The following is a 57120-nucleotide window of genomic DNA, read 5'->3' on the forward strand; positions in this document are numbered from 1 at the left end:
GTTAAAGCACCAGACAACCTTAGTACCTGTCTGAAAAAACTTGACCACCACAGAGAGACCACCAAGGGCATCGATTCAATCCATCGCCGTCCGCTTGCGATACTCCGCAGGCGTTACCCCTACCACCCGCATGAACGCGCGTCTCAGCGTGTCAACGCTGGAGAAGCCACATGCCGGCGCCACCTGCTTCGGGGCCAGATTGCCCTCCTCAAGCAACTGCCTTGCCGCCGCCACGCGCGCCTCTTCCACCCAGTTCGCTGGCGTCACGCCTACTTCCTCCTGGAATAGCCGCGACAGATGACGTGCACTGACGCCAATCCGTGCCGCCATACTTGGCACATCGTGTACAGCGGCGGGATGTGCGGCCACCCAGCGCTGCAACGCCTGCAACGCTGAGCGACTCAAGGCGGCTGGCACTTCGCGACGACTGAACTGTGCCTGGCCACCGGGCCGCTTGAAGAACATCACCAACTGGCTGGCCACTTTCATGGCGATCTCGCGGCCCAGGTCTTCCTCGACCAGCGCAAGTGCGAGGTCCATGCCCGCAGTGACTCCGGCCGCGGTACGCAGCTTGCCGTCACGTACATGAATCGCATCGGCATCGACCACCACCTTCGGATAGCGTGCCGCCAGCGCATCGGCCACCGCCCAGTGCGTGGTAACGCGGCGCCCATCGAGCAACCCGGCCTCGGCAAGCAGGAATGCCCCGCTGCATACCGAGCCATAACGCCTTGCCAACGGTGCCACACGACGAAGCCAGTCAAGCACCTGCGGATCCGCGACGGCATCGGCCGCGTGCGGTGCCCCCGCCACCAGCAGCGTATGGAACCTTGTCGGCGCAACATCGGCAGGCGCATCGTCGATCGCACTATCCGGCAGCAGTGTGACGCCTGACGAGGCACGCAACGGCCCACGCCGGGCACCGACTACGTTCATCCGATAAACCTCGGCACCGGCCTGCACGTTGGCCTCGGCGAACACGTCGAGCGGCCCGGAAACGTCCAGAAGTTGAACCCCTTCGACGGCCAGCAGGCCGATTTTGCGCGATACAGCCATGTGATGTCCTGATTGAGACCTGATGTCCTAATTCATCGCATTGCGATGATTGAAGACATACTACGCCGACTCCTAGACTCGAGGCAACCTTCACCGAACAGGAGTCAACCATGCATTTCACCGCAGCCGATATCGCCATTCCCGACAGCAAGCTGGCGCGCGAAATCACCGAACTGGTACGCGATACGGAATCGCCGTTGCTGTTCCACCATTCGAGCCGGGTCTACTACTGGGCAGCATTGGCGGGCCAGCATCGCGGACTCGACTTCGACCCCGAACTGCTCTATGCCGGTGCAATGTTTCACGACATGGGCCTGACCCACGCTCACAGCAGTGCCGACAAGCGCTTTGAAGTCGATGGGGCCAATGTGGCGGCAAACTTCCTGCGCAGCCGCGGCATTGGAGAAAGGGAAGTGGAAAAGGTCTGGACAGCGATCGCGCTGCATACCACGCCCGGTATCCCCGAATTCATGGCGCCGGAGATCGCGTTGGTAACGGCGGGGGTCGAGATGGATGTGCTCGGCATACGCCATGACACGTTTGCCGATGCGGATCGCGAGATGGTACTGCGCGCGCACCCACGTACCCAGCACTTCAAGGAGGACATCATCCAGGCGTTCTATGACGGCATCCGGCACAAGCCCGATACGACATTCGGCAACGTCAAGGCCGATGTAATCGCAGACAAGGAACCGCATTTCCATCGCGGCAATTTCTGCAGCGTGATTCGTGCCTCGGCGTGGCAAGGCTGACCAGACGCTAGCTCAGCACGCCCGCCGGACATGCCGGTTCAGCAGCCTCGTCAATGTGACGGAGCTCACGGGCTTTGTCAGCACGGTATCGATGCCGGCAGCCTCACAGGCTCGCCGCTCCTTGCGCCCCGCGGTAGCCGTGATGGCGACGATGGGCAAGCGGGCGGCGCCAGACCGCCGCTCCGCATCGCGCACCGCGCGCGCCAATGCCATGCCATCGATGTCGGGCAGGCTGATATCGGTCAGCAACAACGCCACATCGCCATGCTGCAGTATCGCCCGCGCCGCCTTGCCGCTTGTGCATGCCACGATTTCGCATCCGCCAAGCGCCTTCAGTTGGCCCTCGAGGACCAGCAGGCATACGGGGTGGTCTTCCACAACCAGGACGCGTGGCAGAGATGAGGCGGCGGGCAGAGTCTGGTTCACGGCAAACGTTGACTGCAATCGATCATGGCTTGATTGTCAGCGTCGCTTTGTCGCTTGAGTTGCGGAAATTTCCGCAAGTACCTGCAGATGCGTCTGAAATTGCTAGGTGACTTGATTCTTCAGCGGCGTCCCATGTACCCAACGCTGCAGGTTGTCGAGAAAGATCTCGACCACACGTGCCGCGTTGCCGTCAGAGAATCCCGCGCTGTGCGGCGTGGCAATGACGTTGGGCAGTGTCCAGATCGGTGATGTCGCGGCCAACGGCTCATGCGCGAAGACATCGAGATACGCACCGCCCAGTTGCCCCGAGTGCAATGCTTCGATCAATGCCGTTTCATCGACCACCTCTCCGCGCGCGACGTTCACGAGCCGTGCACCGGCCGGCAAGCGGCGCAGCGCCGCACCATCGACCAGTCCACTCGTGCGCGCCGTCAGCGGGCATGCCAGGATAAGCCAGTCGGTGCGCGGCAACACGGCATCGAACTGCTCGAACGTCACCGACTCGAACCCTTCACCGGCTGGCGTGGCGCGTTGCCTGACCACCGCAACCGACAACCCCAGCATGCGCAGGACAGCGCCAACCTGCTGTCCGATGGGGCCCCACCCGACGATGGTGGCACGCTGGCCTTGCAGGTCGCGTGGCAGGCCACTACCGAGCAACGGTGCCCAACGCCGTTCACGCTGGGCATCGAGCAGCTGGGGAAGATGGCGGGCCAGCGCCAGCACGCCCGCCAGCGCGGTTTGCGCTACGACGCCGGCATTGGCCCCTGACGAGGTGGTGACAGTCACGTCGCGCTGACGCAGTTGCCCGAATATCGCCCGATCGGCGCCCGCCGAGTGCGTGTGGACCCACCGCAGCGATGGCGCTTCGAGCATCGCGGCATAGAAGCGTTGCGTAGGCGGCAGGATCTCGTGCTTGGTCGACAGCCCGGTGACATCACGCGAAACGAATGCCAGATCGGCATCCACGGCGCGCCCGTCGTTGACGGCCGGCACTGGCACCGGCTGCCACGCCCGCCCGGCCAGCACGGCATCGATCGCCGCGCGATGCGTTTGCAATGAGGGCTCAGACAACAGGATGCGAAGCGGTTCAGACATGGCTAGCCATCAGTTCATCAATCCATCAATTTGTCGATTCATCAATCGACGGTTGCACCGGAGGCTTTTACCACGGCCTTCCATTTGACGTATTCCTTGCGGGTGAAGTCACCGAACTGCTTCGGCGATCCGCCCACCGGATCTGCGCCTTCGCGAATCATCTGCGCCTGCAGCGATGGCAGGATGTCATTGACCGCCTGGTTCACCTTGGTAATCACATCTGTCGGCGTACCCTTGGGCGCGAAGAAGCCGAACCACGAACCGGCCTCGAAACCCGGAAAGCCCTTTTCCGCAACCGTCGGCAGATCAGGCAGCGAACGCGAACGCTTGGCGCTGGACACCGCCAGCGCGCGCAGCTTGCCAGCCTGGATATGGGGCATCACCGACGGAATCGTCGCGAACATGAACTGGATGCGGCCCGACAGCAGGTCATTCAATGCATCGGCGCCCTTGTACGGGATATGCGTGGCCTGCGTGCCCATGCGCTCCGTCAACATGAACCCCGACAGGTGCGACGAGGTACCCACGCCCGTGGAGCTGTAGTTGAGCTTGCCCGGGTTGGCCTTGGCATAAGCCACGAATTCGTCGAAGTTCTTTACCGGCAACGACGGATGCACGACCAGCACGTTAGGCACATCGGCGATCTGCACCACCGGAACCAGATCGGTCAGCGGATCGTAGTTCAGCTTCTTGTACAGCGTCTGGTTGATCGAGATCGGCCCCACCGAATTGACCAGCAGCGTATAGCCATCTGCTGGTGCGCGGACCACGAACTCGGTGCCGATATTGCCGCCGGCACCCGGGCGGTTATCCACGACGAAAGACTGCTTGAACCGTTGTGCCAGCTGCTGGCTGACGCTGCGCGCAAGCATGTCGGTGGTGCCGCCCGCGGTAAACGCCACCACCACCCGCACCGGTTTGACCGGGAATTCTTCGGCGCGTGCCGGCGCGGCGAGCACCAGGCCACTCAGCATTGCAGCGGCCATCAGCCAGCGTGCGGGGGCAATTGCAGGGTAAATCCGGTTCATGATCTGTCTCCGTTCCTGTCGTGTTTGATTTTTTTATGTTTGAGTTCGGATTCGGGCCAGGCTACTGCCCGAATCCGTACAGCGTGGCCGGATTCGTGACCAGCACGCGCTGGCGGTCTGCTTCGGCCGGCAGCCAGCGTGCAAGCAGGTTGAACAGCACGCCGTCGTCAGGCATCTGCGCGGTTTCAAAGTAGTTGATGTGCGGCCAGTCCGAGCCCCACACGATGCGCTCCGGGTTGGCGGCCATCAGTGTCGCCACGAACGGGTCTACGTCGTGGTACGGCGCGCCGGCCGGTTGCAGACGGTCGGCGCCCGATATCTTGGTCCAGGCCACACCGTCACCCAGCAATGCGCATAACGCCTGGAAGCCGGGATCGGCCACGCCACGCGACGTCGCCATGCGTCCCATGTGGTCGATCACGAGCGGCAGGCCCAGCGCCTTCAGCCGTGGCCCCAGTTCCACGAGGTCCGGCGCATGAATCCAGATCTGAGCATGCCAGCCGCGCGCCTTGAGTCGCGGCGCGAGTGCTTCCAGCACATCGATTCCCACGCCATTTCGATACACCGCATGACCGGCAAGCTGGTACAGGTTGAAGCGCACGCCGCGCACGCCAGCCTCGTGCCAGGCATCGAGTTGGGCATCGGTGATGTCTGGCGCAGGTACGGCGATGCCACGCAGGCGCGTGGGGTACTGGCGCAGGGCATCGATCACCACGCTGTTGTCCGTGCCGCTGGCACTGGCCGTGACCAGCACGCCGCGCGCAAGACCCAAGGCATCGAGATGGGCAATAAAGGCGTCCGCCGGGTGCTCTGCCGGCGTATAGCTGCGGTCTTCCGCCAACGGATACCGGGCGAACGGACCAAAAACGTGGGCATGGCTGTCGCAGGCGCCCGCCGGTGCGCGAAACACCGGCGACGTAACATGCGACAACGGGGGCAGGCAAGGACGTGTCATGAATGCGCTCCGCTAACGGTGGTTCGACTGTGTTCTGACTGTGCAGCGATCACTCGGCAGCCTTCAGCCGCCCCGCCGCTGCCAGCGTCTGCGCACGTGCGTCCTCGCGCTGCAGCGAAGCCAGCAGTTCCTGTGGCGAAGATGCCTGCGCCACGCTGCCCACATTGAGCAGCCGGCTCTTGACGCTGCCTTCGGCCAGCGCCTTGCGCAGCGCCGCATTGATCGTTTCCACGGTCTTGGCCGGGGTTCCGGCCGGCGCCAGCAGCCCGGTGGCGGTGGTGGCCTCGAAGTTCGCCAGCCCCGCTTCACGCAACGTCGGCACCTTCGACAAGGCAGCATCACGGTCACGCGACATCACGGCGAGCGCACGCAGCGCACCCGACTGGATATGCGGTGCGGAACTGGTCAACTGATCCACCACCATGTCGATCTGCCCGCCCATCAGATCGACCAGCGCCGGTGCCGAGCCCTTGTAAGGCACCTGGTTGAGCTGGATCTTCGCGGCATCTTCAAGCTGCAGCAGGGCCATATGATTGGTCGTGCCGGGACCGGCGTGTCCCGCGGTAACCTTGCCAGGATTGTTGCGTGCGTACGCTAGCAGCGCTTCGATGTCCTTGAAGCGCGTAGCGCCGCCCTTGACCACGATCACCAGCGCCGTGGTCGATACCAGCCCGACCGGGCTGAAGCTGGCCAGCTTGAAGTTGGTGCGCGTCATCTTTGGCAGCACCACCACTGCATTGGGGGTGGTGACCAGCAGCGTGCTGCCGTCGGGTTCGGCGCGCGCCACGGCCGAAGCACCGATGATGCCGCCTGCGCCGGGGCGGTTGTCGACAATCACGTTGCGGCCCAGTTGCTGTTCCAGCGCCGGTGCGATGGCGCGCGCCACCACATCGAGATTGCCGCCCGGCGCGAACGGTACGATCAGCGTCACGGGCTTGTTCGGCAACGCTTGCGCGCGCGAATCAAGGACATAGGGGGCGGCGGCAAGCGCGGCGATCCGCGCCAGCATGCGTCTACGATTCATTGCTCTCCTCCACACATTGCTGTGGGCTTTCTTCGATTGATTTTTGTTCTGGTGGGAAAGCTACGTTCAGTCCCGGAAACCCGGGTCAAGGCGGTCGAGCTTGCGCAGCAGCGCCGGCCACTCCATCACGCCATACGGGCGTCGGGTGCCGGGCTGGTAGTTGTTCCAGGTTTCCTGGAGCACGTCGGCCGGCACTTCCTGGAACGGGGTGTTGCACGACATCGCCGCCACCTGCGAGCGGCAGGCAAGTTCCAGCCGGTGCATCCAGTTGAACGCCTCGCCGACGGTATTGCCCACGGTGAGCGCACCGTGGTTACGCAGGATCAGCGCTTCGCCACGCCCCAGGTCGGCGATCAGTGATTCCTGCTCGGCGGTATCGAGCACCACGCCCTGATAGTCGTGGTAACCGATCTTCAGGAAACGCATCGACGTCTGCGTGATCGGAAGCAGGCCACACGCCAGCGACGACACGGCCATCGATGCCCAGCTATGGGTGTGGATCACGCATGCCACCTCGGGCCGGGCATGGTGCACGGCGCTGTGAATCACGTAGCCGGCCTTGTTGATGCCGTAGTTCAGCGCGCCGAAGTCGGGCTTTGACAGGATCTTGCCGTCGTGGTCGACCTTGATCAGGCACGACGCGGTGATTTCCTCGTACATCATGCCGTACGGGTTGATCAGGAACGCGTCTTCCTCGTCTGGCACGCGCGCCGAGATGTGGTTGGCCATCATGTCGGCCATGCCATAGAGCTCGACCAGCCGGTAGCAGGCGGCCAGGTCCACGCGCGCCTGCCATTCCGCCTCGCTGCACTGGCCGCGCATCGACGGGATGTTCAGCACACCGGGTTTCGTCATGATCTGTCTCCTGGGGGATTACCGTGGATTTGGTGGATTTGGTTTCTCGTATTCGGGGTCAGTCCGAGCCAAGCGCAAGATCGTTCGGACGACGCTTCTCGATGTGGTACTTCAGCAGCGACGCGCTGCGGAAGATGCCGTGCGCGAACTTTCCATACGGCAAGGTGAGGAACAGCGCCATCACGATGCCCAGGTGCACGGCCAGCAGCGCGGCCATCGCCCCGGTGTCGCGGCCCGCCAGCAAGGCCAGGCCACTGGCGCTGGTCAGGAACAGCAGCGCGATGAATCCGCGATCCATGGGCTTCTGGCTGCCATCCATGGTGCGCGGATCGCGCTTCAGGTTCAGCCACAGCAATCCGGCCGGACCGACCAGCAGGCCGATACCGCCGGCAATGCCCAGCAGCACCGGCAGGCTCGTCACCGGATATGGCGCATGCAGGTCCAGCAGGTAGTGATACAGCGTTGCCACAGTGGTCGCAGCAAAGCACAGCATGAAACCGTAGAACGTGAAATGGTGGAAGCGGCGACGCAACAACGTGAATGCATCGTCATCGTTGTTGCAGCCCTTGCCATGACCGCCGTCGAGGTACTTGAGCTTGAGCGCATCGTGCGCGGCGCCGCCGACGGCCGCCCCGTGCGACTCGCCGCTGCGCGTGCCGGGCGTGACCTGGCGCCAGAAGCGCGTGACCCCGATGCCCAGTGCCGCGATCGCAAACAGGAACACCACGCCGAACATCGCCGCCAGCAGGTTGTGCGGGAAGATCGCGTAGAAATTACCGGCCAGCGGTTCATGCAGCAGCGTGCCGCGCATGGCCAGCGCCATCAGCAGGAACAGCGCAAGACCACCGGCCAGGGCCAATGCCATGGTCAGTCCCGCGCGGCGATACAGTCCACCGAGCGCGGCGGGAAACGCATAGTCGCCATAGGTTTGCACCCGCACCTTGGCCATGGCCTGCGGAATGTTCACGGCAAACTCGTGCGGCGGCGCATACTGGCACGCGTGATAGCAGGCACCGCAGTTGTGGCACAGGTTGGCCAGGTAGTGGATGTCGGCCTTATGGAACTCGAGCCGGCGGGTCATTGCCGGAAACACCGCGCAGAAGCCCTCGCAGTAGCGGCAGGCATTGCAGATCTGCAGGGTGCGGGCAACTTCGCCCTCATCGGCCGTCAAGGGCAGCGCGCCGTTGGCCAGCGCCGCCGCCTCGCGCGTCAACGCTTCAAGATGTTGCATGGTTCTCTTCCTGTGATGCAGCCGCGGACCTGATCCGGTCCGCAGCCCTGGCGGCCTGGGTACCGGCAATGCGGCCGAACGCCGTGCCGATCGCCATGCCCACACCTGCCGTATAGCCCTTGCCCAGCACGTTGCCGGCCATCATCTCGCCCGCCACGAACAGGTTGCGGCTCGGCTTGCCGCCAAAATGCACGGCCGATTCGTCATTGACCTTGAGGCCCAGATAAGTGAACGTAATGCCCGGCCGCAGTGCATAGCCAAAGAACGGCGCGGTATCGATAGGCCGCGCCCAGTGCGTCTTGGCCGGCGCCACGCCTTCGGTGTGGCAGTCGTCGAGCACGGTATGGTCGAACTTGCCTACACGGCACGCCGCGTTGTAGTCGTTGATGGTGCGCATGAAGGTGGCCTCGTCCAACCCCAGCTTGCGCGCCAGTTCAGGCAAGGTGTCGGCGCGCACGCCCGGAAACACTGGCGGCATGAAGCGGCCGACGGCCTTGGCGTCGATGATCGAGTAGCCAATCTGCTGCGGCTGCTGGGCCACCAGACGGCCCCAGATCGCGTAACGCTTGGGCCAGAAGTCCTCGCCTTCGTCATAGAAGCGCTCGGCGTTGGCATTGAGCACCACGCCCAGTGACACGCAGTCGATGCGCGTGCAGATGCCGCCGTCATAAAGCGGCGCGCGCGCGTCGATGGCCACGCAGTGCGATTGCGACGGATCGCCAATTGCGTCGGCGCCCGCTTCGATCATGAACTTCAGCAGCACACCCATGTTGAAGCGCGTGCCGCGAATCAGGAAATTGTCGGCCGGCCATTCACCGCGCTCGTTCTGGCCCCACGCGTCACGCAACCATTCGCGGTTCGACTCGAAGCCGCCAGCCGCCAGCACACATGCGCGCGCCTCGATCCGCTCGGTGCCGATGCGAGCCGCCACGAAGCGGTCGCCATCGAGCTCGATCGCATCGACGGGGGCGTTGTAGCGGATCTGCACCCCAAGTTGCTCGGCGCTGCGGAAGTACGCATTGACCAGCGCCTTGCCGCCGCCCATGAAGAAGGCGTTGGTGCGCGCCACATGGAGCGCACCCGACAGCGGCGGCTGGAAGTTCACGCCATGGCTGCGCATCCAGTCGCGGCAGCTCGACGATGCGCGGATCGCCAGCCGGGCCAGTTTTTCGTCAGTCAGGCCGCCAGTCACCTTGAGCAGGTCCTGCCAGTACTCTTCTTCGGGGTAGGCCTCGATCAGCACGTCCTGCGGCGCGTCATGCATGCAGCGCAGATTGCGGGTGTGGGAGGAATTGCCGCCGCGCCATTCGCGCGGGGCAGCTTCGAGCAGCATCACGCTGGCGCCGGCTTCGCGGGCCATCAACGCGGCACAGAGGGCGGCATTGCCGCCGCCGATCACGAGGACGTCGATCATGCGCACACGTCCTGCTTGCTGGAATCTAGGGTGGAGATGGACACGACTTTCTATACCTTCAGGAGTCTGTCCGGGACTGTATCCGCATGGAGAAACGCTGCTAAGTCCTTGTCCGGCATGGGGGTATCACGATTTGTGATGGCGGCGGACACGCGGTGGACTGCTGCGGAGTGCGTTTTCAGAGGCGTCTCATATCCATGGGGACGCGGCTGGTGGAAAGTCTTGGGGACGGCACCTGACGCTGCCGCCGCAACCCATATCAACCGAGACCTTCCCGCACCATGCCTGTACTCACTGAAAAGCTCGCCAGCAAGACCCCCGCCGTTTTACTGCCAGACGCGCCGCCGACCGGCCTGCAAGCGTTAAAGGGCTGTTTGCGCCATGAGGTCCCTGCGCTGACCCTCGAGCAGATCGACCAGCTCATCGAAGCTTCCGTCATGGAGGACTTCATGCAAAGCATGGGATGGGATCCAGGGAGCGTGGTGCGTGCCGCCGATTGGCCCCCTCTCGACGATATGCCCCACACATGCAGGCTTCCGGCCCATGCACGACAGACTGCGCAAGCGGTGCGCGACCGGAAGGTCGAATTCTTTGTGCCTGACACCAGCTTCTTCAGGCCGGTCAGGAACGAGTCAGCCGGAGGCTACGATGATCGGCCTTGATACCTGTGTACTGGCCCGTCATGTTCTTGACGATGACAGGCTCAGGGGTGCGTCCCATGCGCTAGGGCTCGATCAACGATCTCGGGCGCAAGGCGTGCGGCGCAAGGTTCGCCAGCACGAAAGCCGCCAGCAGAACGGCCGCGAGACCCCAGGCCGCTACCGGCAGCCATGGCAGCAGGCCCGCCAGTGGCGCGGCCTTGCTGGCGCCGGACGACACGGCCGCAATTCGGAGAAATGCCGCGACCGCCAGGACTGCAAAGACCACGCCCGTGAAGGCGCCTTCGTGGCCGACATGGCCCGCGTTCAGCGCGGCATTGACCGTCGAGCCGAACATGATGCCCCACAGGCCACCAGCCACGTATTGCATCGCGAGCACCCATCCCAGCGAACTGGCTGCGGCAAACCCTGACAGCGCCAGCACACCGAGCGCTGCCGCGGCCAGCAGCAGCACATGGGCAGGATAGCGTTTCAGCAGCGGCGTCTCGGGCAGCAACACGCACAAGGCAAAGCCAACCCAGAAAGCCGGCATCACATTCACGAGGCTGGCGCTCGAAACAAAGCGCAGGTAGGCGGGCGCGGAGTTGATCGCAGTGTGGATCTGAAAGCCAAAGGCAAGAAGCCAGACGGCGACAAACAGGAGCCAGACGCGCTTCGGGCCAATGCCGGGCGGGGATGACAGGTCAGGATGCCTGGATTCGGCGGGTGGCTCTAACCATCGCAAGGCGGCAACCGCAATCACCAGCGCAGCGCTGGCCGCAACAAATGGCAGCAATGGCGATACCGTGCGCAGCCGCGCCGTAAGCAGCGGCGCAACCGCCCCCGCAAGACCGACGCCAAGCAGCGAACAGGACACCAGAAACGTTGAGGCGCGGCTATGCATGCGGCGGGCAATGATCACCATCGGTGGCGCCCGCAGTGCCGAAGACGTGGCCGCCCAGAACGCGGTCAGGGCCAGCAGGAAGACCGGCGAGGTAACACTGGGCAACAGCACGAAGGCCAGTGCGGAAGCGACGGACAGCGCAAGAATCCATCCGCCAAGCCGACGCATCGCGTTGGCCACCCGGTCGGCCGCGACCCCCAGCGCGAAGTCCATGGCCACGAAGATCACCTGATCCATCATCAGGATCCAGGCCACCTGCGCGCGCGGCAGCCCCACCTGCGCGGCCAGTTGCGGCAGAAAGGCCACGTAGAGTGTCCACGTTACGGCCAGCAGGAACTGCACGGAGAAGAAAATCAGTGCGTGCATGGCGGCGCTCCCCGTCCGGCATGGTCAACCGGTTCTTGTTCTGCCCGGTACCGCAAGGTGCTTGCCGGCGCCGGCATTTCCATTGCAAGGATAGGAAGAGACCATGCATTTCACCAGTCGCGCAAAGAAACCTGACATCAGGCTGGCCGAATCTAACTAACCCTACCCTTCCAGTAACCGTGCCCCACGCCATTCGCCGGACCGCACCAGCCCGCGCGCCGTGTCGGCTAGCACGACGCGCAGCGCCAGTGCGGCGGGCGACAGTTCGTCATCGGACAGGCTGCACAACAAGTTTTTCCTGCCGACCTGGGGATCATCGATCTGCGCAAGATGAAACCGTGTTTCCGCATCGGGATAACGCCCCACGGCGGCCCACGGCTGTAGCGTGGCACCAAAGCCCATGTCGACGGCGTCCATCAGCATTGCCAGCGAATCGACTTCCTGGGTCACGCGCGGCGTGACCTTGGCACGCGAAAACGCGGCATCGAACGTACTGCGCAAGCCGTGGACCCCGGTCGGCATGATCAAGGGTACTTCCGCCAGGTCAGCCATCTGCCTGTGAGTTGGTGGATCGGCCTTGCCTTGCGGCAACGCCTTGCGCGACTGGATCAGGAACAGGGTTTCCTCAAGCAACGGGATAACCGTCCAGCGCCGTGCCGCATGGGTGCCGAACAGCACGGCAAGATCGAGCTGGCGTGCATTGAGCATTGCGGTGAGATGCCCGGACAGGCTTTCGACGATATGCAGGCGCACATCGGGATATCGCTCGCGCATTGCACGGATTAGCGGTACGCCGATAACCGATGCGGTGGTCGGCGCCAGGCCAACGCTGACCGCTCCGGTCAGGCGCGCCTGATGCGCGGCACGCCGTGCCTGTTCGGCATGGCGCAGCGTGAGTTGGGCCTCGTGGAAGAATGCCAGGCCGGCTTCGGTTGGCGTGACGCCTTGCGGTGTACGGCGCAGCAGGCGCGTGGCGAGTTCGCTTTCCAGCCGGCTGATTTGCTGGCTGACCGCCGATTGCACCATGTCGAGTTCGAGCGCGGCACGACTCATGCTGCCAAGCTCGACCACTCGCACAAAATACTGAAGCTGGCGCAATTCCATCTGACTCCCCCGGCAAGGCCGAGCCACCCGTGCCAGCGGGGGTCGGCTTCAATGTTCTGGGGGTCTTATACCAGATGCGCTGATTTCATGGTCCCTTCGCCGTCCCGACCAAGGGCGGGGAACCGTGCGGCAACGGTCAGGCCTCGTCTGCGCCGCTGTGCCAGTCCACCGTCTGATCGAGATAAACCAGGCCCTTGTCGGCCAGCGCGGGGCGCATGTTGTACATATCGACCCCGAGCACGCCTGATGCGAGCTTGTCACGCTTGCCGGCTTCCAGCGCTTCGCGTTCGGCCGCCTTGCGGGCGATTTCCGCCGCATGCGGACGCGCCACGACGACCACGCCATCGTCGTCCGCGACGATCACGTCGCCGGGACGCACCTGCGCGCCCGCACATACCACGGGTACATTGACGGCACCCACGGTTTCCTTGACTGCCCCCTGCGCCGAGATGGCACGCGACCAGACCGGGAATCCCATTGCATTGAGCGTGCTGACGTCGCGGCAGCCGGCGTCGAGGATCAGGCCACGTGCGCCACGCGCCTTCAGCGAGGTCGCAAGCAGGTCACCGAACACGCCGTCGGTGCAATCGCTGGTCAGTGCCACGACCAGGATATCGCCGGGCTGGATCATTTCCACGGCGACGTGGATCATCCAGTTGTCGCCGGGATGCATCAGCGCGGTCACGGCACTGCCTGCAATGGCTACCCCCGACTGGATCGGTCGAAGGTAGGGCTTCAACAGCCCGGTGCGGCGCTGGGCCTCGTGCACCGTGGCAACGCCCGATGCGCCGAGCGATTCGATGTCGCGCGCATCGGCGCGCAGGATATTGCGATAGGCAACCGTTCTCATGCCAATACCTCCGTTACCTGGGGAAATACGCGTACGTACCCTTCCCCATACTGAATCTTGCTATCCGAATTGCGCGTTGCCTGCGCTCCACGCTGCAGCGCCACGCGCGTGTAGTACTCCCACAGATGTTCCTGCGCCGCCATCGTCGTGAATGCACGCTGCTTCTTTTCCCAAACCGAAGAAATGTCCAGCAGCACATCGGGCTTCCAGTTGCATTGCTCGGGCTGGTGCGGCTCGAACAGGAATACCGGCGGCGCGCCAATCACCGGCACTTCGGGCTTGTAGCCGTGGGCCTGCGCAATGACGCGCGCTTCCTGTGCCACATGCGTGGCCAGCGGGTGATCGAAGTTGTAGATGTCCTCGCTGGAATGGCTCAGCACGAGCTCCGGTCGAATCTCGCGATAGATGTCGGCCAGGCGCAGCAACGCATGATCTGGCACGCGCAGCGGATAATCGCCAAGATCGAAGCATTCCAGCGTGCCACCCAGAATCTCGGCGGCGCGCTGCGCTTCTTCAAGGCGTGCGGCCTTGACACGATCGATCGTCATGCCCGGCTGGCGCCACATCTTGGCCGATTCTCCGCGCTCGCCAAAAGACAGGCAGACGATGCGCACGTGATAACCGCGCTCTGCGTACAGCGCAATTGCACCGCCCGCCCGCCAGACAAAATCGGCAGCGTGTGCGCTGACAACCAGGATCGAAGGCTTTGCAGCCGTGGCTTGTGGTTCAGACATGGGGACAGCTTCCAGAAATCATTGAATCAGTGGATCGGGCCACACAGGGTGCGCTTAATCCGCAGTAATGCCGGCCTTGCGGATCACGTTGTTCCAGGTGGTGGTCTCGGTCTTCACGAACTGGCCAAACTGCTCGGGGGTGCCCGAGACGATCGTTACGCCAAGCTGGCTCAGTTGCTTGCGCACGTCCGGGTCAGCCAGCGCCGTGTTGGCGGCTGTGTTCAACTGCTTGACGATGGCCGGCGGCGTCTTGGCCGGCGCAACCAGTCCCCACCACACCGAAGCGGTGAAGCCAGGCAAGCCCTCTTCCTTCGACGTGGGCACGTCGGGCAGCAGGGCTGAACGATTGGCACTGGCAACCGCCAGCGGACGCAGTGTGCCGGCCTTGATATGCGAAATCACTTCGAGCGGGTTGATCGGCATGAACGTAATGCGCTCGCCGATCAGGTCGGTAATCGCCGGTGCTCCGCCTTTGTACGGCACATGAAGCACGTCGATATTGGCCGTATCCTTGAGCATTTCACCGGCCAGGTGGCCCGAGCTGCCGTTGCCGGCCGATGCATAGCTGAGCTTGCCCGGCTGCGTCTTGGCCTGCGCCACCAGCGCCTTCATCGATGCGATATTGGACTTGGCCGGCACTACCACCACCAGCGACGCTTCGCCGATGCGTGCCACCGGTGTGAAATCGGTCTGCGGGTTGAAGCTGAGCTTGTTGAACAGCGCGGCGTTGGTCGCCAGGCTGTTCGACGCCATCATGATCGTGTAGCCATCGGCGGGCGCCTTGGCCACGAAATCCATGCCGATATTGGTACTGGCCCCCGGACGGTTGTCGACGATGACAGGCTGCTTCAGCAACTGGCTCATGCGCTGGCCCACCGACCGCGCCACGATATCGACCGCGCCACCGGCTGCATATGGCACTACCAGCCGGACCGGATGATCGGGAAACGCGTCGGCATGTGCCGCGGCACTCCCCAGCGCCAGTGCCGCCGCAAGCAGCGTTGCCAGGAATGGGCGGCTCCCGCCCTGCGAATGACAAAGTCGAGCGAGCCCATGCTGCATGTCGTCTCCAGGATGTTATTGAGGATGTGCTCGCATTCTCTGTCCCGGTCGTGATACTGTCCAATACGTTTTCAGATAGCTTGTTATTTCGATTCCCTATCAATGGACTTCCGCCAACTTCGCTATTTCGTGGCCGTGGCCGAGGCGCTGAGCTTCAGTGAAGCCGCGCGCCGGCTGCATGTGAGCCAGCCGCCGCTGAGCGTGCAGATCAAGGCGCTTGAGGAGGAACTCGGCAGCGCGTTGCTGGAGCGCTCGCGCCATCATGTGGCACTGACTCCCGCCGGCGAACTGTTCCTGGAGAAGGCGCGCGCGGCACTGGCCAATCTGGACCAGGCACGTGAAGTGGTAAAGCAGGTGGCATCGGGTGAGGCCGGCGAGATCCGCGTGGGATTCACGGCGTCGGTGCCGATGCAGGATTCATTTCCGCGCGCGGTGCACGCGTTTCGCGAAGCCCATCGCCACGCCAGGCTTGAACTCGTGCACCTGTCCACGGGACAGCAGTTGCAGCAACTCGAACATGGCGAGATCGATATCGCCTTCCTGCGCCCTTCTCCGCAGTTCCGTCCCCCCGTCAGCATCACGGTGCGCGAAGTACTGGACGATCGCCTGGTCGCGGTCTTGCCGCTGGCACATCCACTCGTGAATGCGCGTAAGCAAGACGAGATCGACATCAGCGCATTGTCCGTGGAGCGCTTCCTGCTGTTTCCGCGCGGGCTGGGCTGCGGGTTGTTCGACCATGTGACCACACTCTGCAACCGCTCGGGCTTTGCGCCCAACATTGCGCAGGAAGCGCGCGAGGCCACCACCATCATCGGACTGGTGGCCAGCGGTGCCGGTGTTTCAGTGCTACCCGAGATCTACGCACGCACGGGAATTCCAGGCGTGGCGTACGTGCCGATAGCCGGACCCGACGCGGCCAGCCGCATCCTGATGGCGCACCGCACAGAGGCACTGTCGCCAATCATGAAAAGGTTTGTGGGGTATTTTTGATGTGTTTCCCCTCTCCCGCGCGCGGGAGAGGGGCGGGGGAGAGGGCTGGCGCATCAAGACGCGAAATCGGCAATTTGAACCTCGTTGCCCTCTCCCCCAACCCCTCTCCCGCGCTGCGGGAGAGGGGAGCAGAACACAAGTACTTCAAACCGCCGGTGCCTTCACCAGTCCATCCGTGCGGAACATGGCCTTGATGCCGCGCACGGCCTGGCGGATTCGTGACTCGTTCTCGATCAGTGCGAAGCGTACGTACTCGTCGCCATAGTCGCCAAAGCCAATGCCCGGCGACACCGAGACTTTTGCCTTGGCCAGCAGTTGCTTGGAAAATTCCAAAGAACCCAGCGCGCGGTAGGCCTCAGGAATCCTGGCCCAGATATACATCGACGCCTTCGGAATATCGACCGGCCAGCCCGCCTCGATCAAGCCGCGAGCCAGCACGTCGCGGCGTGACTGGTATTGCGCCGCAATCTCCTTCACGCATTGCTGATCGCCTTCCAGCGCCGCAATGGCCGCCACTTGCAGCGGCGTGAACGTGCCATAGTCGTGATAGCTCTTGATGCGTGTCAGCGCCGCCACGAGGTCGGGGTTGCCCACCATGAAGCCGATCCGCCAGCCAGCCATGTTGTAGCTCTTCGACAACGTGAAGAACTCCACGGCAATATCCTTGGCACCGGGCACCTGCATGATCGACGGCGCCTTCCATCCATCGAACACAATATCGGCGTAGGCCAGGTCATGCACCACGAAGATGTCGTGCTTGCGCGCCAGCGCGATCACGCGTTCGAAGAAATCCAGTTCCACGCATTCCGCCGTCGGGTTCGACGGAAAACCGAGCACGATCATCTTCGGCTTCGGATAGCTGCCGCGAATCGCACGTTCCAGTTCGGCAAAGAAATCGATGCCGGGCGTAAGCGGTACCGAACGGATATCGGCCCCGGCAATCACCGCACCATAGATATGAATCGGATAGCTTGGGTCCGGCACCAGCACCGTGTCGCCACGATCGAGCGTGGCCAGCATCAGGTGGGCCAGCCCCTCTTTCGAGCCAATCGTGACAATGGCTTCCTTGTCCGGATCGATCTCCACGTCATAGCGTTCGCGATACCAGTGCGAGATGGCACGGCGCAGGCGCGGAATACCCTTCGAGGCCGAGTAGCCGTGCGTATCGGGCCGCTGCGCGGCGTCCACGAGCTTGGCCACGATATGCGGCGGCGTGGCGCCATCGGGGTTGCCCATGCTCATGTCGATGATGTCCTCGCCACGACGGCGCGCGGCCATCTTGAGCTCGGCGGTGATATTGAAAACGTACGGGGGAAGACGATCGATGCGCGCAAAGCGGCGCTTGCCGGATTCGGCAGTCATGGTGGATTCCTTACGTAAGCGCCCGGATCCGTCCGAGCGACGTCGTGACCATTGTCTGGGTCACTGGGAATCGATCATAGCCAGCCGCGCGTGTTTGCACAACTGGCCATCGACAGAAAATTCAGAGGATGCTGCCTGGCACGTTGACCGGGCGGTCAGGCGGCAGGATTTTCACGATGCAGTCGAGCGCATCGGCATTGGGCTTGTCGCCACCGAATGCCGCGGCGATCGAGTCGCGATACTGCGGCACGCTGATGCGGTTGTAATACAGGCGCGACGTCTGGTCGAGCCAGTAGACATAGTCGCTGTCGCTGTCGTTGGTACCGCTGCGCAACCACTCGCCCAGCTCATGATTGCCCAGTCGCGTGCCCGCGCATACGGCCTGGATCTTGTCGAGATACTTGTTCAGGCCATGCGCCTCGTAGTTGCGCACGGAATCGGGTGCGCAGGCGGCAAGGCCAAGGACAGCGACGAATGTCAGCAGACGAAGGCGCGGCATGGCGGGTCCCATGACAGTTGGCGTGCTATCCAGTGTAGCTGTGCCGCCTCCATGGAACCCTGCCGCGAGAAAATTTTCAGATCAGTCGTCGATCGTTTCGTGAACCGCGGCGTTACCGCGCTTCCAGTAGGCCGATGCACGAATGCGCGTCTTGTCGATACCACGTTCGGCCACCAGATGCTGGCGCACCTCGCGCATCGCGGCACCTTCGCCGGCGGCCCACACATAGCCCTCCCCTTCGGGCAGGCTCAGCCATTTCAAAGTGGGTAACAACTGGCTGCCCTCCGGCGCATCGCCACGATGCACCCAGTGCACCTCGGCCTGCGCGCCTGCAGCCAATGGAATCCGTGCGGACTCGTCGGCAACTTCGGCCACCACGATCACGCGTGCGTCGGGGCCAAGCTCCTCGATGCGGCGGCCAATCGCCGGCAGCGCGGTATCGTCGCCAATCAGCAGATGCCAGTCGAAGCCGTGCGGAATCACGAACGACCCACGTGGACCGCCCACGCCAAGGTACTGGCCCGGCTGTGCATGCGCGGCCCAGGTCGACGCAGGACCATCGCCATGCAGCACGAATTCGATATCGAGCTCGCGCGCGACATTGTCATAACGACGCGGCGTGTAGTCGCGCGCCGGCGGACGCGGCTGGCCTTCGGGGAACGTGATGCCCTCCGGGCCCGCCTGCGGCAGCACCGGCTTTTCCGCGCCCGGCGTCGGGAAAAAGACCTTGATGTGATCGTCGAACGAGCCCGAAACAAAGTCGGCCAGATCGTCGCCGCCAAGCGTCACGCGCAGCAACTGCGGCGATACCTGGCGCGTACGCAGCACCTTGAGCAGGCGCATCTTGAGCGGATGGCGCACGCGCTGTACGGTCAGGTCACGGTTGTCATTCATGTTCAAGCCTCCGGTTGATTGGTGGGTGTGCCGCGTTCGATCTCGTCCGACGCACGTTCCAGGATGGCGGCAACACGGCGCTGTTCGTCGGCCGACGCGCCACTGCGCATCATCATGATCTGCTTGAGGCGCCCGCGCGCCTTCACAAGTTCCGGCGCCCAGCCGCCCTCTTCGGGCTCGCGCTGCGGCTGGCCACTCATGGCGCGACGCATGAAATCCATCTTGCGCGCCACGTGCTGCAGGCGCGCCACCATGACTTCCAGGCGTTCGCGGTGCTGATCCAGATAGGTACGTCCAGCGTCAGACAACTGGTAGCGCTTCTTGTTGCCTTCGGAATCGACCGTGGCGTATCCCACGTCTTCCAGGAAAGTCAGGGCCGGATACACCACGCCGGGGCTTGGCTTGTAGAAGCCGCCGGTACGTGCCTCCAGCGCCTTGATCAGTTCGTATCCATGCGATGGCTTTTCATCGAGCAGCGACAAGAGCAACAGTTGCAGGTCTTCCGCGCTGAACTTGCGTCCACGGCGCAGGCTGTCGCCATCGAACCCATCACCACCATCGCCGCCATCGTTACGGTCGAAGGCACCGCCACCGCCCCGCGACCAGAAGCCACCACCATGCGCCATGGCCATCAGGGCATGGGCGCGCAATTTTCCACCGAAACCATGATGACCTCCATGGTGCCCCTTATGTGCAAAAGGATGTCGCATCGTGAACTCCGTTATATCGTAAGACGTATCGTAAGATATATATCGTACGATACTAAGTCAAGGACTAATTTGTCGCTTGCCTGGACTCATGGAGTTCTTGTCACAATGAAAGCCAGCAGGTGGCACAACCCAGACACGGAGACAACCAATGTCCAAGCAGGTGGAGTTCTACTTCGATTTCGGCAGCCCCTATTCGTACCTGGCCTACAAGGAATTGCCACGCGTGGCGTCACGCACCGGCGCTACCATCGTGTGGAAGCCGATGTTGCTCGGCGGCGTGTTCAAGGGAACGGGCAACCATAGCCCGATGGACATTCCGGCCAAGAGCGACTGGTCGAAATCAGATATCCAGCGCTGGGCGCAACGCTATGACGCGCCGTTCCTGCACAACCCGCACTTTCCGATCAACACGCTGGCGCTGATGCGTGGCGCGATCGGCTATCAGCGCAAGGGGGATGCCGACTTCCACCGCTATGTGGAAGCCATCTTCAGTGCGATGTGGGAAACGGGAAAGAACCTCAACGACCCGAATGAAATCGGCAAGGTGCTGGTGGCGGCGGGGTTCGACCCGCGTGAGGCGCTGGCCATGCTGGACGACCCCGAGGTCAAGGCCGAACTCAAGCGCGTGACCGAGGAAGCGGTGGCGCGCGGCATCTTTGGCGCGCCCAGCTTCATCGTCGACAAAGAACTGTTCTGGGGCAATGACCGGCTGCTGTTTGTCGAACAACAGCTCGCCGGTCGATCTTCGGGCTAATCAGGCAAGGCGAAATACGGTCACCGCAGCAGCCAGCTGATTGGCCTGCGATTCGAGCGAATCTGCGGCGGCCGCAGCCTGCTCCACCAATGCGGCGTTCTGCTGGTTGACCTGCTCCATCTGCGACACCGCCTCGCTGACCTGCGTAATGCCGCTCGACTGCTCGATCGACGCGGCCGAGATTTCGCTGACCGTATCGGCCAGACGCTTGACGGCCGCCACGATCTCGCCGATGGTGCTGCCCGCCTGCTCCACCTGCGCGCTGCCGGCATCGACCTTGTCGACCGACGAATCGATCAGCGTCTTGATTTCCTTGGCCGCGTTGGCGCTACGCTGCGCCAGGCTGCGCACCTCGCCCGCCACCACGGCAAAGCCGCGGCCCTGCTCACCCGCGCGTGCGGCTTCCACGGCGGCGTTCAGCGCGAGGATGTTGGTCTGGAATGCAATGCCATCGATCACGCCGATGATGTCGACGATCTTCTGCGAGCTCGTGTTGATCTCGCTCATCGTATGCACCACGCCACGCACCACGTCGCCGCCACGCGATGCCAGGTCGGCCGCGCTGCGCGCCAGTTCGCTGGCACGCGTGGCGCTCTCGGCGTTGTTGCCGACGGTCGACGTCAGTTGCTCCATGCTGGCTGCCGTTTCCTCGAGCGCCGACGATTGTTCTTCGGTACGCGACGACAGGTCGGTGTTGCCCGCGGCAATCTCGCGCGCGCCGATCGTCACCGCATCGGAGCCCGCGCGCACACGGGTCACGGTCTGCGTCAGGCCGGCCTGCATGCGCGACAGCGCATCGAGCAACTGGCCAATTTCATTGCGGCCCGCCTGCGGCACCTCGATGGTCAGGTCGCCGTCCGCCACGCGCATGATCAGGTCGCGCGCCTGGTTCAGCGGCGTCACCACCAGATTGCGCAGCGCCAGGTGCACCGCGACGATCAGCAGCGCCGACATCGCCAGACCCACGCAAACCAGCATGATCACGCGGCGCAGCCGCGCGTGGTCGTCGGCCATTGCCGTGTCATTGAGCTGGATGGCGAACTGCTGGAAGCGCTCCACACCAGCCGAGTACTTGGCGCCCGACGTCGTGATGTCCTTGTCGTTGATCGCGGCATAGCCATCGGGGTCGCCCTTGCGCAGCGCATCGAGGCCGCGTTGCACTACCTCCATGTGGGCACGGCCGGCGCTGACGATATCGTCGCGCGTCGCGGCATCCTGCTCCGGAAAAGCCGGCGCCTTGTCGAAGGCATCAAGCTCGTCCTTCGACTTGCCGATCGATTTCTGGGCACTGGCCAGCGCATCGTCATTGACCTGGCCGCTGGCCTTGGCCGAGCTGTAGGCGCGCGTCAACGCGGAGCGTGCGCGCGTCATGTCCTTGTAGGCATCGTTCAACAACAAGGCGCGCGACGAAACCAGGTGGATGCGTTGGGCCGAATCGCTGGCCGCGCTCAGTTGGCTGACGCCCAGCACGGCGCCGAATACGATCATCAGACCAAAGATCACCAGCGTCGCCAGCAGGCCGTGGCGAATACTCACGTTTTTCATCAGGGGGCTCTACTCGTATGGGTTCAGCCCAGCCTTAACGACCCCCTCTCTTAAACCTTGAGCCGATCGAGGCGTCGCCTTTGCGTTACATCAAATCAAAGCGAAGCCAAGCGTCTTGCCATCCACTTTCAGCCTTAAACATAGGCAATCAGGCGGCCCGCGCAGATCACCAGGGCCCATGTGAGAAGCGATAGCATCGCGCACGCGCGCGCCACCGGCGGCGGGGCACGCTGCGTTTCCCACACGCCTTCGGCAGCATGCAAGGACCGGTAAGGCCCGAGATGAAACCAGGCGGCGTTGGCCAGGCCAAACACGATCAGCACGAGCTTGATCAGGAATGCGCGATTGCCGACCAGGTCATCGGCGTGCGCGACAAACAGCAACACGCCACTGCCCATGATCAGCACGAAACCAACCAGCGATACCGGCAATGCATGCCGCAGCAGGATGGTGACCGGCAATTGCCTGCCGAGCCCGGCCAGCCGCAGGTCCACCACCACGATCGATCCGAACAGTAGGGCCATGCCCGCGAGGTGCAGGATCTCGCTAGCCGGATAGGCCCACGGCGACGCGCGCAACCAGACCGCCAGCGGCGTTGCCGCGAGTTGGCCGGCCCAGGCACCAAGCGCTTCCATCGATCAGCGTAGTTCCACTGTCTGGCCGCCGTCGAACGTGATCCGCTCCACGCGCATTTCGTCGGCCTTTTCCTTGCTTGCGTAGCCGACCATGGTCACCTGCCGCCCCACCGCCACCTTGTCGGCCGTGGCCCCGCGCGACTCCATGCGCGACACTGGCGCCAATACCGCCAGCCAGCGCTTGCCCTGCGCTTCGACGCGGATCGTGGCATGCGGATTCTCGTAGTGGGTTTCCACGATCTTGCCGGTCACGGTCAATGGCTTGGTCTCGTCATAGGTCGACCATCCATGATGGGCGATGGCTGGCAGGCTCGACAGGCCAACGGTGACGGCGACGCACAGCGCAACGCGCGAAGCGGGAATGCGAAATGAAATCATGTCGACTCCGATGATGGGCGACGCATGCGCCCATGTCTGCAATGCGGAACATCCAACCATCGTAGATGACATGCGCTGGATCGCAAGGCGAAGCATCCCGCACGTCGTGTTACGCTGTGCATCGCCCTTGATTCGTTGCCCTTGCCTCCCCATCACCATGTCCATCGCTTTCGACCTGCCGCCTGCCGCGCGGCGCGGCCAGCCAGCCGACACCATCGACACGCCTTCCCTGGTCCTCGACCTCGATGCCTTCGCACGTAATGTCGACCGCATGCAGGCCGCCGCCAGCCAGGCCAATGTAAAACTGCGCCCGCACGCCAAGGCGCACAAATGCCCCGACATCTCGCTGGCGCAGGTCGCGCGCGGCGCTGTCGGCATCTGCTGCCAGAAAGTCAGTGAAGCCGTGCCGTTCGTGCGTGCGGGTATCCGCGATATCCATATCAGCAACCAGATTGCCGGCACGGCCAAGGCGGCGCTGCTGGCCGACCTGGCGCGACACGCGCGGATCAGCGTGTGCGTCGACGATCCCGCACAGGTCGATGAACTGGCCGCCGCGGCGCAGGCGGCGGGCAGCAAGCTCGACGTGTTCGTAGAGATCAATATCGGCCAGGGCCGCTGCGGCGTATCCGACTCGGCCGCGGTGCTGCGTCTGGTTGATCGCATTAGCGCCCACGGACCGCTGACAATGCGTGGCCTGCAGGCCTATCACGGTGGCATCCAGCATTTGCGTGGCTGGGAAGAACGGCGCGACGCCGCGGCACAGGCGGCCGATCGCACCGGCAGCATCATCGCCCGCCTCGAAGCGGCGGGTGTGCAGTGCGACGTGGTAACGGGTGGCGGCAGCGGCAGCGTCGAGTTCGACCTGCGCAGCGGCGTCTATACGGAAATCCAGCCCGGTTCGTATGTGTTCATGGATGCGGACTACGGCAGCAATGCCTACACAGGCTCCCTGCGTTTCGAGCACAGCCTGTTCATTGCATCAACCGTGATGAGCGTGGCGGCCGGTGATCGCGTGGTGGTGGATGCGGGCTTGAAATCGATGGCCGTCGATTCTGGGCTGCCCTGGATCTGGACCGATGGCGCACCCTCGCAGATGCTGGACTATGTGGCTGCCAATGACGAGCATGGCATTGTCAAGACACAGCCCGGCAATCAGGCAGGCGTCCTGCCATTGCTGGGCGACCGCGTGATGCTGGTGCCCGGACATTGCGATCCCACGCTGAACCTGTACGACGAAATCGTGGGTATCCGGGCGGGCGTGGTGGAGAGCATCTGGCCCGTGGCGGCGCGCGGCCTGAGCCGGTAGTCGCGCCAGCACACCAGCATTCAGGCGAACTGGGCCACCAGTTCGTCAAGGTCGGCCGGCGCCCAAGTCGCGCCGGTCCATCGTTCGAAGCGCAGCTCGGCCAGCGGCACCGGCATCAGCGTGCCAATCCAGTCGGTGGGCGCTGCGCCGCAACGCAGTCCGTTGGCCACCATGGTCATGGCTTCGGGGATATCGATATCCGCCACGCGTGTCACCGTGGGCCAGGGCAGCAGACGCACGTCATGCACCGGCAAGCCAAAGCGGTACAAGCCAAACCGGGCATGCAACGCGGCCTGCGACAGCGTATGCCGCGCCTGGCTCAAGCCGTCGTCCCTGGTGGCTGACGGATCCCATTGCTGGTTGCGCGAGAACCACAGGATTTCCTGTTCGCCCATGCGTGGTGCCGGCGTACAGGCGGCGGCCGGCATGAGACGCCCGGACCGCGCGATCGCGGCCAGCGGGGTTCCTACCGTGTAATGCCAGACGTAACCGGTTTCTTTTTCCATGTGCTGCTCCTGCAAGCGCCCTTCCACCTTCCACATTGGTGGCGTTCTGCCCCGTTTACAAGCAAGGTCACGGCGTGTTGCGACCGCAACAAAGATGCTGCAAGACTTTCGAAATTGCGCGCCACTACCCTGCAGGCCAGGACTGGCGCGGGTTTCCCGCAGTTTCCATGGCTTGCCACGAGGACAAGCCCGAAATGTCTTTTGAGGGAAACGTCTAAAACCTTAGCACAGCATTTGGTGCATTGCAGCACAAATTACCGGCTTGATGCCGTAGTTTTCGTTGGTCGGCGCACATCATCGATCCCGCAGCCGGTTCTGGAACGGCGCATGCGTCACCAAAATCACGAATGACGGCATCGGAAAACTTGGGAGCGATGTCACCGGGGTGACCTCTCCGATGCTTACGCTGCGGACCGTATCGCACATTTCGCGATGCCCTACCCCGCACGAGACCCCGACCATGATCGAAGCCATCCGAAAACTTGCCCGGGCACGCCCGCTGGGCATGCTGGCCGCCCTGCTGCTATGTACGGCGCTGACCGCCTGTGGCGGCGACAACGACAATCCGCCCGCGTCCGGCGGTGGCACCCCTGCCGACGTCAAGCCACAAATGAAGTGCGCGCCCTGATGCCTGCACCGCGTTCCAACAACAACCTCGCAGACAGCGCAATCGACTTCCAGGGCAGAACCAACATGACATCCAGCAGCCGACGCAATTTTCTCAAGATGGCCGGTAGCAGTGCCGCCGCCACCGCCGCGCTTGCCGCTTTTCCGCCAGCCATCCGCCGCGCCTTGGCCATCCCGGCCAATAACGCCACCAAATCCATCCGCGATGTGGAATACGTGGTGATCCTGATGCAGGAAAACCGCTCGTTCGACCACTACTTCGGCACCCTCAACGGCGTGCGTGGTTTCAGCGACCGCTTCCCAATCCCGCTGGCGGGCGGCCGCAACGTGTTCCAGCAAACGTATGCCAGCGGCAATACCAACCGCATCGTGCTGCCGTACCATCTCGACCAGAGCATCGGCAACGCGCAACGCGTCAGCGGTACACCCCACAGCCAGCCCGATGCACAGGCCGCCTACGACCTGGGCCGCATGAGCGCGTGGCCCACCTCGAAAAAGACGCAGTCGATGGGCTACTACACGGGACAGGAACTCGGCTTCCAGTACGCGCTGGCCAACGCCTTCACGCTCTGCGATGCCTACCATTGCAGCTTCCACGGCGGCACCAACACCAACCGCCTGTTCCACTGGACCGGCACCAACGATCCGTTCGCAAAGAATGGCGGCCCGGTCATCGACAACAGCGGTGATTCGCTCGATGCCACCGGCATCAACTACACGTGGACCACCTACCCGGAACGCCTGCAAACGGCCGGCGTGACCTGGAAGGTCTACCAGAACATGCCGGACAACTACACGGACAATCCGCTGGCCGGTTTCCAGCAGTATCGTGCCGCCAACGCGGCGCGCGGCAATGCTGCCAATGGCTCGCCATACCCGGCCTACACGGTCGCCGATGACGCCGCGAACCCGCTGTTCAAGGGCATCGCCAACACCATGCCCGACGGTGGCTTCCTGCAGGCGCTACGCGACGATGTGGCGGCCGGCACGCTGCCGCAGGTATCGTGGATCGTGGCACCGCAGACGTATTCGGAACATCCGTCACCATCGAGCCCCGTGCAAGGCGCGTGGTACACGCAGCAGGTGCTTGACGCGCTGACCGCAAACCCCGAGATCTGGAGCCGCACGGCCCTGATCATCAATTTCGACGAGAACGACGGCTTCTTCGACCACGTACCGCCGCCATGCGCGCCGGCGCTCGACAGCACGGGCCAGCCCGTCGGTTATACCTCGATGGATGCCGCAACCGAGTACTACAGCGTGGACAAGACCCCGTTCGGCCCGGGCCCGCGCGTGCCGATGTACGTAGTCTCGCCATGGAGCCGCGGTGGCTGGGTCAACTCGCAAGTCTTCGACCACACCTCGGTACTGCGCTTCCTGGAGCAACGCTTTGGCGTGGCCGAAACCAATATCAGCGCCTACCGCCGTGCGGTGATGGGCGACCTGACCTCGGCCTTCGACTTCGTCAATCCGAACAGCAACGCAGCGCTGGCCTTTACATCGCTGGCCAAGACCGACGCGGACAGCCAGCGCGCCGCACAGGACGCCAAGGCGCAGATCCCGGTGCCGACCACCGCGGCACAAGTCATGCCGAAGCAGGCATCGGGCACGCGTCCGTCGCGCGCGTTGCCATACTCGCTGCACACGAGCGGGCTGGAAGAACCGGCCACCAACTCGTTCCTGCTGCGCTTCAAGAACGATGGCACGCAGGCCGCCGTATTCCACGTCTATGACCGGCTGAACCTGAGCAATGTGCCGCGCCGCTATGCCATCGAGGCAGGCAAGTCCTACGATGCCCGAATCGATGTCAGTGCCGACAACGGCCGCTACGACCTGTGGGTACTGGGCCCGAATGGCTACCATCGCGCGTTCGTGGGCGATATCAGCGCTCAGAAAGCCGCCGGCGGTGGCGCGGCACCCGAGATCCGGGTCTGCTATGACGAAACCAATGCCGAGGTCTGGCTGACTCTGATCAACCGCGGCAGCACCACGTGCACGTTCACGGTCAAGCCGAATGCCTACCGCAAGGACGGCCCCTGGACGTTCGAGGTACCGGCCGGCAAGGAACTGGACCAGCACTGGCCCGTAGCTTCGCAAGCCAACTGGTACGACTTTTCGGTAACCACCCAGCAAGGCGGTTTCAACCGCCGCTTCGCCGGACGGCTGGAAAACGGCAAGCACACGACCTCGGACCCGGCGATGAGCTAAGAAACGTCGCTTGTTTGCTCCCCTCTCCCGCGCGGGAGAGGGGCCGGGGGAGAGGGCCAGCGCATCAAATGCTGAGGTGTTGCCAGGTTCGTCACGCTGTCATATATCCGCCTTAAAGTTCCAGGTTGTCCTGCTCCCGGAACCCCCAATGCTTGGCGACCTGCTGACGACCTTCTACGAAGTGGCACGACAGGGCAGCATTACCACCGCCGCGCGTCAGTTGCGCGTGAGTCAGCCCACGGTCACCGGTCGCATCCGGCAGCTTGAAGACCTGTACGGCGTGGAGTTGTTTCACCGACGCGCCAGCCGCGTGGACCTGACCGATGTGGGCGTGGCGCTGATGCCATTGGCCGAGCAGATCATGCAGCAGGAAAGCCAGGCAGACTTCCTGCTGCGCAACGCCGGCAATCTCCGCTTTGGCAACCTGCGCATCGGCGCCACGGGTCCGTACTACATCCTGCGCAGCGTGGCCGCATTCCGTCAACGCTATCCGGCCATCGAAGTCAGTATCGAAATCGGCAACTCGAAGCAGATGATCGAGGCACTCTACGAACATCGCATCGATGCCGCGGTGTCATCGCACGGGCTCGACGATGCACGGCTGTTCCGCATTACGCTGGCCGCCGACCCGATGGTGCTGGTGGTGCATCCCGTGCATCCGCTTGCGCGCCGGCCGCGCGTCGAGGTTTCGGAACTGGCGGCCTGTCACCTGCTGGTGCGAGAACACGGCTCGATGACGCGCGAGGCCACCGAAGCCGCGCTGCGCATGGTGGGTGTCGACATGCCATCGCACACCGTGATCGGCAGCCGGGAAGCCATCTGCGAGGCCATCCGCCACAACCTTGGCGCCAGCGTGATGCCGATGGGCGAGGTGCCGCGCGATCCGGCGCTTACCGTGGTGCCATTCACCCGCGACGCGCCGGTCATCCATGAATACCTGTACTGCCTGCAAAGCCGCCGCGATACGCGCCTGGTGGGTGCCCTGCTCGATTGCCTTGTCACGCCGGCAAACAATGCCACCACGCATCATTGCGAAGCGCCACCGCCAGCGCCTATATTGAACTGACCAACCCACCGCCCCCTTCGATGGCCGATCCGGTCCACCACAGCTTTCCCGAATACGACCAGCTGCTTACCCTGCTGGAACTGGGGGCCCCATGGTTCCAGCGCAGCGTGGCATGCAGTGTCACGGTGCGGGACCGCGAGTTTGCCGTTCACGTGGCCAGCCTCGGCACCCGCGCGCCCGATGCACCGGCCATCGGCATCTTTGGCGGCATTCACGGACTGGAACGTATCGGGACGCAACTCGTGCTGGACTACATGCGCTCGTTGCTGTGCCGGCTCAGTTGGGACGAACTGCTGCATCGCCAGCTTGAAAGCGTGCGTCTGGTATTCATGCCGATCGTCAATCCAGGCGGGATGTACGTGGCTACGCGTGCCAATCCGAACGGTGTGGACCTGATGCGCAATGCCCCCCAGAATGCCGACGCGGCCGTGCCGTTCCTGGCCGGTGGCCAGCGCATCGGCGCGTGGCTACCCTGGTATCGGGGCCGCGCGGGCGCGCCGATGGAATCGGAAAGCATGGCCTTGCTACGCGTGGTGGAAACCGAGCTGCTGTCGCGGCCCCTGAGCTTTGCCGTCGATTGCCATTCCGGCTACGGCTGGCGCGACAGCATCTGGTTTCCCTATGCGCGAACCCACGCCCCAATGCCGCACTTCCCGGAGATGTACCTGCTCAAGACCATGTTCGAACAGGCCCATCCCCACCATGGCTACGCTTTCGAGCCGCAGAGCCAGCAGTATCTGCTGCACGGCGATCTCTGGGACTATGCCTATGACCGCTCGCCCAGTGAGCACCTGTTCCTGCCGATGACTCTGGAGCTCGGTTCGTGGCTATGGATCAAGAAGAACCCGCGCCAGCTCTTTTCTCGCGCCGGCATGTTCAATCCGGTCAAGGCACATCGCACCGCGCGGGTCTTGCGGCGGCACGTGAGCCTGTTCGATTTCCTGGGCCGTGTGGCCGTGGCACCCGAGCGTTGGCTGCCGCAGGGTGCGCACCGGCTGCATCTGCTGGAGCAGGCACGCGCCCACTGGCAACATCGCACGCACGCGCCATGAACACCTGGATCTTCCTGCGCGGCCTCACGCGTGAAGCACGCCACTGGGGCGACTTGCCCGGCCGCTGGACCGCCCACGGCCTGGGTCAGCCAATGCTGATCGATCTGCCAGGCAATGGCAGCGCACGCCGTTTGCCGGTACCTGCCAACGTGCGCGGCATGACCGAAGCCGTGCGCGGCATGGCCCGGGCATCGGGCCAGAACGGGCCATGGCACATTCTGGCGATGTCGCTCGGCGCGATGATCGCCACCGACTGGGCCCAGGCCTGGCCTGAAGACGTTGCCGGGCTGGTGCTGATCAATACGAGCATGCGTCCGTTCAGCACCGCCATGGAACGGCTGCGGCCGCAAAACTGGGTCGCCGTCGCCGGCATGGCACATCATTGGCACGATCGCGCCCGTTGCGAGCGCACCATCCACAGGCTGACCTGCGAACGGCTAGACACACGCGACGCAGATCTGGCGCGCTGGGTCGAAATCGGGCAGGACGCGCCGGTCACGCGCGACGCGGCATGGCGCCAGTTGCTGGCAGCGGCACGTTTCTCGGCACAGGGCGGCGCACCCGCGTGTCCCACGCTGATCGTCTCGTCCGATGCGGACCGGCTGGTCAACCCGTCCTGCTCCGCGCGGCTGGCCTCCGCCTGGCGCGCACCGCATGTCCTGCATCATCGTCACGCGTGGGCGGGCCACGACCTGCCGCATGACGATGCGCCGTGGCTGTGCGCAACGGTCAGCGCGTCCGCGCTTGCCCAATAAAAAACGCCGGAAGACCCTGGCCATCCGGCGTTTCAAAACCATTCAACTCCGCAACTACAGCGAGCCGCAGGTAACCTTGGATTCGAGCAGTGCCTTCGCGCGCTGGTTGCACAGTGCGCCGAGCAGCGTTTCCGCCGCCGCTTCCAGACGCTCCTGCGTTCCAAACAGGCGCGCCGCGATCAGACCGCTTTGCAGCGAACCGTAGATGACCTGCGCCAGCATGGCGGGCGGGACCGGATATGGCGTTTCGCGTTCCTTCTGGCCCCGTTCCAGCAACCTGGTCAGCCAGGCTTCGTTGATGTGATAGAACTCCTTGAGCACGTAATGCACCGATTCCGGCAGGCTCAGGATTTCGGTGGACAGCATGCCCGCCAGGCAGATCTGGCCGGAACCGCAGGTCTGCCGCAGCGGATCAAGGTATTGCCGCGCCTGCTCCAGCACGGGCTGGTCCTGGCTGATACCAGCCAGGCGCTCGGAAATGCGCCGGCTGTACTCCTTGACCGCTTCCAGTACCAGATCGTCCTTGGACGGGAAGTAATAGTGAATGCTGGAGGTCTTGACCCCCACCAACTCGGCCAGGTCGCGATAACTGAAGCCGTTGAAGCCGCGGCTGCGGATCAGGACCAGTGTGTGTTCGAGCAGTTGCTCGCGGACGGGTTGCGTTTTCATGGTGGGAACTTTATCTACACGAAGATAGATACTCAACCGGGACTTTCCCGGAGTCAACCCTGGGTCGATTCACGCCAGGTTTTGCACCAACGGCGTGACGGGTGGGCCACTGGCTGCACTGCCTGGCAGCCAACATCCCCGTAACAGGGCATCTGCACGACTACTTCCATGGTAGGTCGCACATGCAAAAACAGACGGACCCTTGTGGGGTACCGTCTGCGTTGCCGTTATCGCCAGGTCATGGCGAGACATGCGTTACCAGCCTCAGGCGAGCGCGCCGTCGGTGTACACGTCGGTCGAGCGGGCGCCGTCGAAGTACGGGTTGCGCGGACCGTTGCCACGGGCACCGTCCAGATACGGATCCACCTTGCGTGCCGGGCTGGCCGACACACCGGTGCGATCCAGGCCTGCGACAAAGCGTGCGCCGTCGGTGTACGGATCAGCCGTACGCGCACCGTCCGTATAGCCGTCACGGTTGGTCACGCGGGCGCCGTCCGTATAGACATCACGGCTACCGATGCTGGCGACCAGACCGTCGCGGTTGGTGATGCGGGCACCATCTGTGAAGCTGTCGCGGTTGCCGATACGGGCACCGTCGGTGAAGCTGTCGCGGTTGCCGATGCGAGCGCCGTCGGTGAAAGCGCTGCGCTGGTCATTCACACGGTACGTATAACCGTAGGCTTCGCCACGCGGTTGGGCGGCCTGGGCAGCGCCAGTCACGAAAGCGGCGGCGAGGGCGGCGGCGGTCAGGATGGTCTTGGCGTTCATGATGTTCTCCTTGCTAAGGCCGGGCGATCTTGTTTTGGTGGTCGATCGCACGACGCTGGGTCTGTGCTGCAATTTCAGCGGCCTTTCTTTTGGTCCTGGCCTCGCGGCTTGCTATCTACTGCTAGATAGAGGACCGGGGCTAAAAAAAAGACCGCCTCCGGTACTGAAACTGCTGGTATTGCGTGGACCTTATCGCTGCAGCGCTTTCGCCTTTTCTTGCGGATCTGGCTGCTGCGTCGCTGTCCATGGCCTGAATACTATCTACCTATAGATAGATAAGCAAGGAGGAATTTGTGATCTGCGTCGCAAACTTTTCTATCGGCCCGATTGAATTCCTCTATATCGCGATCAAGCTATTGAAAATTAAGGAGTTACGGAGCTAGAGCAGGGTCTGGGCTTCTGCTGCGGCTTCCCATTGGCACCGCAAATGCTAGGGTTATCACACCTGCCGCCCATCTGCCTGATATCGATGCCCCCCTCCGAGCCTGCCAACTCTCCCAACTATCGGCCCAACTTTGGGCCCAACTATCGGCGCTGGCTTGCCGGAGCCCTTGGCTTGGCCGGACTGGCCGTGATGGCCGGCGTTGGCAGACTCTTGCTATACCGCGCCATCGAACGCGAGGCCTTCGTACCGGGTCAGGTCGGCACGCTCCAGCCCGACGATCTTGGCGTGGCTTCGCGGCAGTTCACGTTTGCCAGTGGAGACCGCGCCCTGCACGCTTCGTGGGTTGCCGCGGCGGACCCCGCCGCGGCGGTGCTTGGCGTGTTCCACGGCGACGAGGAGTGCCTGGCCGACTGGGCGCCAGTCCAGGCGCTGTTGCATGCGGCAGGTATCAGTTCGTTCGTGTTCGACTACAGCGGCTACGGCACCAGTACCGGCAAGCCGAGCGTGCGTCATCTGCACGACGATGCCCTGGCCGCCTACCAGCAGTTCTGTGCCGTGGCGCCACAGGCCACACGCCGCTATGTGATGGGCTATTCGCTGGGAAGTGGGGTTTTGCTGGACGTGCTGGACGGCTTGCAGCCGCAACCGGCCGGCGTGATTATCGGCGCGGGATTCTGCTCGGCACGCTCCGCGGCCGTGGCAACCGGACTGGTACCACGCTGGTTGGCGTGGGCGCTGCCGAATCCATGGGACAACATCGCGCGCATGCGCAGATTGAAGCTACCGGTGATGCTGATCCACAGCCGGCGCGACGAGACCATACCGTTCCGGCAAGGCGAGCACCTGGCACGGGCCACCGGCGGACCGAGCCGGCTGGTGGTGTTCGATGACCTGCCCCACAACGCGGCGATCGAGACACCCTTCATGAAGACCTTCTGGGCCCCGGTGATCGCCTGGCTGCAGGGCGGCAAGCTCTGAGCCAGGCCACCTCGGCGACAGTTACAGCTTGAACTCGCCCACTACCTTCTGGAGTTCCTGGGCCTGGTCGGCCAGTGCCGACGATGCCGCCGCGGCCTCTTCCACCAGGGCGGCGTTCTGCTGCGTCACGTCGTCCATCTGCGTCACGGCCACATTGACCTGCTCGATACCCTCGCTTTGATGTTCCGACGCCACGGCGATTTCACCGAGGATCTGCGTCACGCGGCGCACGGCCTGGACGATCTCCTCCATGGTCTGCCCCGCCTGGCCCACCAGTGCCGAGCCGCTTTCCACCTGGCGCGCGGAATCGTTGATCAGTACGTTGATTTCCTTGGCGGCCGCGGCGCTACGCTGCGCCAGCGTACGCACCTCGCCCGCCACCACGGCAAAGCCGCGCCCCTGCTCACCGGCGCGCGCGGCTTCAACCGCTGCGTTCAAGGCCAGGATATTGGTCTGGAACGCAATGCCCTCGATCACCGCGATGATGTCGGTCACCTTTCGCGAACTGGTGCTGATGGCGCCCATCGTCTGCACCACATTGCTGACGATGCTGCCGCCACGTTCGGCGATGCCTGATGCCGACGCCGCCAGACCATTGGCGGTGCGCGCGCGCTCGGTGTTCTGCTTGACCATCGCAGTCAGCTCACCCATGCTCGACGCGGTTTCCTGCAAGGTGGCGGCCTGCTCCTCGGTACGCTGCGAGAGGTCCGTATTGCCAACCGCAATCTGATGCGACGCCGACGAGATCGAATCACTGGCGGACTTGATCCGCGTCACCAGCTCGGTCAGCATGTCCTCCATCTCGCCGAGCCCACCGAGCAGACGACCAAAGTCGCCGCCGCGTTCGGTCTCGAAATCCTTGCTGAGATCGCCGGCGGCCACGGTTTCGGCAATGAACTCGGCCTCCTTGAGCGGGGCCTCGATCGCGTGGGCCAGCCGGAACCAGCAGATCACGCTGAATACCGGCACGGCCAGGCCAAGCACCCAGATCCAGCTTCGCGTACCGTCGTCCGCGATCTGCCCCAGTGCCAGCGTCATCATGACCGCCACCAACAGCACGATCACGCTAAATGTCGCGCCCAACCGGGTGCGCATACTCAAGTTGTCCCAAGCCATGATGCCGTCCGCTCCTCGTTTTCCGCCCCACGTTTTCTGGGGCTATCGATGGGCTAACGGCCGCGCGACTGAAAACTTTAGGCGAAGAACCCCTGGCAAAAAACGCAGGCGCTCAGGCCGCGAGGGCATCCGCGGTGCGATAGTCGGCGCCCCACGCCTGCGCCAGTTGCCGGCATCGACCCAACGCCGGCGTCTGGCGTTCGACATCGACCACCACCACATGGTTGGCCCAGTCCGGACGCGCCGGCGTGTCGGTACTGCGGCCATCGGTCAGCAACCACAGCCAGCGCTGCTGTGCGGGCCGCCGCCGGGCCTGGCGCGCCAGCAGCTGGTCCGCACGCATCATGCCCAATGCCAGGGGCGTGCCCCCTCCGCCGGTAATCGGCCGGATCCAGTCTTCGTTCCAGTGCCTGGCCCGCGACGGCGCCAACCGGATTTCGGCATGCCCTGCCGCAAAGCACACCAGCGCCACATCGGCACGCGCCTGATAGGCTCGCTCGATCAACCGGACCAGCACCCCCTTGGCCAGCGCCAATTGCTCGCCATAAGCCATCGACCCCGAGCAATCGAGGACAACACAGTGCAGCACGCCCGCCCGTGCTTCCCGCTGGCGGAAGCGCAGATGCCCTGGTTCAAGCCGGCCATGGCGCTTCGCCGCCAGTGTGCGCGGCCAATGCACCTGCGCGGCGGGGCTGCCGCCGTGCGCGGCATGGCGGGGGGAACCTGGATGAAGTGCCTGCCACCGGTGGCCGCCCTGCCGGTGGCTCAGGCTTTTTTTGCGGCGTCACTCCCCGAGGTAACGGGCTTCAGCGACTTCTGCGTGTTCAGCGGCTTCAGCGGCTTCACATCCGCAATGGATGATGGCTGCGGCGGTGGCAGCGCGCCCCATGGGTTCGCGGCGTCGTCGCCCGATGGCGACGCAGGCTGCGTGGTCGACGGTGCCGACTGGGTCTGCGTTGCCGATGGCGGCGTGTGGCGGCGATGATGGAGTACCAGTTCGGCCACTGCGTCGACATGCGCGGTGTCGATCGCATTGGCGCCCTGCCATGCGGCCAACGCCCTGGCAGCCCGCAGCATGACCAGGTCCGCGCGCACGCCATCGACCTCGGCGGCCAGGCACAATGCGCTGACGCGATCGTGCACGGCATCGCTCAAGGCCAGCCCACCGAGCGCCATGCGCGCACTCGCCACCTGCCGCGCCAGCGCGTGCTGGCGTTGCGATACGGATGCGCGGAATGCGTCCGGGTCGGCATCGAAAGCCAGTCGCGCACGTACGATCGCCTGCCGCGCGGCAGGGTCGGCGTAGTTCGACAGTGCCAGCGCCAGGCCGAAGCGGTCCAGCAACTGCGGACGCAGTTCCCCTTCCTCCGGGTTCATGGTGCCGACCAGCACGAAGCGCGCTGGATGCTGGTGCGAGACGTTGTCGCGTTCCACCACATTGACACCGCTGGCGGCCACATCGAGCAACTGGTCGACCAGCGGATCGGGCAGCAGGTTGACTTCATCGACATAGAGCACGCCATCGTGCGCACGTGCCAGCAGGCCCGGCTGGAAACGTACTTCGCCCTGCTGCAGCACATGGCCAAGGTCCAGCGTACCCGTCAGTTGTTCTTCGCTGGCGCCCAGCGGCAACGTCACGAATTGCCCGTGCGGCAGCAATTCGGCCAGCGCGCGCGCGGCCGTCGATTTGGCCGTGCCGCGCGGGCCCGTGACCAGCACCCCGCCGATACCGGGGTCCACGGCGGCCAGCAGCAGTGCCTGCTGCAAGGCCTCCTGCCCCACCAGGGCACTGAACGGAAAGATCGGACGCAAGGCCGAGTTCATCATCACATCCCTTCCAGACGCTGTTCGTTGTCGAGCAGATGGTGTTCGATCCGCTCCTTCTGATCTCCGGGCACCTGCCAGAGACCGCGCTCCATGGCTTCGAGCAGCCGCTCGCAGATGCCTTGCAACGCGCGCGGATTATGGCGCGCCAGGAATTCGCGGGTGGCGGCGTCATGCACATAGGCATCCGCAACCAGCGCATACTGGTGGTCGCCGACCACACGCGCGGTGGCATCGTAGCCGAACAGGTAATCGACTGTGGCGGCCATTTCGAACGCGCCCTTGTAGCCGTGCCGCTTCACGCCATCGATCCATTTCGGATTGACCACGCGCGTGCGGATCACCCGCGCAATCTCCTCGTTGAGCGTGCGCACGCGTGGCGCCGCCGGATTGGCATGGTCGCCGTGATAGATCGCCGGCTGCGCGCCGCCAAGGTGGCGTACCGCCGCCACCATGCCGCCCTGGAACTGGTAATAGTCGTTGGCATCGAGGATATCGTGCTCGCGGTTGTCCTGGTTCTGAACCACCACGTCGATATTGGTCAGGCGCGCGGCAAATGTTTCGCGCGCGTCGATGCCGTCGGCATGCTGGCCATATGCATAGCCGCCCGCATGCAGATAGGCATGGGCCAGGTCGCCATCGTCCTGCCAGCGCCGCCCGTCAATCAATGTCTGCAGGCCCGTGCCATAGTCGCCGGGCCGCGCACCGAATACGCGCCAGCTGGCTCGTTCGAGCGCGCTATCGGCGGAAATGCCCTGCACTACCAGCGCTTGCTGTTCGGCCAGCACTCGTGCACGCACCGGGTTGACGTCGGCCGGCTCGTCGAGCGCCGCCACGGCACGGACCGCGGCATCGAACAATGCCACCAGATTGGCAAATGCATCGCGGAAGAAGCCCGAGACGCGCAGCGTGACGTCGACACGCGGGCGGTCGAACACCGACATCGGCAGGATCTCGAAATCAACCACGCGGTGACTACCGTGCGCCCATTTGGGCCGAACGCCCAACAATGCCATGGCCTGTGCGATATCGTCGCCCCCGGTGCGCATGGTCGCGGTACCCCACACCGACAGGCCCACGGCACGCGGATATTCGCCATGCTCCTGCAGGTGCCGTTCGATAAGCTGGTTCGCCGAGCGCAGGCCAAGCGTCCATGCGGTACGCGTGGGCACCGCGCGCGTATCGACCGAATAGAAGTTGCGCCCGGTAGGTAGCACATCGGGACGCCCGCGCGATGGCGCACCGCTGGGACCGGCCGGCACAAAGCGACCCGCGAGCCCGCGTTCAAGCTGCGTCAGCTCTTGCGGGCCGCAGGCATCGAGGCGCGGCGCCACCTGCTCACGGAGCCGGGCAAGCACGGCGCCGGACTGCGACAAAGGCATGTCCGCCGGCATATCGCCGTCGAGCAGCCGCAGCGCCAGCGCTTCGAGCCGCTCGCGCGTGTCGCCATGATGGCGCCACGGCGCATCGTCCAGGCCCGCCAGCACTGCCGGGCGCGGCCCCTCCCATGGCGCGGCCCAGTCCGCATCGAGTGGATCGAAGGCTTCGCCAAGCGCAAGGTCGGCGGCCAGCGCAGCGAGCAGGCTCGCACGGCCATCCAGGCCATCGCCTACCGGGAAGCGCCCAAGCGCGGCCAGCGTGTCGCGACGCTGGCGGTCCTGCGGCGACATGCCGAACACATGCAGTCCGTCGCGAATCTGCGACTCCTTCAATTCGCACAGCCACGCATCGGTGCGATTCAGCAGCGCATCCTCGTCCGCGCCATTGGCTGGTGGCTCAAGACCCAGCTCGCTGTGCAACTGCTGGCTGACGATCGATTGCAGGATCTCGCGGCGTAGCAACTTCGCGCGGCGCGGGTCGACGGTCAGCGCCTCGTAGTACTCGTCGACTTGTCGTTCCAGATCCTGCAACGGGCCGTAGTTCTCGGCACGTGTGAGCGGCGGCATCAGGTGATCGATGATCACGGCCTGCGCGCGACGCTTGGCCTGCGCGCCTTCCCCTGGGTCGTTGACGATGAATGGATAAAGGTGGGGCAGCGGACCCAGGATGGCGTCGGGCCAGCAACTCTGCGACAGCGCCACGCTCTTGCCCGGCAGCCATTCGAGATTGCCATGCTTGCCCACATGCACCACGGCGTCGATGCCGAATACATGGCGCAGCCAGAAATAGAACGCCAGATAGCCATGCGGCGGCACGAGCTCGGCATCGTGGTAGCTCGCGTAGTCGTCCACGCCATAGGCGCGTGCCGGCTGGATGCCCACGAACACATGCTCGCTACGTACGCCGGCAATCATGAAGCGGCCCTCGCGCACCATCGGATCGGATTCGGGTGTACCCCAGCGTCCCGCGATCGCATCCTGGTTGGCTTGCGGCAATTGTGTCAACCATGACTGGTAGTCGGCCACCGATACGCTCTGGAACGCGGGACGCCACGCGTGCTGATCGAGATCGTTGGTGATGCCGCGTGTCAGGCCACGCATCAACGCGTCGCCGTCATCTGGCAGCGGCCCCACTGCATACCCGGCCTCACGCAGCATGTTCAGGATGCGCACCACCGAAGCCGGCGTATCGAGCCCCACGCCATTGCCGATACGGCCTTCGCTGGCGGGATAGTTGGCCAGCACCAGCGCCACGCGTTTGTCGGCAGCCGGAACGGTGCGCAGGCGGCACCAGCGGCGCGCCAGTTCCACCACGAAGCGCACGCGCTCCGCGTCGGGCTGGTATCGAACCACATCGACTTCGGTATGCGGACAGCGATACGCCAGGCCCTTGAAGCTGATGGCACGCGTGATGATGCGGCCGTCGACCTCGGGCATCGCCACGTGCATCGCAACGTCGCGCGTGCCTAGTCCCTGGTTGTCGGCGAGCCAGTCTTCGCGGTTGCCGCCGCTGAGAATCACCTGCAGCACCGGGGCGTCGTTGGCCAGCGGCGCATCGGCTTCGCCCGCATTGTCCAGTGACGCCACCGAGAATGCAGTGGTGTTGAGCACCAGGGCCACCGCGTGATCATCACAGAGCCGCTGCATTACTTCGCGGCAGATCGGCTCCTTGAGCGAACTGACAGCCAATGGCAATGGGCACAGGCCCGCATCGAGCAACGCGTCTGCCACCGCGTCGAAGACATCGGTATTACCGGCCTGCAAGTGCGAACGGTAGAACAGCACCGCCACGACCGGCGCTCCGGCCAGGCCACGTGCGGCCCATTCGCGCTGCCAGTCCTGCACCGTGGCCACGCCGTGGGCGCGGTGATGGAGCGCGGCTTGCGGCAATACCTGCACCGGCAGTGCCACCTCGGCATGACCAAAGGCATGCTGCCCCAGGCAACGGAAAAACTGCTCGGCGTTGCCCGCACCGCCTTCACGCAGATAGCGCCACAGCTGATGCGACAGCCCCGCAGGCGCATTGCCACGCCGCGCAAGGTTGTCGTCCTCGGCGAGGTCCCCCGAGAACATCACCAGCAACTGACCGCGCGCGCGTGCAAGTTCAGGCAAACGTTCGAGCCCATAGGCCCAGTCGCTTTCACCACCCAGGTGGTCCACCACCACCACGCGCGCATGCTGCAGGACTTCTTCGATATACAGGTCGAGCGATGCGGGCTGGCGCAGGTACATCTGATTGGCCAGCCGCACGCGCGGAAAACCGGTGCCGAGCTTCGGTACCGCAGCGGCCAGCAGCGACAGCGTCGTGTCAGCCGCGCTCAGTACGACGATATCGCCCGGTGTCTGCCCAAGGCGCAGAACAACGGCATTGTCTTCGACAAAGCCGCCGGGCCGGGTCGACAGCAGGTGCATCGATCAGCGCGCCAGCGCGGCGTCGAGCGAAGCCTGCAACGTGCCGTGATCGAGGTCCTGGCCGATCAGCACCACGCGCGTACCCTGCGCTTCGCCAGTGCGCCACGCACGATCGAAATAGCTGTCGAAACGCTGGCCCACGCCATGCAGCACCAGCCGCATGGGCTTGCCCGGCAGCGTGGCGAAACCCTTCACACGATAGATCGTGTGGTCGGCCACCAGCTTCTGCAGCGCTGCAACCAGCGAATCGCGCTCGACGGTACCCGCTTCCACCACCACGGAATCGAATTCATCATGATGATGATCTTCATGATCGGGATCATCGGCGTTGCCATGGTGATCCACGCGCAGATGAATGGTCTCCTCGGAGGCACGCTGCAAACCCAGCAGCATGCCAACGTCGAGCTTGCCAGCTTGCGCGGGCACGATCTTGACCTCGGCCGGGATCTCGGGGCGCACCAGCGCCTCCACACTGGCAATCTGCGCGGCATCCATCAGGTCGGTCTTGTTCAGGATCACAAGGTCCGCGCTGGCCAACTGGTCTTCGAACAGCTCATGCAGCGGCGATTCGTGATCGAGATTCGGATCGGCACGCCGTTGCGCATCCACCGCCACCGGATTCGCAGCAAACTGGCCCGCCGCCGCGGCCGGACCGTCGACCACGGTCACCACCGAATCCACCGTGAACGCATTGCGGATGCTGGGCCAATGGAACGCCTGCACCAGTGGCTTGGGCAATGCCAGGCCCGACGTCTCGATCAGCACATGGTCGATCTGGTCACGGCGTTCGAGCAGTTGCTCCATCACCGGGAAAAATTCTTCCTGCACCGTGCAGCACAGGCAGCCGTTGGCCAGCTCATAAAGCTGACCAGTGGGCTCGCCCGTATCGTCGCAGCCAATGCCGCAGCCCTTCAGGATCTCACCGTCGATACCGAGTTCGCCAAACTCATTGACGATCACCGCGATGCGGCGTCCGTTGGCGTTCTCAAGGATATGGCGCAGCAAGGTGGTCTTGCCGCTACCGAGGAAACCCGTGACGATGGTGGCCGGGATCTTGGACGTTTGCATGCGGTTTCAGGCAGGGATTGCGAAGGCGATCAGGATACGGAGATTGGGGATGCCTGTCCATTTGCTCCTGCCATGCCCTCGGTGGCCTCCCCTCTCCCGCACGGCGGGAGAAGGGCGGGGTAGAGGGCCAGCGCGTCAAACTGCCTCAACGCATCGCCCTGCGCCAACCTGCAACAGCGCCAAGACCAACCGCCATCAACGCAAGCATCACCCCCAGCAGCATATGGTTGGCATGGCCGGTTGAATTCACCCGCACGGGCTCGATCCGAGGGTCGAGCCGTTGACCGGTCACATGACTGTTTTCTGCCGGCGAAGGAGCCATGCCCGGAGGCGGCACTGGCACCGGAGTTTTGGCAACCCGTGGCACAGCCCTTACCGCCGGCGCAACCACCGCATCGGCCATCGCCGCGCCCAACGCCTTCATATCGACTTTCGCAGCCCTACCCTCGCGTGCGACATGCGCCATCAGCGTCGGGTTGCCACAGGTATTGGCCGTGCACGACAACCCGTCGCGCCGCACGCTGTCCGCATACCTGCGCAACAGTTCGCGCCGCTCGGCATCGGTAAAGCGATAGCTGCCCTGGCGATCCACTTCCAGCAGGCGCGCCAGGATGCCCTGCTGCGCGTGCGGATTGGCCTCGCGAAAGAAGGCATCCATCCCGAGGCCCAGTTTGTCCGCCACATAGACGTCATAGGTGCGTTGCCAGAACTCGCCAGGCATCTGCTCGGGAATCGTGGCCTGGAAGCCATACAGGTGCTCCACTTCCCGGTACATCTCGCGCGCGCCAGCGTAGCCGGAGTGCTGCATGGCGACGATCCACTTCGGGTTCCACTGGCGTGCGTTGAGCTCGGTTGCCAGCCAGGTCCGTGCATCAACGGTTTGCGTTTCGCCCGCACGGCGCAGGTTGTGCAGCCACAGCGGTGGCGCGATACCGCTGGCCGAACGCGTGGCGGCCGTCAAACCGCCCGCGTACTGGTAGGTATCGTCGTTGTCGAGCGCCCCATACAACGTGCTCGTACGCGAAAACAGCACCGCCTGATTCGACTTCAGATGGCTGGCCAGCGCGCCCGGCGCGGATTCGCCCCAGCCTTCCGCCGAGTACGCGAAATTCATGTAGTGCAGATACTGGCGCGCCAGCGCATCGGGTGGCCCCTGTGCGTCGCGGCTCTGCTCCACCATTTGCTGCACGCCGATCGCATAGTTGCCTGGCTTGGCCGCGAACACCCGCGCCCGTGCCAGCTTGCCAGCCTGCACCGGATCCGCTCCCTGCCGGACCAGTTCTGCGGCGACCTCCTGATCATGGCGGCTAATTGCATTGTTGCCGGCCGCCGCAGCCAATCGCGCGGCCTTGTCGAGCAGCGCAACCTTGTCGCCGAAGCCGTCTCGGTAAATGCCCGAGGTAGTCAACAGCACGTTGACGCGGGGCCGGCCCAGTTCGCCATCGGGAATCAGCCGCACGTCTTCCACAATGCCGCGTGCGTTCCAGACTGGCTCCACGCCCATCAGGTACAACGCTTCGGCCTCCATCGCGCCCTGGTGTCGCTCCGTCTCGCCATACCAGAGCACCATCGACAGCGATTCCGGCCAGCTTCCATGCTGTTGCCTGAAACGCGCCAGAGTCTGGCCAGCCATGGTCTTGCCCAGTTCCCAGGCCGCCCGCGTAGGAATCTTCACGCCATCGAACGCATGCAGATTGCGCCCCGTGGGCAGGCTGTCTGGCACGCGCACCGGATCGCCAAGCGGTCCGGTCGGCAGGTACCGTCCCGCCAGCACCGTTATCAGCCCGTCGAGCTCCGCCTGCGGCGACGCACGCAGGTCGGCCAGCCATTGCCGGCCCTCTGCCATGGCGCGACGTACCGCGTCATCGGCAGTGGCGGGTTCACGTCCGGCCACGAGGTCCCGGGCCCAGCGCTGCAACTGCCCGCCATCTGCCTTGAAATCAGCCTTGATCCGCGTGCCCAGCAGCAATGCCAGCGCTTCGGCCTGGTCAGCGTCCGATGGCATCTGGCCCAGCGCATGGATGCCGAGCGGCATCGGTTCGGCTTCGACCTTATGCAGGAAAGCATGCAGGGTCGGCTCGATGGTGTCCCATGGCGCATCGGCATCGAGGCCCAGTTGCTGGTCGAGCTTCAGCGCCTTCACCTGTTCCAGCGCCTGCTTGCGATATTGGGCTGACAGCTCCGGCGCGGCGTCACGCGTGGCTTCGGCCTGCTCGATGGCCTCGTCGAGCGATGCCAGCACCGGCGGCTGGCCCGCGGTTGCCAGCAATGGCGCAAGATGGCTGACCAGCACCGCGGCGCCGCGGCGCTTGGCCTGGATGGCCTCGCCACCCCCGTCCTGGATATAGACGTAGGCATTCGGCAGATCGCCAAGCAGGACTTCCGAGGCATCGTCACCGGACTGCCCCACCTGCTTGCCGGGCAGCCATTCCAGCGTGCCATGGCGCCCCACATGCACGACTGCATCCGCGCCGAACGTGTGCCGGTACCAGAGATAGGCCGCGATGTACGAATGCGGCGGTGGCGTGAGCGTGTCGTGCGAGACATCCAGCGCGCGAGCAAACGTCGAACGCAATGGCTGCGGGCCGATAAAGACCTTGCCAAATACCAGTCCGGGAATCACGAAGGCCGGCTCGCCCCGGTCATCGCGCGTCAGCATCAACGGATTGCGCTCGGGAGGTCCCCAGGCCTGCAATACCGCTTGCCGGAACCGCAACGGCAATGAATCGAACCAGTGTCGATACTGCGCCATCGGCACCAGCGTGACATGCTTTGCACGCACCATGCGGTCAAGCTCGCCGGGCGACCACGTTTCGATGTTGCGTCCATTGGCTTCGAGCAATGCGGTCAGCGAGGCGGCATCGGGCAGGTCGTGGCCCGTATCGTATCCGGCGGCCTGCAACCGTTGCAGGATCCGCGTCAGTGAAGGCAGCGTGGCTAGATAGCTCGCGCCGATATTGCCGCGACCCGGCGGGTTGTTGTAGTAAAGCACCGCCACATGCTTGCGTGCGGCGGGCGTGTCCTGCAATGCGATCCACCGCTTCACGCGCGCCACAATTGCATCGACCCGCTCGGTCACCGCCGCGCTCGACCTCGCGCCATCGTGTTCCTCTTGCGTTGCGAACAGCATCGGTTCACTGGCACCACTGCGCTCCGGTGCGGTCAGCAACAGTGGCAAACGTTCGCCCGCAATGCCCCGCGCATCGGCTTGCCAGGCCGCCGCGCTATCGCGCGTGGCCACCAGGTTGATCGTGTGCAGCCCATGCCGTGCAAGCCAGTCCTTGTCCTCGGTACGCGTGATCGTCAGGTTCAACGCCAGCAGCGCGCGCAATGGCGTGGTGCCATCGCGTGTCAGCAATGCGTCCAGCCCCGCGACCGGCCAGCCGAACACAGGCACGGCGCCAATACCCTGGCGTTCCAGCGCATCGACCAGCGCATCGATATGGGCCAGGTCACGTTGCCGGTAGCTGGTGGCGTAAAAGGAAATCCCGACCAGTGGCGCATCGCCGCGCACGCGCCCTTGCTGGCGATACCAATCCAGATAGTCCGCCAGCGATGCATAGGGCTGCGGTGCGCGCGGATGATAGATGCCGGCAGCCGGGGCAGGCCGCACCGGGGGCACGGCAATCGGCACCAGGCCGGCGGCACGCTGGTGGGCAGCCACGGCAAAAGCCAGCAGCGCGGCAAGGTTGTCGACGCCACCCGCATCCCAATACTGTTGGGCCACACCATTCAGCGCTGCGTCGGTCCTGATATTCCATGCAGCCTCGGCGGTCTCCACGGGTGCCGCCAGCACCTGCGCGCCACGCGCCTGCGCCTGGCGCACACCGGGGGCCATGGCGCGCAGCACGGCGGCTGGGGCAAACCACGCCTGGACCACGTCGGCGCGCGCAACCGTTGCGGCATCGGGAGTCCGTGTCGTGAATGTGAATTCGGCAATCTCACTGCCATGCGCGACACGAAACATGGCGGCGGCGGCAGGCAGCAGATGTGGTTGCGATGTCACAACCAGCACATGTACCGGTGCAGCGCAGGCAAGGATCGGCAACCATGCCAGGCACAGGCAGGCCAGGTGCAGCAGCTGACGTCGGCACAAGGCAGTCAAGGCGGACACGTCGGAACGGAATGGAAGTACAAATGCAATGTCGAGGCGATGGCCGGAAGCGGCGTCGGCGCAGCATTCTACCTTTCGCTGTGGTTTTTTTACCTACGGCAGATTTTTCCGATGCAACGGCTGTTTGAGCACTCGAACAGCAGCTTTCGCCACAATCGGAAAGTTCGCATGACCGCCGCAGGTAAAAAAGACAAAGCCAGGACATGCCTCGCGGCATTCCTGGCTGATGGGCGCTAAATCTACTCCACCGGATGCGTGACGGCAATCATTCTTGTGGGGGACCCCACATCTGCCATGGTGACCCATCGTGTACCTTGCGCCGAATCGTCTATATTGGACGGCATGGCGCGCACGAACCGTATGAATCACCAGCAGCCGTACGACAGACCCCGGAGGTAACTTCCATGCGCTCGCTTGCTAACTTGTTCAGTCCACCGACGCCCGAGAAGATCGCCGAGAAGGAACTGCAAGACATGAGGCTGACGCTGTTCCAGGCAGAACGTCGCTTGCTTGAAGCACAGATGCAAGTCGATTACTACCGCAACATGATTTCCTTTCTCGAGGAAGTCGGCGCTACTGGCGTGGAAGGCGTGGCCGATCGCCGCTTCGCTACGTCCGCGCAATCGGATACACCGGTGCTGCACGCGCCGCAGCCCGCCCGCACTGCCCCCGGCCTGGCAACGATCCCGATCGTGCCAACTGCCGCCTGACCAAATCTCGGACCGTATCTCGGACCGTATCCGGGCAATCCGGACCGCCGCACAGGCTCTCTAGGTCTCCAGGGCCTGTGCGATACTGGCCGCTTTCCTAGCCCTACCCTGGAACGGCCATGAGCGAACTGCTGCCTGCGATTGAAATCGAAACCGCGCCCAATCCGGCCTGTGCCGTGATCTGGATGCATGGCCTCGGTGCCGACGGCAGCGACTTCGTGCCGGTCGTGCCTGAACTGGGCCTCCCCGATACGCTGGCGGTACGGTTCATCTTTCCCCATGCCCCCGCGATTCCCGTGACCTGCAACGGCGGCTATGTCATGCCGGCGTGGTACGACATCTATTCGCTGGACGAGGCTGGCCGCAAGGCCGACGAAGCGGGTATCCGGCAGTCGCGCGATGCCATCCGGGCGTTGATTGCGCGTGAGAACGCGCGCGGTGTGCCCGCCGAACGCATTGTGCTGGCCGGGTTCTCGCAAGGTGGCGCAATTGCCTACACCACGGCGCTGACCCATCCGGAAACACTCGCCGGCGTGATTGCACTATCCACGTATATCCCCTCGCCCGATCTCATCGCAGCCGAAGTCACGTCGGCCAACAAGTCCACGCCAGTGTTTGCCGCGCATGGCACCGAGGACGATGTGGTGCCGCTGACGCTGGGGACACGTGCACGCGACTACCTCGCGGCACAAGGGCAGCCCGTGACATGGCACACGTACCGGATGCCGCATTCGGTCTGCCTGGAAGAAATCACCGATATCGGGGAATGGCTGCGGGAACGGTTCGCCTGATTTTCCGCTACAGCGATTGCGCTACCATGGCGCGCCCCAAGACCCAAGAACCACCGCACATGATCCCCGCTTCGCCCCCACCACGCATCGACTTCAATACCCGCAAGGCCCTGATGTTTGCACTGACGGCCGAGCGCTTGTCCGCGTTCTACGAGCACGGCCAGTGGATGACCGACGCGCAAGGCGCCACGCTGGCCGGCAACTGGCTGTCGCGCTCGAAACTGCAACTGGCGCTGGCGGAACGACGTCTGCTTTCTGAACTGAGCGACCAGTTGGCGCGGCAACTGGCCGGCACGCTGTCACGCGAAGCGGGCCTCTATGCCTCGCACGAGATGATGGAGGCGCTGGACCCCAACTATCAGTCGGCCTTCGCCCACGACATGCTCGACGAGTGCGAGCGGATGCTGCGGGAAAACGGCGTCACGGACTGATATAAAGCTACTCATAAGTAACTTTATACGGGAGCCGACACTCCAATTATTGACTTTTATCCTCACTCCCATAAATTATCCGGATAGAAATAATTCCGGATAAATCGATGCACTACTTCAGTCGGCCGGCACTTGCCGCGGAACTGGCAACCCAATTACAGGGCAAGGCGGTCTTCGGCGACGGGCACAACGGCCTGTTCCTTGCCGCACCACGTCGCACCGGCAAGTCTATGTTCCTGCAGCACGATCTTCGTCCGGCGCTGCAGGCAGGCAACGTGCTGGTCATCTACGTCGACCTCTGGTCCGACCAGCGGCGCGATCCTGGCGATCTCATCGCAGAAGGTATCTCGGCGGCCTTGAGCGAGAACCTTGGCGTGGTTGCCCGGACGGCCCGGAAAGCACACCTCGAAAGCGTAACGATCGCCGGCGCGCTGAAGGTGGATACATCGAAGATTGGCAAGCCTGACGGGGCCACGTTACCGCAGGCGCTGATGTCGTTGCACCAGACCTCCGGGAAGCCCATTGCCTTGCTGATCGATGAGGCCCAGCACGCACTGACCAGCGAGGCGGGCGAAGCGGCCATGGCGGCGCTCAAGTCGGCACGCGACCAGATGAATACGCCCGAGGCGATAACACTGATGCTGGTCATGTCCGGCTCGGATCGCGACAAGTTACTACGACTGGTCAACTCGACCGGCGCACCCTTCTTTGGTTCGTCGATCCATCAGATGCCGACGCTCGGCAAAAGCTATGTCGATCATGTCGCAGCCGTGATCGAACAACAGCGCGCCGATCTGGCACCGGTCGATCATCTGGCCTTGCTCGAAGCGTTCCAGCTGTTCGGAAACCGGCCGCAGTTCTTTCACGCTGCAATCGGTGAAGCGCTAAATCCGCTGACAACGGGTGACGGCGAACGATTCGAACAACGGGTACTGGCCGCAGCGCGGGAACGCCAGGCACAGGATGCCGCGCAGATGCAATCCGACTTCCTTGGCCTGAGATCGCTGGAACAGGCTGTACTCTGGCGCATGCTTGCCGCGGGGCGCGGCTTCCGGCCGTACGACGCGGAGGCCCTGGCGTTCTATCGCGAACGATGTCCGGGCATGACGGTTTCAGCGCAAAAGGTGCAGGCGGCGTTGGAAGGCCTGCGCGAACGGACACCCGCTCTGGTATGGAAATCGGCGCGCGGAGAGTATTCCGCGCATGATGGGGCCATGCATGCGTGGTACCAGGAACTTACGGCGCAGGGCGCCTGGCCACCGTCGGTTCGGTGATCCTACCGCGCCTGCGCCGCCGACCGCTTCACGCTCTTTGGATTGAGCAGGTCGGCGTCGAGCCGGCGAAACACCAGTGCGGACAGCAGCGTGATGATGCCCACGCTCAGGAATGCCAGGCGATAGGCCGGGGCGGCCACGCCGAGCTTGGCTGAGAACAGGCTGACGAGCCCGCCGCCGATCGTCACGCCCAGGCCGATAGCCAGCATCTGCACCATCGAGAACAGGCTGTTGCCACTGCCGGCATCCTCACGCGTCAAACCCTTGAGCGTGACGCTGTTCATGGCGGCAAACTGCATCGAATTGGCGCAGCCGAAAGCGGCCAGTTGCACGATCGACAATGCCAGCGGCCAGTCCGGCGACATGGCCGCGAACGAAGCAATCGAGGCGCCTACGATCAACGTGTTGACCAGCAGGAACGTGTCATACCCGAACCGGTTCACCAGCGGCACGATCCAGCGCTTCGATATCGTGCCTGCGATGGCTACGGGCAGCAGCATCAGGCCCGAGTGGAACGGCGAGTAACCGAGCTGCAGCTGGAATAGCAACGGCAACAGGAATGGCACTGCGCCGGAGCCAATGCGGCACACCAGATTGCCGATCAGGCCAATGCTGAAATTTGGCTCGCGGAACAGCGCCAGCCGGAACAGTGGCGTGGCATGGCGCCGTGCATGGGGAATATAGAGCAGCGCGCTAACCACGCTGACCGCCACCAGCAATACGCTCCACGGGCTATGCGCGCCATTCTCAAGCGCCAGCGAGAAAGTAACCATGCACAGCGACAGCAGACCGCAGCCGATCCAGTCGAACGGCGGCGCGGCACCCGTTTCGCCCTGCGGCAGATAACGGCGCACCGCGAACAGGCCGACCAGGCCCACCGGCAGGTTGATCAGGAAAATCCAGTGCCATGAAGCGCTTTGCACCAGCCAGCCGCCCAGCACCGGGCCGAAGATCGGGCCGACCTGCCCGGCCACCGATACGAATGCCAGCGCCGCGATGTACTGCTCGCCAGGGATATTGCGCAATACGGCCAGCCGGCCGATCGGCAACAGCATCGATCCACCCACACCTTGCAGCACCCGGGCGATCACCAGTTGCGTAAGCGTATGGGCGGAGGCACAGAAGATTGAACCCAGTACGAAGATCAGGATGGCGCTGAAGTAGACGCGGCGCGTGCTGAACTTGTCGGCCAGCCAGCCCGAAGCCGGTGTCAGCATTGCCATGGTCAGCGTGTACGCCACCACCACCGGCTTCAGATCGAGCGGCTTTTCACCAAGGCTATGCGCCATCGACGGTAACGCGGTATTGACGATCGTGGTGTCCAGCGTCTGCATGAAGAAGCCGGTGAAGACGATCCACAGCATGGCCTTCTGGGAGAAGGCCTGGGCCTGGGCCTGGCTGGCGGCGGGGGCTGAAGCGTTATGCATTGGGGAATTCTGGGGGCATTGCTGTCCGGGAAATCCCGAACGTCAGACTGGATGTTACTTACCGCCAAGCCCATCGGGAACCCCTCTGCATTGATTGACTGTCATCGGAGAATCCGATGACAATGCGCGGATGCTCAATCCCGTCTGGATCCAGACCTTCGCAACCGTTGCCACGGCACACAGCTTTACCGATGCCGGCCGTCAGCTTGGCCTGTCGCAGTCGACGGTCAGCGACCATATCCGCCGCCTCGAACAAAGCGTGAGCCGGCGGCTGTTTGTGCGCGACACGCATTCGCTCGCTCTGACTCCCGATGGCGAGGCGCTGCTGGTACATGCGCGGCTGATCCTGGAATCGTTGGCGCGGGCCGAATCGCAGTTCAGTGCTCCGCGGCTGCAGGGCCGTGTACGGCTGGGCACCTCCGAGGACCTCGCGCAAGGGCCGCTCCCCAATGTGCTGGCGGCATTCCGTGCCACGCACCCCGATGTCGAGCTCGAAATCACGATCGGCATGACCAGCAAGCTCTATGAGTGGATCGAAGCTGGCACGCTGGACCTGATTGTCGGCAAACGCAGGGAGGGCGAACGGCGAGGTGTACCGCTGTTTCGCGGGCAACTGGAATGGCTGGCGCGCCCTGGCACCGTGGTCGATGTCGGGCAGCCGCTGCCGTTGATCCTCGTCAACGAGCCCAGCGTTACACGTTCGGTGGTACTGGATGCACTGGCCACGTCGGGCTGGCGCTGGCGTATCGTCTGTACGAGCAGCAGCCATTCGGGATGCATCGCGGCAGCGCGCGGCGGGCTCGGCGTAACGGTACGTGCGCAGAACCTGACCGGCGGCGGCCTGGTGCCACCGGTCAATTTCGACGCACTTCCCGCCTTGCCCGAGGTGGAATTCATCACACTGGCCGCGCGGCGGCTGACCCGCCCCGCCGAAACCCTGCTCCAGTTGATCCGCAAAAGCGATCTGCGTGCCGCGCGGGTCGACTAAGACCTGTCTTGTGCCGGGTGTGGCTCAGTGGGCTGGCAACAGTTGCTGCAATGCCTGCCACGCAGTCAGCAAATGATAGGGCGTGGTCGACGGCATCTCCGCACGCACCACGTCGCCATTGGGCATTACGCTCTCGCGCCAGCCGTTGGCATGGAGAAACCGCGCGCGGAAGCAGTCGACCCAGGTTTCGAGTTCAGCCAGCGGCGCGGCGTCGCCGGTCCGAAGCGCCTTGATCACGAGGGCCCGCGCAAATTCGGTCTGCGCCCAGATCCGTTCGATGGAATCTTGCACGGTTCCCTGACCGTCGAGCGCGGCGCACACCCCGAGCGTATCCGCCGCAACGCCGTGGCGCCGCGCAAAATCAAATGCACGAGGCAGCGAAGTCGCAAGCGGACTGCCCTCGAATAGCCTAGGTGTCGTCATCACCAGCGAATACCACTCGAACTGGTGTCCGGGCTCGATCCGGTTGCCCGCCGTGCCTTGCGGCAACTCTGCCACACAGCCGTCAGCGGGATCGACGAACCGCGCATGCACCGCATCGGCCAGCGCACGCAGACGATCCGCAAACCATGGGTCGCCCGTGACTTCGTACGCCGCCAGATAGGCTTCCGTGAGATGCATGATGGGGTTCTGCAGCACACTGCCGTCGCCCTGACCGAAGTTCGCAGTCAATGCCGCGTAATAGAGGCCATTGCCATCGGCAAAGCGTTGTTCGATCAGCTCTACGGTGCGGCGCATGGTCTCAAGCACGCTCGCATCCCGGGTTGCGCGGTAAGCGTGGGCGGTGGCAAATACCACGAATGCGTGGGTATAGAGATCGCGCGTACTGTCGAGCGGAGCGCCCTGCGGATCGACACTGTAGATCCAGCCACCAGCGTCGTCACCAAAATGGCGCACCAGTGACTGGAACAGCGTACCTGCATGCGGAAGATTGCCAGCCGTGGCAAAAACATAGAGCTGCCGGGCACAGGCCATGGCCCGATAGCGCTTGTCGTTCAGCGGCTGGCCCGTGGCGCCGTCCAGTGCCTCATGCGCGAGCAGCAACACCGGATTCCATCCGGGTCCGGTCCAGGCAGGCAGGACGGCTGCGTCGAAATGCGCCAGAAGCGCGGAAATCCGTTCGATAAGGGTTGGCGGAACTAGCATGTCGAGGTGCCGGGATGGCCGGAAGAGTCGCCAAGGCGACCCCGTAAAACCGAAGGCAGACACGATAGCAGGCCGCATGCGCCATGCAAAGACCGCAAACGGGTCAGGCATCCGTCACCGGACGATCCGCTACGGGACGGCCACGCCGCACCGCGTCATTTCGGGCTGGCAATGCCATGGGCTGATGCTATGTTAAAAGTCCACCGGGCCCGCCTGCCCTTCCGGGAGAACCGCCATGTCCACCCATCCGATGTCTTTGTCCGACCATCATCGAACGCTGGTGATGCACGTGCTGGAAGACCCGCCGGGGCGCTACACATGGCGCATCGTGGTCGAGGAAAAGTACGGCGGCGCCGACTGCGACAGCACGATCGAAGCCCATTCGGACTATGCCTCGCACGCGGAAGCCGAGGCCGCCTGCTGGGCTGCGGGCAATGGCATGCTCGACGGGCCACGCGCCACGGCCGAAGTCGCACGCGGCCGGCCACATTAACGGTAGCAAACCGTGACATTGCGTGACATTGGGTGACATTGCGACCCAATGAGCGCTTGAAGCACCAGCGCACCTCTTGATCCCGGTCAGTCCCCGCCGTAGTCTGGGGAGACCCCGTAGCAGGGAGATAAGCGATGGACAAGCCAACCGTAAGCCCCCGCCGCTTTGTCGAAATCCTGAACGAGCGGCTGACCCGGCATCCCCTCTATCGCGAGGGCATGCATGTCTACGCCATTCCCGCCCATTCGGAGCAGCCCCGCAGCCTGGTTTGCGTGGGGCCGCGCGGCACCGAAGGGATCTGCGCCACGATCGAGAACATCGTGCGCGGAGAATGCGATGTCTTTCCGGATATCGTCGAGGACTGGCGCCGGCAATCCGCTGCACCGGCGGCGCACGCGCATCGCGCACGCTAGCTGACGCTGTCATGCGAATCGACGCGGCGGGCCTCCCGGCCCGCCGCGTTATTTGCAGAACTGTCTTTCCCGCCACACCCACCTGCACCAATCGCTCCGGCTCGCTACAATGGCTGCCGCACCCCCTGCCCGGAGCGCCGATGAAAAAAGCATTCGAAGTCGATGGCGTATTGGACGAGCCACCCGCTGCCCGCGCCGGATCGATCGCGGAATCCAGCGAGGCCCGCGCCGCCGCAGTGGCCGCCACCATTGCCCGAGTGGCGATCGAGCAGGCCGACCATGCCATGCGCAACTGGACCGACCCGCTCGATGGCCCGCTGCAAATCGGCTCTCCCGAGCATCTGCGCATGTTCTGCAACATGCTGCTGCAGACCCACAACCCCTACAAGCCGTCCGTGATCGACTGGCCCGCGTTGGCGCCGGATGCGCTGCGGCGTGTGACATCGCTGCCGATCTGGGACATCGCCGTGCAAACCGAAGGGCGTGCATCGGTGCGGGTCCACAGCTTTGCTGACAGGCAGCGCGATGCGCTGCTACGCAGTGCGCTGGAAATGGATGCCGACGAGGAAGCGCGCCACAAGGTGGTGCTGTCGAAGCTGGTGGAAGCCTATGGCATTACCCTGGCGCCGGAGCCGGAGTACCTGCCGCCCGCCGATGCGGAGTGGGGCTGGCTCGTGACCGGCTACAGCGAATGCATCGACAGCTTCGCGGCGTTTGGCCTGTTTGCCGCGGCCAAGGACTCAGGCTTCTTCCCGGCGGAGCTGGTCGAAACGTTCGAACCGGTGATCCAGGAAGAAGGCCGCCATATCCTGTTCTTCGCCAACTGGGTGGCGTGGTACCGCCACAGCCTGCCATGGTGGCGCCGGCCGGCATTTGCGCTCAAGGTGCTGCGGGTCTGGCTATTCCTGATTCGCGAGCGCATCGGCCTGGCCAAAGGTATCGACGTGAAGGCCGACGGCACCGCCCAGGACGCCAATTTCCCGATGAATGCGGCCGAATCGCTGGGCCAGACCCTCTCGGCCGGCGCGATGATCGATCTCTGCCTGGCCGAGAACGAACGCCGCATGGCAGGGTATGATGCGCGCCTTGTGCGTCCGACCACGGTACCGAAACTGGCCCGCCTTGCCCGGCGCTTCATCAAGTAGAACTCATGCTGCCGTTCGTATTGTCCCTGTTGACGCTGGTCGTCTGGTGCGTATTGGTGTTCGCGCGCGCCGGCTTCTGGCGTGTACGCAAGCCCGCGCCTTCTCCTGCCCCCTCCGCGTGGCCACCTGTGATTGGCGTGATCCCGGCCCGCAATGAAGCCGATGTGATTGCCCGCGCGGTGACCGGCGTGTTGGCCCAGCAATATGCCGGCCCGCTTCACCTGATCGTGGTCGATGATCACAGCAATGACGGTACCGCCGATATCGCAAGGGCCGCGGCCCAGTCGATCGGTAAAGCGGATGCCCTGACGGTGATCGCCGCGCGCGACCTGCCAGCGGGCTGGAGCGGCAAGGTCTGGGCCCAGTCGGAAGGCCTGGCGGCGGCCGACCTGCAAATGCCCGAGGCGCAATTCGTGTTCCTGACCGACGCCGATATCTGGCACGGCCCGAACACCATCGCCGAACTGGTGGCAAGGGCCGCGCACGAACAGCGCGACCTGACATCGCTGATGGTGCGACTGCGCTGCGAATCGTGGTGGGAACGCATGATCGTGCCGGCTTTTGTGTTCTTCTTCGCCAAACTTTATCCGTTTGCACGCGTTGCCAACCCGCGCAGCAAGGTCGCCGGCGCTGCGGGCGGTTGCATGCTGGCACGTCGCTCGGCGCTGGCACGTATCGGCGGATTCGCGGCCATTCGCGGCGAGTTGATCGACGATTGCAGCCTGGCGGCGAAGATCAAGGCCGGTGGCTCGATCCGGCTGGACCTGGCCGACGACAGCATCTCGCTACGTCCGTACGATGACTGGCAAAGCCTGTGGAACATGATTGCGCGCAGCGCATACACCCAGTTGCACTACTCGCCGTGGCTGCTCGCAGGCGCCGTGCTGGGAATGATCCTGACCTACCTGCTTCCGCCACTCCTGGCTTTGGCCGGTGGGGCTGCCCTATGGCCGGCTTGGCTCGCGTGGATGCTGATGACCTTCAGCTACCGGCCGATGCTGCGTGAATACCGCCAGCCGGCCTGGCTGGCGCCGCTGCTGCCGCTCACCGCGCTGTTCTACCTCGGCGCCACGGTCGATTCCGCACGCCGTTTCTATCTGCGCCGCGGCGGCCAGTGGAAGGGCCGCTCGCAGGCGCCGGTACGCTCCTGAGCGTACCCGCCCCTGTTATTTCAGGTAGCCGTTGTTGCGGAACCAGTCCAGCGCGTCCTGAAGGCCCTGCTGGTAGGGACGCGGCGCGTAGCCAAGCTCACGTTGCGCCTTGGCCGAAGTGAAGAACATCCGGTATTGCGACATCTTCAGGCCATCAACGGTGACGAACGGCTCCTTTTTCGTGAATCGCGCCACGGTCTCGGCAATCCGGGCCACCGGGTAAAGCGGCCAGCGCGGCAACTCGACGGTCGGCGCCTTGCGCCCCGCCATGCCGGCAATGTCTGCCAGCATCTGCCGCAGCAGCACATCCTGCCCACCGAGGATGTAGCGTTCACCGACGCGGCCTTTGTCCAGCGCCAGGAAATGACCGTTCGCCACGTCGTCCACGTGAGCCAGGTTCAAACCCGTGTCGACGAAGGCCGGGATCTTGCCCGTGGCCGCCTCGACGATGATGCGACCGGTCGGCGTCGGACGTACATCGCGCGGCCCGATCGGCGTCGACGGATTCACGATCACGGCCGGCAACCCCTCGGCCACCAACCGCTCCACCTCGCGCTCGGCCAGCACCTTGCTGCGCTTGTAGGCGCCAATGGCCTCGTGGCCGGCCATGGCGGCGTTCTCGTCAACCGGCCCGGTCGCGCCAGCCACGCGCAGCGTGGCCACGCTGCTCGTGTAGATGACGCGCTCCACGCCTGCGTCGCGCGCCGCGTTCATGGTCGTGACCGTGCCTTCGACATTGGCGCGCACGATCTCCTCGGGATCGGGCGCCCAGAGCCGGTAGTCGGCCGCCACGTGGAACAGGTAGCGAACCCCCGCCATGGCCCGCGCCATCGATGCAGCGTCGCGCATGTCCCCTTCCACCACCTCCACGGGCAGCCCGGCCAGATTGGCCCGCGGGCTGGTGGCGCGTACCAGCACACGCACCTGGAAACCGCGCTCAAGCGCCTGGCGCATGACGGATGAACCGAGGAAGCCGGAGGCTCCTGTCACGAGAATGCAATTGTTAATTTCAAATCCCCTGTCTACGTTGCACGCATGTTCCGCGCTAATCGGTCGTTATACCGGCGGGCAGTGGCGCATTTTCACCGGATTGACGTTGTTGGCAAGCACCAACGCCGCCGACACGAAAATCCGGCCCGGTATATAGTAACCACCGTGAACCGGAAAAGTGATGCCGGAATACCAAATACTGATGTCTTCGAATCTTCACAAGAGCGTCGGGGGGCCGTCTCTATGCAGGTGATACTTGCCCAACCCAGGGGCTTTTGCGCCGGCGTAGTCAGAGCGATCGAAATCGTCGACCGCTCCCTGATCAAACACGGCGCCCCCGTGTATGTACGGCACGAGATCGTACACAACAAGCATGTCGTGGAAGGATTGCGCAAGAAAGGGGCACGCTTCGTCGAGGAACTCGATGAGGTACCGAGTGACGCAGTCACCATTTTCAGTGCGCATGGTGTGTCGCGCGAGGTGATCGCCGAGGCGAGGCGCCGCGAACTTCACGCCATCGACGCAACCTGCCCGTTGGTGATCAAGGTCCATAACCAGGGCCGGCAATATGCTTCGGCCGGCCGGCACGTCATCCTGATCGGCCACGCCGGCCACCCCGAGGTGGAAGGCACGATGGGGCAGATCCCGGGCAAGGTGATGCTGG

The 57120-nt window shown here is 64.0% G+C and carries 55 protein-coding genes (1 of these 55 only partly in view); 22 read left to right on the forward strand and 33 right to left on the reverse strand.

Annotated features, from left to right (window positions below; all coding sequences use genetic code 11):
* Positions 1-75: 75 nt before the first annotated feature.
* Positions 76-1056, reverse strand: a complete 981-nt coding sequence (locus ACO550_RS12165) for a GlxA family transcriptional regulator (protein ID WP_315592105.1) — start codon at positions 1054-1056, stop codon at positions 76-78.
* Positions 1057-1166: 110 nt separating this feature from the next.
* Here ACO550_RS12165 and ACO550_RS12170 point away from each other — a divergent pair, with 110 nt between their 5' ends.
* Positions 1167-1808 carry an HD domain-containing protein gene (locus ACO550_RS12170; RefSeq protein WP_315592104.1) on the forward strand — a complete coding sequence of 214 codons (642 nt, stop codon included), beginning with the start codon at positions 1167-1169 and terminating at the stop codon, positions 1806-1808.
* A gap of 12 nt (positions 1809-1820) precedes the next feature.
* Here the strand turns inward: ACO550_RS12170 and ACO550_RS12175 are convergent, their stop codons facing one another.
* From ACO550_RS12175 to tcuA, 8 genes are all read right to left on the reverse strand, one after another.
* Positions 1821-2234, reverse strand: a complete 414-nt coding sequence (locus ACO550_RS12175) for a response regulator (protein ID WP_315592103.1) — start codon at positions 2232-2234, stop codon at positions 1821-1823.
* A 102-nt stretch (positions 2235-2336) separates the two neighbouring features.
* A complete protein-coding gene (locus tag ACO550_RS12180) occupies positions 2337-3332 on the reverse strand; it encodes an NAD(P)-dependent oxidoreductase (protein ID WP_315592102.1) in 996 nt (331 codons plus the stop codon).
* A 41-nt stretch (positions 3333-3373) separates the two neighbouring features.
* A complete protein-coding gene (locus tag ACO550_RS12185) occupies positions 3374-4360 on the reverse strand; it encodes a tripartite tricarboxylate transporter substrate-binding protein (protein WP_315592101.1) in 987 nt (328 codons plus the stop codon).
* 61 nt (positions 4361-4421) lie between these two features.
* Complete coding sequence (locus ACO550_RS12190; protein WP_315592100.1) at positions 4422-5315, reverse strand: amidohydrolase family protein; 894 nt, start codon at positions 5313-5315, stop codon at positions 4422-4424.
* A gap of 49 nt (positions 5316-5364) precedes the next feature.
* On the reverse strand, positions 5365-6339 hold the full coding sequence (locus ACO550_RS12195) for a tripartite tricarboxylate transporter substrate-binding protein (protein ID WP_315592099.1): 975 nt from the start codon (positions 6337-6339) through the stop codon (positions 5365-5367).
* 66 nt (positions 6340-6405) lie between these two features.
* The gene (locus ACO550_RS12200; RefSeq protein WP_315592098.1) at positions 6406-7194 is read right to left on the reverse strand and encodes a class II aldolase/adducin family protein; all 789 of its coding nucleotides are present in this window, start codon (positions 7192-7194) and stop codon (positions 6406-6408) included.
* A gap of 58 nt (positions 7195-7252) precedes the next feature.
* Positions 7253-8425 (reverse strand): tricarballylate utilization 4Fe-4S protein TcuB, encoded by a 1173-nt coding sequence (gene tcuB, locus ACO550_RS12205; RefSeq protein WP_315592097.1) that lies wholly within the window; start codon positions 8423-8425, stop codon positions 7253-7255.
* Positions 8412-9839: an FAD-dependent tricarballylate dehydrogenase TcuA gene (gene tcuA, locus ACO550_RS12210; RefSeq protein WP_315592096.1), complete on the reverse strand. Its 1428-nt coding sequence runs from the start codon at positions 9837-9839 to the stop codon at positions 8412-8414. The genes tcuB and tcuA overlap by 14 nt, the downstream gene beginning before the upstream one ends.
* Before the next feature lie 281 nt (positions 9840-10120).
* Between tcuA and ACO550_RS12215 the strand changes: the two genes are divergently transcribed.
* Positions 10121-10501, forward strand: a complete 381-nt coding sequence (locus ACO550_RS12215) for a hypothetical protein (RefSeq protein ID WP_315592095.1) — start codon at positions 10121-10123, stop codon at positions 10499-10501.
* Positions 10502-10562: 61 nt separating this feature from the next.
* On the opposite strand, the gene ACO550_RS12220 is transcribed toward ACO550_RS12215, so the two are convergent.
* From ACO550_RS12220 to ACO550_RS12240, 5 genes are all read right to left on the reverse strand, one after another.
* The gene (locus ACO550_RS12220; RefSeq protein ID WP_315592094.1) at positions 10563-11747 is read right to left on the reverse strand and encodes an MFS transporter; all 1185 of its coding nucleotides are present in this window, start codon (positions 11745-11747) and stop codon (positions 10563-10565) included.
* A gap of 162 nt (positions 11748-11909) precedes the next feature.
* Positions 11910-12851 carry a LysR family transcriptional regulator gene (locus ACO550_RS12225; RefSeq protein WP_315592093.1) on the reverse strand — a complete coding sequence of 314 codons (942 nt, stop codon included), beginning with the start codon at positions 12849-12851 and terminating at the stop codon, positions 11910-11912.
* A gap of 136 nt (positions 12852-12987) precedes the next feature.
* A complete protein-coding gene (locus ACO550_RS12230) occupies positions 12988-13701 on the reverse strand; it encodes a 4-carboxy-4-hydroxy-2-oxoadipate aldolase/oxaloacetate decarboxylase (RefSeq protein WP_315592092.1) in 714 nt (237 codons plus the stop codon).
* Positions 13698-14435, reverse strand: coding sequence for a PIG-L deacetylase family protein (locus ACO550_RS12235; RefSeq protein WP_315592091.1), 738 nt, complete (start codon positions 14433-14435; stop codon positions 13698-13700). The genes ACO550_RS12230 and ACO550_RS12235 overlap by 4 nt, the downstream gene beginning before the upstream one ends.
* Before the next feature lie 54 nt (positions 14436-14489).
* A complete protein-coding gene (locus ACO550_RS12240) occupies positions 14490-15497 on the reverse strand; it encodes a tripartite tricarboxylate transporter substrate-binding protein (protein WP_315592090.1) in 1008 nt (335 codons plus the stop codon).
* Between the two features lie 102 nt (positions 15498-15599).
* On the opposite strand from ACO550_RS12240, the gene ACO550_RS12245 reads away from it, so the two are divergent.
* Positions 15600-16487: a LysR substrate-binding domain-containing protein gene (locus ACO550_RS12245; RefSeq protein WP_315592089.1), complete on the forward strand. Its 888-nt coding sequence runs from the start codon at positions 15600-15602 to the stop codon at positions 16485-16487.
* A gap of 144 nt (positions 16488-16631) precedes the next feature.
* On the opposite strand, the gene alaC is transcribed toward ACO550_RS12245, so the two are convergent.
* From alaC to ACO550_RS12265, 4 genes are all read right to left on the reverse strand, one after another.
* Positions 16632-17849, reverse strand: a complete 1218-nt coding sequence (gene alaC, locus ACO550_RS12250; RefSeq protein ID WP_315592088.1) for an alanine transaminase — start codon at positions 17847-17849, stop codon at positions 16632-16634.
* Positions 17850-17970: 121 nt separating this feature from the next.
* A complete protein-coding gene (locus ACO550_RS12255) occupies positions 17971-18348 on the reverse strand; it encodes a hypothetical protein (RefSeq protein ID WP_315592087.1) in 378 nt (125 codons plus the stop codon).
* Between the two features lie 81 nt (positions 18349-18429).
* Positions 18430-19242 carry a siderophore-interacting protein gene (locus tag ACO550_RS12260; protein WP_315592086.1) on the reverse strand — a complete coding sequence of 271 codons (813 nt, stop codon included), beginning with the start codon at positions 19240-19242 and terminating at the stop codon, positions 18430-18432.
* A 2-nt stretch (positions 19243-19244) separates the two neighbouring features.
* Positions 19245-19952, reverse strand: coding sequence for a PadR family transcriptional regulator (locus tag ACO550_RS12265; protein ID WP_485994863.1), 708 nt, complete (start codon positions 19950-19952; stop codon positions 19245-19247).
* Positions 19953-20100: 148 nt separating this feature from the next.
* On the opposite strand from ACO550_RS12265, the gene ACO550_RS12270 reads away from it, so the two are divergent.
* Positions 20101-20706: a DsbA family protein gene (locus tag ACO550_RS12270; RefSeq protein ID WP_315592085.1), complete on the forward strand. Its 606-nt coding sequence runs from the start codon at positions 20101-20103 to the stop codon at positions 20704-20706.
* Here ACO550_RS12270 and ACO550_RS12275 read toward each other — a convergent pair whose 3' ends face one another.
* The 3 genes from ACO550_RS12275 to ACO550_RS12285 form a co-directional block, all read right to left on the reverse strand.
* Complete coding sequence (locus ACO550_RS12275) at positions 20707-22251, reverse strand: methyl-accepting chemotaxis protein (RefSeq protein ID WP_315592084.1); 1545 nt, start codon at positions 22249-22251, stop codon at positions 20707-20709.
* A 134-nt stretch (positions 22252-22385) separates the two neighbouring features.
* Positions 22386-22886 carry a DUF6644 family protein gene (locus ACO550_RS12280; protein WP_315592083.1) on the reverse strand — a complete coding sequence of 167 codons (501 nt, stop codon included), beginning with the start codon at positions 22884-22886 and terminating at the stop codon, positions 22386-22388.
* Between the two features lie 3 nt (positions 22887-22889).
* Positions 22890-23264: a DUF6152 family protein gene (locus tag ACO550_RS12285; RefSeq protein ID WP_315592082.1), complete on the reverse strand. Its 375-nt coding sequence runs from the start codon at positions 23262-23264 to the stop codon at positions 22890-22892.
* Positions 23265-23421: 157 nt separating this feature from the next.
* On the opposite strand from ACO550_RS12285, the gene ACO550_RS12290 reads away from it, so the two are divergent.
* The gene (locus ACO550_RS12290; protein ID WP_315592081.1) at positions 23422-24570 is read left to right on the forward strand and encodes an alanine racemase; all 1149 of its coding nucleotides are present in this window, start codon (positions 23422-23424) and stop codon (positions 24568-24570) included.
* A 20-nt stretch (positions 24571-24590) separates the two neighbouring features.
* Here ACO550_RS12290 and ACO550_RS12295 read toward each other — a convergent pair whose 3' ends face one another.
* On the reverse strand, positions 24591-25076 hold the full coding sequence (locus tag ACO550_RS12295; protein ID WP_315592080.1) for a hypothetical protein: 486 nt from the start codon (positions 25074-25076) through the stop codon (positions 24591-24593).
* 460 nt (positions 25077-25536) lie between these two features.
* Between ACO550_RS12295 and ACO550_RS12300 the strand changes: the two genes are divergently transcribed.
* From ACO550_RS12300 to ACO550_RS12320, 5 genes are all read left to right on the forward strand, one after another.
* Positions 25537-25704, forward strand: a complete 168-nt coding sequence (locus tag ACO550_RS12300) for a hypothetical protein (protein WP_315592079.1) — start codon at positions 25537-25539, stop codon at positions 25702-25704.
* Positions 25705-25769: 65 nt separating this feature from the next.
* A complete protein-coding gene (locus ACO550_RS12305; RefSeq protein ID WP_315592078.1) occupies positions 25770-27911 on the forward strand; it encodes a phosphocholine-specific phospholipase C in 2142 nt (713 codons plus the stop codon).
* Between the two features lie 148 nt (positions 27912-28059).
* Positions 28060-28977, forward strand: a complete 918-nt coding sequence (locus ACO550_RS12310; RefSeq protein ID WP_315592077.1) for a LysR substrate-binding domain-containing protein — start codon at positions 28060-28062, stop codon at positions 28975-28977.
* A 20-nt stretch (positions 28978-28997) separates the two neighbouring features.
* On the forward strand, positions 28998-30029 hold the full coding sequence (locus tag ACO550_RS12315; protein ID WP_315592120.1) for a M14 family zinc carboxypeptidase: 1032 nt from the start codon (positions 28998-29000) through the stop codon (positions 30027-30029).
* Positions 30026-30784 carry an alpha/beta fold hydrolase gene (locus ACO550_RS12320; RefSeq protein ID WP_315592076.1) on the forward strand — a complete coding sequence of 253 codons (759 nt, stop codon included), beginning with the start codon at positions 30026-30028 and terminating at the stop codon, positions 30782-30784. Before ACO550_RS12315 ends, ACO550_RS12320 begins: the two co-directional genes overlap by 4 nt.
* A 54-nt stretch (positions 30785-30838) precedes the next feature.
* Here the strand turns inward: ACO550_RS12320 and ACO550_RS12325 are convergent, their stop codons facing one another.
* Positions 30839-31453 (reverse strand): TetR family transcriptional regulator, encoded by a 615-nt coding sequence (locus ACO550_RS12325; RefSeq protein ID WP_315592075.1) that lies wholly within the window; start codon positions 31451-31453, stop codon positions 30839-30841.
* Between the two features lie 264 nt (positions 31454-31717).
* Entirely contained in the window at positions 31718-32221 is a 504-nt protein-coding gene (locus ACO550_RS12330) for a copper resistance protein CopQ (RefSeq protein ID WP_315592074.1), read from the reverse strand.
* A gap of 469 nt (positions 32222-32690) precedes the next feature.
* On the opposite strand from ACO550_RS12330, the gene ACO550_RS12335 reads away from it, so the two are divergent.
* On the forward strand, positions 32691-33584 hold the full coding sequence (locus ACO550_RS12335; protein ID WP_315592073.1) for a serine aminopeptidase domain-containing protein: 894 nt from the start codon (positions 32691-32693) through the stop codon (positions 33582-33584).
* Positions 33585-33605: 21 nt separating this feature from the next.
* Here the strand turns inward: ACO550_RS12335 and ACO550_RS12340 are convergent, their stop codons facing one another.
* The 6 genes from ACO550_RS12340 to ACO550_RS12365 form a co-directional block, all read right to left on the reverse strand.
* Positions 33606-34679, reverse strand: a complete 1074-nt coding sequence (locus tag ACO550_RS12340) for a methyl-accepting chemotaxis protein (protein ID WP_315592119.1) — start codon at positions 34677-34679, stop codon at positions 33606-33608.
* Between the two features lie 133 nt (positions 34680-34812).
* Positions 34813-35379: a vWA domain-containing protein gene (locus ACO550_RS12345; protein ID WP_315592072.1), complete on the reverse strand. Its 567-nt coding sequence runs from the start codon at positions 35377-35379 to the stop codon at positions 34813-34815.
* 86 nt (positions 35380-35465) lie between these two features.
* The gene (locus tag ACO550_RS12350; RefSeq protein WP_485994869.1) at positions 35466-36524 is read right to left on the reverse strand and encodes a magnesium chelatase ATPase subunit I; all 1059 of its coding nucleotides are present in this window, start codon (positions 36522-36524) and stop codon (positions 35466-35468) included.
* Positions 36525-36526: 2 nt separating this feature from the next.
* On the reverse strand, positions 36527-40315 hold the full coding sequence (cobN, locus tag ACO550_RS12355) for a cobaltochelatase subunit CobN (RefSeq protein WP_315592070.1): 3789 nt from the start codon (positions 40313-40315) through the stop codon (positions 36527-36529).
* Between the two features lie 3 nt (positions 40316-40318).
* The gene (cobW, locus tag ACO550_RS12360) at positions 40319-41383 is read right to left on the reverse strand and encodes a cobalamin biosynthesis protein CobW (protein ID WP_315592069.1); all 1065 of its coding nucleotides are present in this window, start codon (positions 41381-41383) and stop codon (positions 40319-40321) included.
* A 145-nt stretch (positions 41384-41528) separates the two neighbouring features.
* Entirely contained in the window at positions 41529-45350 is a 3822-nt protein-coding gene (locus tag ACO550_RS12365) for a cobaltochelatase subunit CobN (protein ID WP_315592068.1), read from the reverse strand.
* On the opposite strand from ACO550_RS12365, the gene ACO550_RS12370 reads away from it, so the two are divergent.
* The 5 genes from ACO550_RS12370 (at position 45333) to ACO550_RS12390 (ending at position 48703) form a co-directional block, all read left to right on the forward strand.
* Complete coding sequence (locus ACO550_RS12370; RefSeq protein ID WP_315592067.1) at positions 45333-45734, forward strand: hypothetical protein; 402 nt, start codon at positions 45333-45335, stop codon at positions 45732-45734. The two genes, ACO550_RS12365 and ACO550_RS12370, sit on opposite strands and share 18 nt — an antisense overlap.
* A 167-nt stretch (positions 45735-45901) precedes the next feature.
* Complete coding sequence (locus ACO550_RS12375; protein WP_315592066.1) at positions 45902-46207, forward strand: hypothetical protein; 306 nt, start codon at positions 45902-45904, stop codon at positions 46205-46207.
* 119 nt (positions 46208-46326) lie between these two features.
* Positions 46327-46998, forward strand: coding sequence for a dienelactone hydrolase family protein (locus tag ACO550_RS12380; RefSeq protein WP_315592065.1), 672 nt, complete (start codon positions 46327-46329; stop codon positions 46996-46998).
* A 59-nt stretch (positions 46999-47057) separates the two neighbouring features.
* A complete protein-coding gene (locus ACO550_RS12385) occupies positions 47058-47429 on the forward strand; it encodes a hypothetical protein (RefSeq protein WP_315592064.1) in 372 nt (123 codons plus the stop codon).
* A gap of 107 nt (positions 47430-47536) precedes the next feature.
* A complete protein-coding gene (locus tag ACO550_RS12390; protein WP_315592063.1) occupies positions 47537-48703 on the forward strand; it encodes an ATP-binding protein in 1167 nt (388 codons plus the stop codon).
* A gap of 2 nt (positions 48704-48705) precedes the next feature.
* Here the strand turns inward: ACO550_RS12390 and mdtD are convergent, their stop codons facing one another.
* A complete protein-coding gene (gene mdtD / locus ACO550_RS12395; RefSeq protein WP_315592062.1) occupies positions 48706-50130 on the reverse strand; it encodes a multidrug transporter subunit MdtD in 1425 nt (474 codons plus the stop codon).
* 130 nt (positions 50131-50260) lie between these two features.
* Here mdtD and ACO550_RS12400 point away from each other — a divergent pair, with 130 nt between their 5' ends.
* Positions 50261-51118 carry a LysR substrate-binding domain-containing protein gene (locus tag ACO550_RS12400; protein ID WP_315592061.1) on the forward strand — a complete coding sequence of 286 codons (858 nt, stop codon included), beginning with the start codon at positions 50261-50263 and terminating at the stop codon, positions 51116-51118.
* A 24-nt stretch (positions 51119-51142) separates the two neighbouring features.
* Here ACO550_RS12400 and ACO550_RS12405 read toward each other — a convergent pair whose 3' ends face one another.
* Positions 51143-52264, reverse strand: a complete 1122-nt coding sequence (locus ACO550_RS12405; RefSeq protein ID WP_315592060.1) for an AGE family epimerase/isomerase — start codon at positions 52262-52264, stop codon at positions 51143-51145.
* Between the two features lie 235 nt (positions 52265-52499).
* On the opposite strand from ACO550_RS12405, the gene ACO550_RS12410 reads away from it, so the two are divergent.
* The 4 genes from ACO550_RS12410 (at position 52500) to ACO550_RS12425 (ending at position 55466) form a co-directional block, all read left to right on the forward strand.
* A complete protein-coding gene (locus tag ACO550_RS12410) occupies positions 52500-52757 on the forward strand; it encodes a hypothetical protein (protein WP_315592059.1) in 258 nt (85 codons plus the stop codon).
* Between the two features lie 134 nt (positions 52758-52891).
* On the forward strand, positions 52892-53170 hold the full coding sequence (locus ACO550_RS12415; RefSeq protein ID WP_315592058.1) for a hypothetical protein: 279 nt from the start codon (positions 52892-52894) through the stop codon (positions 53168-53170).
* 284 nt (positions 53171-53454) lie between these two features.
* Positions 53455-54315, forward strand: a complete 861-nt coding sequence (locus ACO550_RS12420; protein WP_485994870.1) for a ferritin-like domain-containing protein — start codon at positions 53455-53457, stop codon at positions 54313-54315.
* A gap of 5 nt (positions 54316-54320) precedes the next feature.
* The gene (locus tag ACO550_RS12425) at positions 54321-55466 is read left to right on the forward strand and encodes a glycosyltransferase (protein WP_315592057.1); all 1146 of its coding nucleotides are present in this window, start codon (positions 54321-54323) and stop codon (positions 55464-55466) included.
* A gap of 15 nt (positions 55467-55481) precedes the next feature.
* Here ACO550_RS12425 and hpnA read toward each other — a convergent pair whose 3' ends face one another.
* The gene (gene hpnA, locus ACO550_RS12430) at positions 55482-56474 is read right to left on the reverse strand and encodes a hopanoid-associated sugar epimerase (protein ID WP_315592117.1); all 993 of its coding nucleotides are present in this window, start codon (positions 56472-56474) and stop codon (positions 55482-55484) included.
* Positions 56475-56699: 225 nt separating this feature from the next.
* On the opposite strand from hpnA, the gene ispH reads away from it, so the two are divergent.
* Positions 56700-57120, forward strand: partial view of a 4-hydroxy-3-methylbut-2-enyl diphosphate reductase gene (ispH, locus tag ACO550_RS12435; RefSeq protein WP_315592116.1) — the beginning only. It continues 578 nt past the right edge of the window; the window shows 421 of its 999 coding nt (coding positions 1-421); it begins with the start codon at positions 56700-56702; its stop codon lies beyond the right edge, outside the window.

The organism is Cupriavidus sp. (genome assembly GCF_057315035.1).

Coding starts and splice junctions, on each gene's coding strand:
- ACO550_RS12165 (WP_315592105.1), bottom strand. CDS start 1,056: ATGGCTGTATCGCGCAAAATCGGCCTGCTGGCCGTCGAAGGGGTTCAA.
- ACO550_RS12170 (WP_315592104.1), top strand. CDS start 1,167: ATGCATTTCACCGCAGCCGATATCGCCATTCCCGACAGCAAGCTGGCG.
- ACO550_RS12180 (WP_315592102.1), bottom strand. CDS start 3,332: ATGTCTGAACCGCTTCGCATCCTGTTGTCTGAGCCCTCATTGCAAACG.
- ACO550_RS12185 (WP_315592101.1), bottom strand. CDS start 4,360: ATGAACCGGATTTACCCTGCAATTGCCCCCGCACGCTGGCTGATGGCC.
- ACO550_RS12190 (WP_315592100.1), bottom strand. CDS start 5,315: ATGACACGTCCTTGCCTGCCCCCGTTGTCGCATGTTACGTCGCCGGTG.
- ACO550_RS12195 (WP_315592099.1), bottom strand. CDS start 6,339: ATGAATCGTAGACGCATGCTGGCGCGGATCGCCGCGCTTGCCGCCGCC.
- ACO550_RS12200 (WP_315592098.1), bottom strand. CDS start 7,194: ATGACGAAACCCGGTGTGCTGAACATCCCGTCGATGCGCGGCCAGTGC.
- tcuB (WP_315592097.1), bottom strand. CDS start 8,425: ATGCAACATCTTGAAGCGTTGACGCGCGAGGCGGCGGCGCTGGCCAAC.
- tcuA (WP_315592096.1), bottom strand. CDS start 9,839: ATGATCGACGTCCTCGTGATCGGCGGCGGCAATGCCGCCCTCTGTGCC.
- ACO550_RS12215 (WP_315592095.1), top strand. CDS start 10,121: ATGCCTGTACTCACTGAAAAGCTCGCCAGCAAGACCCCCGCCGTTTTA.
- ACO550_RS12220 (WP_315592094.1), bottom strand. CDS start 11,747: ATGCACGCACTGATTTTCTTCTCCGTGCAGTTCCTGCTGGCCGTAACG.
- ACO550_RS12225 (WP_315592093.1), bottom strand. CDS start 12,851: ATGGAATTGCGCCAGCTTCAGTATTTTGTGCGAGTGGTCGAGCTTGGC.
- ACO550_RS12230 (WP_315592092.1), bottom strand. CDS start 13,701: ATGAGAACGGTTGCCTATCGCAATATCCTGCGCGCCGATGCGCGCGAC.
- ACO550_RS12235 (WP_315592091.1), bottom strand. CDS start 14,435: ATGTCTGAACCACAAGCCACGGCTGCAAAGCCTTCGATCCTGGTTGTC.
- ACO550_RS12240 (WP_315592090.1), bottom strand. CDS start 15,497: ATGCAGCATGGGCTCGCTCGACTTTGTCATTCGCAGGGCGGGAGCCGC.
- ACO550_RS12245 (WP_315592089.1), top strand. CDS start 15,600: ATGGACTTCCGCCAACTTCGCTATTTCGTGGCCGTGGCCGAGGCGCTG.
- alaC (WP_315592088.1), bottom strand. CDS start 17,849: ATGACTGCCGAATCCGGCAAGCGCCGCTTTGCGCGCATCGATCGTCTT.
- ACO550_RS12255 (WP_315592087.1), bottom strand. CDS start 18,348: ATGCCGCGCCTTCGTCTGCTGACATTCGTCGCTGTCCTTGGCCTTGCC.
- ACO550_RS12260 (WP_315592086.1), bottom strand. CDS start 19,242: ATGAATGACAACCGTGACCTGACCGTACAGCGCGTGCGCCATCCGCTC.
- ACO550_RS12265 (WP_485994863.1), bottom strand. CDS start 19,952: ATGCGACATCCTTTTGCACATAAGGGGCACCATGGAGGTCATCATGGT.
- ACO550_RS12270 (WP_315592085.1), top strand. CDS start 20,101: ATGTCCAAGCAGGTGGAGTTCTACTTCGATTTCGGCAGCCCCTATTCG.
- ACO550_RS12275 (WP_315592084.1), bottom strand. CDS start 22,251: ATGAAAAACGTGAGTATTCGCCACGGCCTGCTGGCGACGCTGGTGATC.
- ACO550_RS12280 (WP_315592083.1), bottom strand. CDS start 22,886: ATGGAAGCGCTTGGTGCCTGGGCCGGCCAACTCGCGGCAACGCCGCTG.
- ACO550_RS12285 (WP_315592082.1), bottom strand. CDS start 23,264: ATGATTTCATTTCGCATTCCCGCTTCGCGCGTTGCGCTGTGCGTCGCC.
- ACO550_RS12290 (WP_315592081.1), top strand. CDS start 23,422: ATGTCCATCGCTTTCGACCTGCCGCCTGCCGCGCGGCGCGGCCAGCCA.
- ACO550_RS12295 (WP_315592080.1), bottom strand. CDS start 25,076: ATGGAAAAAGAAACCGGTTACGTCTGGCATTACACGGTAGGAACCCCG.
- ACO550_RS12300 (WP_315592079.1), top strand. CDS start 25,537: ATGATCGAAGCCATCCGAAAACTTGCCCGGGCACGCCCGCTGGGCATG.
- ACO550_RS12305 (WP_315592078.1), top strand. CDS start 25,770: ATGACATCCAGCAGCCGACGCAATTTTCTCAAGATGGCCGGTAGCAGT.
- ACO550_RS12310 (WP_315592077.1), top strand. CDS start 28,060: ATGCTTGGCGACCTGCTGACGACCTTCTACGAAGTGGCACGACAGGGC.
- ACO550_RS12315 (WP_315592120.1), top strand. CDS start 28,998: ATGGCCGATCCGGTCCACCACAGCTTTCCCGAATACGACCAGCTGCTT.
- ACO550_RS12320 (WP_315592076.1), top strand. CDS start 30,026: ATGAACACCTGGATCTTCCTGCGCGGCCTCACGCGTGAAGCACGCCAC.
- ACO550_RS12325 (WP_315592075.1), bottom strand. CDS start 31,453: ATGAAAACGCAACCCGTCCGCGAGCAACTGCTCGAACACACACTGGTC.
- ACO550_RS12330 (WP_315592074.1), bottom strand. CDS start 32,221: ATGAACGCCAAGACCATCCTGACCGCCGCCGCCCTCGCCGCCGCTTTC.
- ACO550_RS12335 (WP_315592073.1), top strand. CDS start 32,691: ATGCCCCCCTCCGAGCCTGCCAACTCTCCCAACTATCGGCCCAACTTT.
- ACO550_RS12340 (WP_315592119.1), bottom strand. CDS start 34,679: ATGCGCACCCGGTTGGGCGCGACATTTAGCGTGATCGTGCTGTTGGTG.
- ACO550_RS12350 (WP_485994869.1), bottom strand. CDS start 36,524: ATGAACTCGGCCTTGCGTCCGATCTTTCCGTTCAGTGCCCTGGTGGGG.
- cobN (WP_315592070.1), bottom strand. CDS start 40,315: ATGCACCTGCTGTCGACCCGGCCCGGCGGCTTTGTCGAAGACAATGCC.
- cobW (WP_315592069.1), bottom strand. CDS start 41,383: ATGCAAACGTCCAAGATCCCGGCCACCATCGTCACGGGTTTCCTCGGT.
- ACO550_RS12370 (WP_315592067.1), top strand. CDS start 45,333: ATGCGCGACACGAAACATGGCGGCGGCGGCAGGCAGCAGATGTGGTTG.
- ACO550_RS12365 (WP_315592068.1), bottom strand. CDS start 45,350: ATGTTTCGTGTCGCGCATGGCAGTGAGATTGCCGAATTCACATTCACG.
- ACO550_RS12375 (WP_315592066.1), top strand. CDS start 45,902: ATGCGCTCGCTTGCTAACTTGTTCAGTCCACCGACGCCCGAGAAGATC.
- ACO550_RS12380 (WP_315592065.1), top strand. CDS start 46,327: ATGAGCGAACTGCTGCCTGCGATTGAAATCGAAACCGCGCCCAATCCG.
- ACO550_RS12385 (WP_315592064.1), top strand. CDS start 47,058: ATGATCCCCGCTTCGCCCCCACCACGCATCGACTTCAATACCCGCAAG.
- ACO550_RS12390 (WP_315592063.1), top strand. CDS start 47,537: ATGCACTACTTCAGTCGGCCGGCACTTGCCGCGGAACTGGCAACCCAA.
- mdtD (WP_315592062.1), bottom strand. CDS start 50,130: ATGCATAACGCTTCAGCCCCCGCCGCCAGCCAGGCCCAGGCCCAGGCC.
- ACO550_RS12400 (WP_315592061.1), top strand. CDS start 50,261: ATGCTCAATCCCGTCTGGATCCAGACCTTCGCAACCGTTGCCACGGCA.
- ACO550_RS12405 (WP_315592060.1), bottom strand. CDS start 52,264: ATGCTAGTTCCGCCAACCCTTATCGAACGGATTTCCGCGCTTCTGGCG.
- ACO550_RS12410 (WP_315592059.1), top strand. CDS start 52,500: ATGTCCACCCATCCGATGTCTTTGTCCGACCATCATCGAACGCTGGTG.
- ACO550_RS12415 (WP_315592058.1), top strand. CDS start 52,892: ATGGACAAGCCAACCGTAAGCCCCCGCCGCTTTGTCGAAATCCTGAAC.
- ACO550_RS12420 (WP_485994870.1), top strand. CDS start 53,455: ATGCGCAACTGGACCGACCCGCTCGATGGCCCGCTGCAAATCGGCTCT.
- ACO550_RS12425 (WP_315592057.1), top strand. CDS start 54,321: ATGCTGCCGTTCGTATTGTCCCTGTTGACGCTGGTCGTCTGGTGCGTA.